A 57,504-nucleotide genomic window follows, 5' to 3' on the forward strand; every position below is an offset into this window, starting at 1 on the left:
CGGTGAGCCCGGCGCCGCGAAGCGCCCTGGCCCTCTCCACCATTCTCCTACTGTATGCCATGCGGACTCCGTTCCGGACCTCAACGGTCCAACTTTTTGTCCGCAGTCCCGCCGATACTCTGGGATGCGCTTTCCGCTAGGGTCTTCAGCCGGAAAGCGCATCCCAGAATTCGACCAAATTGTGGGTCGCACTTTCCGGAGCTAAGCGGCAGTTCGCAAAAAAACGGGTGCAGACCGAAGTCCGCACCCGTAAGCGCTGTTTACTTGCGCATCAAGCCGCCGCGCTCGTCGATGGCATCCCAGAAGGCATCGGCAAAGCGGGGATCGCTTGCGGCCATAAGGGCGTTGGTGGCCATCCAGCCAGAAGGCGTGCCGGTGTCGTAGCCCGACAGAGGATCGATGACGACGGCGTACATGGCCTCGCGGTCGAGCGAACGGGCCATGGCGTCGGTCAGCTGGATCTCGCCGCCCTTGCCGGCCTGCTGGTCGGCAAGCAGCTCCATGACCAGCGGGCTCAGCAGATAGCGTCCGACGATGTAAAGGTTAGAAGGCGCAGCCTCGGGAGCAGGCTTCTCCACCAAGCCGCCGATACGCCACACGGCGCCCGGCTCGGCATCGCCAACGCCCTCAGCGCCCTCGAGGGAGCCCACGCGCTCGCCGGCGATAACGCCATAGCGGCTGACCTCCTCGGGAGCACACGCGGCAACAGCGATAACCGAAGCGCCGCCATGCTCCTTGGAAACGGCAAGCATCTTGTCGCAAATGTCATGGTTGGGCACAACGTAGTCGCCCAGAAGAACCAGGAAGTTCTCCCCCGCCACAGCATCGGCCGCCGAGCGAATGGCATGGCCGAGGCCCTTGGGCTCGTACTGATAACGGAAGTCGACCGGCATACCGCCTGCGTGGGCAACGGCATCGGCATATGCATCTTTGCCGCGCTCGCGCAGCAGGTTCTCGAGCGAACGATCGGGCTGGAAGTAGTTCAACAGCTCGGGCTTGCCAGGAGAGGTGACGATGATAGCATCATCGACCTCCTCGGGAGCGAGCGCCTCCTCAACGACGTACTGGATAACCGGCTTGTCGAGAACCGGCAGCATCTCTTTGGGCGTGCACTTAGTGCCAGGCAGAAAACGCGTGCCTAGACCGGCGGCGGGGATGATTGCCTTCATATTATTCAAGGATCCTTTCGCAGGCGCAAAGCGCCCCAAGCGTGCGGCACGGCGGCCGCAGACCAAATTGCGATACCGAAGTATCTTACCGCCGGAGACATACGTCGCCGTAAGGCAAACGCAATTCTTCAGCAGGTCAACGCAAATTATTGCTCGAATGGTGCAATTTTATGCCCCAGCGGTAACGGGATTGGCACGGCGAAGACAGCGGTGTTCTGCGTGCCGAGCAATGGGAATGAGGGGGCAAAACAAAAAAGACGGGGCTCGCAATGCGAACCCCGTCTGCAAAGAAATCTGGCGAGAAAGCCTGATTACTTGAGGGTGACAGCAGCGCCAGCAGCCTCGAGCTTCTCCTTGGCAGCCTCGGCGTCCTCCTTCTTGGCGCCCTCGAGAACAGCCTTGGGAGCGCTCTCGACGACCTCCTTGGCCTCCTTCAGGCCAAGGTTGGTGAGCTCACGGACGGCCTTGATGACCTGGATCTTGTTGTCGCCGAAGCCCTCGAGCACGACGTCAAACTCGGTCTTCTCCTCGGCCTCAGCAGCGCCAGCAGCGGGAGCGGCGACAACAGCGGCAGGAGCAGCGGCGGAAACGCCGAAGGTGTCCTCGATAGCCTTAACGAGCTCGGAAGCCTCGAGAAGGGTCATTTCCTTAAGAGCATCGATGATCTCATCGGTGGTAAGCTTAGCCATTTCTAAGTCCTTTCGGTTTCCGTGTCTGTGCACGGAGATCAGTTAAAACACGGCGCGAATGCGCCAGGGGTGCGGCGTTGCCGCCGCGGGTGAAAACAGCGACTAGGCTGCCTTCTGCTCGGAGACCTGCTGGATCGAACGAGCGAGACCAGAGGAAACGCCGTTGACGCAGACAGCGATGTCGCGAGCGAAACCGGAGATGAGACCGGCGATCTGGCCGAGAAGCTGGTCCTTGGTGGGCAGCTCGGCGATAGCCTTAACATCATCAGCGGAAACGGCCTTGCCGTCGGAGATACCGCCCTTGATCTCAAGGACGCCCTTGGACTTAGCGGAGAAGTCCTTAAGGGTCTTAGCGGCCTCGACCGGCTCGGTCTCGTAGAACACATAAGCGACGGGGCCGGCGAGGATCTCGTCGAGCTCGGGCTGCTCCTGGTTCTTGAGAGCGATCTTGACCAGGTTGTTCTTGTAGACCTTCATCTCGGCGCCGCACTCGCGAAGCTGATGACGCAGCTCCTGAGCCTGCTTAACCGTCAGACCGTTGTAGTTGACGACGAACAGACCGGCATTCTCGGCGATACGGGACTCGATCTCTGCAACCTTGTCGATTTTGTACTGCTGGGGCATGAATTACACCTCCTCGAATTCTTTCCGGGCACGGTCCGCCACAAGGACGTGACGGGGGCATGTCCAAAAAGAAAGCCCCCGCGCTGCATGAGCGACGGGGGCGAGAAGACATATCTACTCGACCACCTCGGCTGGCGGGATATCCCATTAAGCTCGCGGGCAATGCCCGTTTGCACCGGCTGTCTCTGGCAGCGGATTCGTGCGTGAACCGAAAGTATTATGGCGGGGACCCCGGCTTCGGTCAACGGCAACCCTGGCTGCACACAATTCCACCATCTCGGTCGCGCCGCCAAAGGCCAGGCGCAAGCTTTTCGCTCGGTCAGGTCCTGGGCTCGCACGAAGAGCACATTTAGTGCTCTTCGGCTCGTGCGGAATCTACGAAAAGCTTGCGCCTGGCCTTTGGCGGCGCGACCTGTGTTGACTTTGGGGCAGCCAGGGTTGCCGTTGGCCGACGCGCCCCACTCACAATCCTTATGTCGGTGGGCTGATGTGTTGCATCCCTGAGGACTACAAAGTCGAAATGAAGGTGGACAGGCGGCGGAGGCCTTCGTCCAGATCTTGGTCGGAGACGCAGTAGCTTAAGCGGACGTGGCCTTCGGTGCCGAAGCAGTCTCCGGGGACTAGGGCTACGTTGGCTTCTTTGATGGCTTTGATGCAGAAGTCTTCGCTTGTTAGGCCGAATTGTTTGATGCTGGGGAAAGCGTAGAAGGCGCCGGCTGGTTCCACTACGTCGAGGCCCATGGTGTCTAAGGCTGCGAGCACGCGTTCGCGGCGAGCTCGGTAGACTTTGAGCATGGGGGTTGGGTCGACGGTCAGGGCTCGGGCTGCGGCGTCCATCTCAAAGGAGACGGCGCTTGATACTAGGTATTGGTGAGCTTTTGCGATCTCGGCGATGACGGGGGCTGCAGCTGCGAGCCAGCCCAAGCGCCAGCCGGTCATAGCCCATGGCTTGGAGAAGCTCTCGATGACCACCGTCTGCTCGCGTAGCTCCGGGTGGCGCTGGGCAAAGCGCTCATAGCCATCCACATAGACCAGGCGGTTATATACGTCGTCGCAGATTACGTAGATGCCCGCTTGCTCTGCCACGTGTGCCACGGCGTCGAGCGATGCCGCGTCGAGGATACAGCCCGTAGGATTGTTGGGCGTGCAGATGACGATGGCCTTAGTCGCCGGCGTCACGCAGGCGCGAAGCGCTTCCTCGTCAATCTGAAATTGCGCGGGCTCCGTATCCAAAAAGAGCGCTTTGGCGTGGTTGGCCACGACGATGCTCTCGTACAGGCCAAAGGCCGGCGTGGGGATAATAACCTCGTCGCCGGGGTTGAGCATGGCCATAAATGTTGCCGACAGGGCCTCGGTCGCGCCGTCGGTCAGGATGACCTCGTCGGCCGAAAACGTAAGGCCCGCGTCTCCCATGTAGGTAGACAGCGCCTCGCGCAGGGCGGGGCGACCGTTGTTGGGCGGATAGTGCGTGTCGCCGCGGCCCAGCGCGGCGGTCACCTCGGCGCTAATCACATCGGGCGTGGGAAAATCGGGCTCGCCAAGCGCGAGCGCGATGCACCCCGGGTGCTGGGCGGCGAGTGCGTTGATCCGGCGAATGCCGGAGGGCTTGAGCGTGGCAAGCGAGGTGTTCATGGGCAGTCGCATGGCATTCCTTTCGTAAGGGTTGCACTAGGATAGCGCGCCCGCGCGCCACCAGACGGTGTAACCTAAACGGAAACCAACCGGAAAGGAGGCGGCATGGAGACAACTGCACGCGGCGATGTACCAAAAACGTTGCAAACCATTGCGTATATCAGTATTCCCGAGAGCGCCGATCTTGAGTTTTTGCTTTGGGACCTGCAGGATGCCATCGCCGCCTATGTTCAGCTTTCCGGCACCGCGCTCCCCCGTTCGGTCGATTTGGAGGCGGATGATGCCGGTGTTGTCGATGGCATGGTGTTCACTGTTGATGATGCATTTGATGATGAGGCGATGATCGCTGTCGAGCAGGTGCTCGATCGCTTCGGGGATACAGAGACACGCGTCTATGTCGTCGTCCAGGCCCTGTCAAAAAACAACAAGCAGGCGGACGAAGTCCTCGACCACCTGTACCGGGCATGTATTCTACGTGACCTGCCATGGTGCGGTGGCGTTGTCATCTGCGCCGGCAGCGGTATTGCGGCGCTTCGCCACTCCCCGCGTATGGGCCTCTTACGCCGGCCATTTTCCGAAGCGATGGATAAGCTTGTAGGCGCCGTACGCATGGGCTGCTCCATAGAGCATGCGCAGCTGCTTGGCGGCGGCGATGCCGACAGTGTCGATGCCGACGGCATGGTGCGCGCCAAGCCCGCCGTGCCCGCACCAATCTGGCATGCCATCATCAAACGCCTCGGCGCCCATGCTCAATAAAGGATCTAGATTACCGTGCGATCCAGTCAACTGCCCCGCGCCAGCGCTCGACAAGCCGCTCCAGGCGCCAGGCCGCGTTAGCGGGACTAGTTGACGGCAATACGACAGCGGGCAGACCCGTCCGCTCCTGTAGATAGCGCTTATAAAGGCGCCCCGCCGTACCTCCGTTGCATACCACCCGCTCGATGGGCACAGCTCCAGTGATGCGTTCGATATATGCCGGCACAACGTTTTTGATGCTCGCGTCGCTCGACCCCTTAATGTCGCAGCTCTCGACCACATCCCACAGGGCCACACCACCGTTCAGAAGCATGGATCGCTTGGCGGCAATAGAGGCGTCGAGCGTCGCGGGCTCGCCGCCCACCAAAGGGTCGCCCTCGTTGGGTGGTGCAGGCACACCAAGGCACGCGGCCATCACGCGCCAAAAGCGATTCTGAGGGTTGCCGTAATAAAAGGCATTGGCGCGCGAAAGCACCGAGGGAAACGACCCGAGCACCAAAACGCGCGAGCGCTGGTCGAACACGGGCTCAAACCCATGCTCAATATGTTGATAGCCCTCGTCTGACGCCGCCATGACCTAGGCCCTCAACAGATAGCGCACCTCGTAGGGCGCAAGTTCAAGCGCACCCGTCAGCTCGACCGTGGGTGCATCGTCGGCAAGTAGGTCGACGAAGGAACCGTTGAGTTCGCCGGCTCCAAAGGTATAAGGCTCGTTCACGGCATTGACCGCCACGAGCACCGTCGCGTCGTCGCAGGCGCGCTCGAACAGCAGCTGTTTGTTCTGAATCACCACGTTGCGGTACGCGCCGTAGCTGAGAGCGCGTGCCGCCGCGTCGTCGGCCGAGCGCAGGTGCGTAAGCTGTGTGATGAACGCCGTCAGCTCGTTGGGCGCAGGCTCATCGAGCGCAGGGCGCAGCGCCCAGTCGCCATCGGGGCCGCCCTTTTCGCCAGCAATTCCCCACTCGCTGCCATAGTAGATGCACGGGATGCCCGGCATACCAAAGAGCATGCCATAGGCGGGACGCAGACAGGACTTGTCGGTGAGGATGCTCGCCAGGCGTGGCACATCGTGGTTGTCGACAAACGACAGCAGGTGCTTGCCGCGGTAGATGCACCACGGGTCGCCGCCAAACTGACGGTGCAGCGAGTGGGCGATCTCGAACATGTTGATCGAGTTAAAGCTGGAGTACAGTCCCTTGTAACACTCGTAGTTGGTGCAGGAGTCGAGCATCTCGTCGTTGACGATCTGGTTGTAGTCGCCGTGGAGCGTCTCGCCGATCAGCACAAAATCGGGCTTGAGCTCACGGGCAAAGGCGTGCAGGCGGCGCATAAAGTCGCGGTCGAGCATATAGGCGACGTCCAGGCGCAGACCGTCGACGCCAAAGACATCGGCCCAACGGCGCACGGACTCGAGCAGGTAATCGACCACGGCGGGGTTTTGCAGGTTAAGCTTCACGAGCTCAAAATGGCCTTCCCAGCCCTCGTACCAAAAGCCGTCGCCGTAGCACGAGTCGCCGTCAAAGCTGATGTGGAACCAGTCCTTGTAGGGCGAGTCCCACTTGCGCTCCTGCACATCGCGGAAGGCCCAAAAGCCGCGACCGACGTGGTTGAAGACGGCGTCGAGCACCACGCGGATGCCGTGGGCATGCAGCGTCTCGCACACGGCGGCAAAGTCGGCATCCCCACCCAGGCGACGGTCGATGTGGCGCAGGCTGCGCGTGTCGTAGCCATGGCTATCGGACTCGAGCGGTGGGTTGATGAGCACAGCGCCAATACCTAGTTCCTGCAGGTAGTCGGCCCATTGGGCGATTTTCATGATGGGGGCATCGGGGTTGGGCGCGTCGTTGGCGGCCTGGGCAAGCTCATCCTCGGCAACGGGCGCGGCGTTTTCGCGCGGAGCTCCGCAAAAGCCCAGCGGATAGATCTGATAGAACGTCGTCTCGTATGCCCACATAGCAGCCTCCCGGTAAGCTCAACACAACGACATCCATTGTATGCCCAGCTTGCATCCTCTTCCCCAAAATAAGTTGCGGTGGAATAGTTCCTGCTTGGGCCTTCAGAGGCCTTAAACAGGAACTATTCCACCGCAACTGATGAGGGAACGTGATTAGGCGACGGGCTTGGCGCGACGGATGGCCGGGAACATCACCGTGATGGCGAGGATGACGCCCACGACGGCAATCGCCCCGCCCACGAAGCCGATCCAGGCGATACCGGGACCCGAAACCACGGCGCCGCCGATCGCGGTGCCCGTGCCGATACCCAGATTAAACAGGCCCGAGAAGATCGACATGGCGACAGCCGACGAATCCGCGGGCGTGTACTTGATAAGCTCGGCCTGGAATGCCACGTTAAAGGCCGTGGCGCAGCAGCCCCACAGCACGCAGACAGCAAGCACTGCTGCGAGCGACGATGCGGCCGGACCCATGAGCAGCAGGGCCGCTGGCACGCCGGAGAGCGTGATAGCCAAAAACGGGAAGCGGTGCCCGTCGAACAGGCGGCCAAACAGCCAGCTGCCCACCAGACCGGAGCAGCCAAACGCCGTCAGCGTCATGGTAATGGCGCCCGCGTCGACGTGCGCGACCTGCGCCAGGAAGGGCTCGATATAGCTGTAGCCTGTGTAATAGCCGGTCGCCATAAAAACCGTGACCGCGTAGAGCGCGATGAGGAACGGGTTCTTGAGCAGCTCGGGCAGCTGTTTAACGGCAAAGCGCTCACCCGCCGGCATGGCCGGGAACACCGCTGCCTGGTACACCACCGCGGCGGCAGAAAAGGCCCCGACCACGGCAAACGTCATGCGCCAGCTCACGGCCAGGCCGATGGCGCGGCCGATCGGCAGGCCAAAGATCTGTGCGATGGACGAGCCCGTGGCGATCATGCTGATGGCGAGCGCCCCGTGACGGGCGTCGACCAGGCGCGAGGCCATAATCGAGGCGACCGACCAGAACACGGCATGTGCGCAAGCGACCACCAGGCGTGCGCAGACTAAAATAGGATAGGTGGGCGCCACGGCGGACAGGAACTGACCCAGAGAGAACACGGCGAGCACGCCGAGCAGCATACGCTTGAACTCAAAGCGCGAGGCAAACACCATAAGCGGCAGCGACAGCAGCATGACGCCCCAGGCGTAGACCGAAATCATGATGCCTGCCTGGGCCTCGGTGAGCGAGAACGATACGGCAATATCAGTCAGAAGGCCGATGGGCATGAACTCCGATGTGTTGAACACGAACGCGCAGCAGGCGAGCCCGATAAGCGGGAGCCACTGCTTGAGCGAGATGCCATCTTGTCTTGCCTGAGTCATGTAGGAAACCTCTCCGATTGTCTTGGGCGGTGGGCGATTATATAGCAACGGCCCCGCATCCGTCAGTACAGATGCGGGGCCGCAATCAACTCAATACACAGAGGTTGCGCCGTCAATAAATAGCTAAGCCAACCCCAGCAATATGCCCGCCGAATGCACGACAAACGCCACAATCCAGGCGACCATCACCTGAAACGCGAACACGGCAACGGCATAGCGCGCGCCCAACTCGCTCTTGACGGCACCGATTGCCGCCACGCAGGGCGGGTACAGCAGCGTAAAGACCAAGAACACGTAGGCGGTAAACGGCGAAAACATGGTCGACAGCGCCGCGGGTGACGTTGCATCCAAAAGCACGGTGAGGGTCGAGATGACGCTCTCCTTGGCGATAAGTCCGGTGACGAGCGCCGTGGATGCACGCCAGTCGCCAAAGCCAAGCGGCGCCAACGCCGGCGCGATGATGCTACCCAGACCGGCAAGTAGACTCTGCGACTGATCGGCGACCACATTAAAGCGGATGTCAAACGTCTGGAGGAACCAGATGACCACGGTGGCGGCAAAGATGATGGTAAAGGCCTTGGTAATAAAGTCCTTGGCCTTATCCCACGCCAGCATCACCGTCGTCTTGATGCTCGGCAGGCGGTAGTTGGGAAGCTCCATGATAAACGGCACCGGGTCGCCCTTAAATGCCGTGCGGTTGAGCACCAATGCCGCGATGCAACCGACCGCAATGCCAATCAGATAGAGCGAGACCATGGCGGGGACCGTCGCCTGCGGGAAGAATACTCCGCACAGCAAGCCGTAAACCGGCAGCTTGGCCGAGCAGCTCATAAACGGCGTGAGCATGACCGTCATCTTGCGATCATGCTCGGATGGGAGTGTACGGGTCGACATGATAGCCGGCACGGTGCAGCCAAAACCGACGAGCATGGGCACGAAGCTGCGGCCCGACAGGCCAAAGCGACGCAGCACCTTATCCATGACAAAGGCCACGCGCGCCATGTAGCCGGAGTCTTCCAGAATGGAGAGGAACAAGAAGAGCACGACGATAATCGGCAGGAAGGACAGCACGCTACCCACGCCCGTAAGCACGCCGTCGACAGCCAGCGAGCGCACCACGTCGTTGGTTCCAAACGCCTTGAGACCCGCATCGGCCGAGGCGATGATGGCAGCGATGCCGTCCTCCATAAGTCCCTGCAACGCCGCGCCAATCACGCCAAACGTCAGCCAAAAGACGAGGCCCATGATCACCAGAAACGCCGGGATGGCCGTGTAGCGGCCCGTCAGGATGCGGTCGATCTTGACGGAGCGCACGTGTTCGCGGCTCTCGTGCGGCTTCACCACGCAGCGCCCACACACGTCGCCGATAAAGCTAAAGCGCATATCGGCCAGCGCGGACAGGCGGTCGGTGCCAGCCTCGCCCTCCATCTGGGTAATGATGTGCTCGATAGCGTCAAGTTCGTTGCGATCCAGGTGAAGTGCCTCGGTCACCAGCTCGTCGTCCTCAACCAGCTTGGTCGCCGCAAAACGCACCGGAATGCGGGCCGTCACGGCATGGTCCTCGATCAGGTTGGCAATGCCGTGGATGCAGCGATGCAGCGCGCCGCCGTCCGGGCCATCGGGCGCGCAGAAGTCCAGGCGACCCGGGCGCTCGCGGAACCGCGCCACATGCAGAGCGTGATCCACCAGCTCGCCGATACCCTCGTTGCGGGCAGCGCTAATGGGGACAACAGGCACGCCCAACAGGCTCTCGAGCAGGTTGACATCCACGGCGCCGCCGTTGGCCGTCACCTCGTCCATCATGTTGAGCGCGATGACCATGGGGCAGTCGAGCTCCATAAGCTGCAGCGTCAGGTAGAGGTTGCGCTCGATATTGGTGGCATCGATGATGTCGATGATGGCGTCGGGATGCTCGTCAAGGATGAATTGACGGCTGACAATCTCCTCGCCCGTGTACGGCGACAACGAATAAATACCGGGCAGGTCGGTAACGCTCGCCTCGGGATGGTTACGGACAGTACCGTCCTTGCGGTCGACCGTCACGCCGGGAAAGTTACCAACATGTTGGTTGGAACCCGTCAGCTGGTTGAACAGCGTGGTCTTGCCGCAATTTTGGTTGCCGGCGAGGGCAAAGTGCAGCGGCGCGCCCTCGGGCACGGCCGTTTTTGCCGCGCGGGGCGAATACGTCCCCTCACCGAGCGCCGGGTGCTCCGTCGTGCCGATTGCGGCGTTAACGCGCGGGCTCGTATCGGTGTCGTGAATACCCACGAGCTCAATGCGAGCAGCATCGTCTTTGCGCAGCGTCAACTCGTAGCCACGCAGGCGAATCTCGAGCGGGTCGCCCATGGGGGCGTACTTCATCATGGTGACTTCGGTGCCCGGCGTTAAGCCCATGTCCAAAATATGCTGTCGGAGTGCCTGATCGTCCGATGCCACCGATGCGACAACGGCGTCCTTTCCAATCTCGAGTGTATCGAGCTTCACGTCCGTGTTCCTCCCCCGACGCCCACAGGGCGTTGCATTTATGTTCACCATTGCTAACCGTTTGCCATGGCTAACCAATTTTAACCATGCATGATAGCGCGAACATGCAGCGACGTTCAATCAACAGATTGTTGCAATGGGGATTCCGGGCCCCAGTTTTCCAGACGAGTCTGCTGCGGAAACTGCATCCCACTACTCAGGCGAATTCCGGTCCCCGATTTCCCGATGGGTCCTCTCGGGGAAACCGCGTCCCACTCTGAAGCTGGGACTGCGGACAAAACTGGGACGCGGTTTCCGGTCCGGGCATCAAAACGAAGCTGCGGTGGAATAGTTCCTGCTTGGGGCTTTAACCAGCAAAAACAGGAACTATTTCACCGCAAGTTATGAGGGACGGGAGGGACTGGCCCTCTTACTCTTACAGATGGCGCTCCAGGAAGCGGAAGGCTAGGCGAATCCAAGGGCGAACCGCCACCTGTTTGTCCTCGTTGTCGACCGCGGTATTGGCATTGCCGAGCGAAAGGCCGTGACCGCCTTGGTCAAAGACGTGCATCTCGCAAGCGACGCCCTCCTCGGCCATGCGCTGAGCAAACGGATAGACCTGCTCGATCGGCGCCGTTTTGTCATCGGACACGCCCCACACAAAGGTCGGCGGCATCTGACGCGAAACATGCGTGGTAGGGCAGATATCGGCCAGGTGCTCTTCGGTGGCCTCGCCACCCGTCACCATCGACAGGTAGTCGTTGAGCAAATCGCGTCCCGTCTTGCCACCTGTCTTGGGCACGCGCAAGTCGATGCGCGGATCGCGCGTCTGCATGTCGCGGACATAGGCAAAGTCGAGCAATGGATAGCCCAGCACCACGGCATCGGGACGAATGTCGTCCGGACGCGCCCCGGCAAGTGCCGCGAAGGGACCGGTCTTCCATTGCGTTGCCAGCGAGGCGCAAATCATGCCGCCCGCCGAAAAGCCCACAACGCACACGCGCTTGGGATCGACATGCCACTCGTCGGCATTCGCACGAACCGTGGCGACCATCTTGGCAAGATCTGCCTGGGGGTGCGGAAAGCTCACGTCACCCGTGCCACTCGTGACATAGTTGAGAACAAAGGCCTGGTACCCGTGATCCAAAAAGGCAAACGCCACCGGATCTTGCTCATGCGGGGCGATGTGCGTAAACGCGCCTCCGCCGCAGATGATCACTGCCGGGCGACGACCATTGGGCTTGCCGGGCAGCGGTTCGGCCCCCATATAGGTAAACGTCGCCGGATATTCCTCAGTCGGCTCCTCGCCCCACAGCGCATGGCTCTCGACGATCATATATGCTCCCTTCGCGCGATTCGTGCGCACGTTATGTATCGCCTTCAAGCGTACCCCACTTGGACGCACGGCATCGAAACGTATCCGCAATAAGTTTCCCTTCAACTGATATATCACATAATCCCAGCTCAGGGCCGTCGTTGAGCAGCGTAAAATAGGGACGCTGACCGAGCCGGTAAACACACACGAAACGTTTCCGGCAAAACTACGCGTGCGCCACATGCGCACTTGATACGTTGGAGGCATCTATGGGTCTGCTCGATTCGCTCAAGTCCACGTTCAACTCGTCGGGCGAGGCGTCCGTACCGCCCGCAGCAAGCTTCGCCACCCGCGAAGGCGTCATCTACGCTCCCGTTAACGGTGTGCTCGTCAATCTAAACGAGGTTCCCGACGAGACCATCGCCTCGGGTATGCTCGGCCAGGGCTACGGCATCGAGCCCATCACCGGCACCATCTATGCGCCCGCTAACGGCCGCATCGGCGCCACCACCGTCACCAACCACTCTATTGGCATGATCACCGAGGACGGCCTTCGCGTGTTCATCCATGTCGGCCTGGGCACCGTACAAATGAACGGCAAGGGTTTTGCCCGCTTTGTCGAGATGGGCGATGTGGTCAAGGCAGGCCAGCCGCTCATCAGTTTCGACCGCGATGCCATTAAGGCCGCTGGCCACGAGGACATCGTGACCGTCATCATCTCCGAGCTCGATCGTCTTAAGAGCATCGACCATGTCGGCGAGTCTGGAACGCTTATCGGCGGCAACCCGCTCGTCAAGCTGGGCGACCCGCTGCTGGTGGCTAAGACCAAGTAACGAGTCCTGCGCCGTACAGCCAATAGGCAACACGCAAGCGCCCACGACCATCTGGCCGCGGGCGCTTTTCGTTTGAAAACCGTCCCGTCAATGCCTTATCTGTATAGCCCAAATGAGCCGAGCTGCTAGAATATCGAACTATATGGATAACTATCATTCAACCGTTATGGGAGGATACGTGAACCGCACCAAAATCGCGCAGCTCTATGCCGATGCCGAGTCGCTCGGCGGCAAGACCGTCACTGTCGCCGGCTGGGTCAAGTCCGTCCGCGACATGAAGAACTTTGGCTTCGTCACGCTCAACGACGGCAGCTGCTTCCGCGACCTGCAGGTCGTCATGAACCGCGAAACGCTCGGCAACTACGACGAGATCGCCCACCAAAACGTCTCGGCTGCACTCATTTGCACCGGCACCGTCAAGCTGACCCCCGATGCGCCCCAGCCTTTCGAGCTTTCTGCCACCTCCATCGAGGTAGAGGGCACGAGCGCCCCGGACTACCCGCTGCAGAAGAAGCGCGCAACCGTCGAGTTCCTGCGTACCCAGCAGCACCTGCGCCCGCGCACCAACCTGTTCCGTGCCGTGTTCCGCATCCGCTCTGTCGCGGCTGCCGCCATCCACCGCTTCTTCCAAGAGCAGGGCTTTGTCTACGTCAACACCCCCATCATCACCACGAGTGACTGCGAGGGCGCCGGCGAGATGTTCCGCGTGACCACGCTCGACCCCAAAAATCCGCCTCTCACCGAGTCCGGAGAGGTCGACTGGAGCCAGGACTTCTTTGGCAAGCACGCAAGCCTTACCGTGTCCGGCCAGCTCAATGCCGAGAACTTTGCCATGGCCTTTGGCGACGTGTACACCTTTGGCCCCACCTTCCGCGCCGAAAACTCCAACACCACGCGCCACGCCGCCGAGTTTTGGATGATTGAGCCCGAGATGGCCTTTGCCGACCTGAACGACTACATGGATAACGCCGAGGCCATGCTCAAGTACGTTCTTAAGGACGTTATGGCCACTTGCCCCGACGAGCTCAACATGCTCAACAAGTTTGTGGACAAGGGCCTGATCGAGCGCCTGAACCACGTGGCAAACTCCGACTTTGCCCGCGTCACCTACACCGAGGCCGTCGAGATCCTGGAGCAGGCCGTCGCCGCCGGTCACAAGTTTGACTATCCTGTCAGCTGGGGCGTTGACCTGCAGACCGAGCACGAGCGCTTCCTGACCGAGGAGCACTTTAAGCGCCCGACCTTCGTGACCGACTACCCGGCAGAGATCAAGGCCTTCTACATGCGCATGAACGATGACGGCAAGACCGTCGCCGCCGCCGACTGCCTGGTTCCCGGTATCGGCGAGATTATCGGCGGCTCCCAGCGCGAGGAGCGCCTGGATCTTCTCGAGGCCCGCATCAAGGACCTGGGCATGGCCCCCGAGCAGTACAAGTACTACCTTGACCTGCGCCGCTATGGCTCCTGCAAACACGCCGGCTATGGCCTGGGCTTCGAGCGTTTGGTCATGTACCTGACGGGTGTGGGCAACATCCGCGACGTCCTTCCGCACCCCCGCACCGTGGGCAACGCCGATTTCTAATCGCCACAGCTCCGTCCCGCGCGTTACAGCGTGTCGCACCAGCGCCTCTCGGCAAGCCGAGGGGCGCTTTTTTCAACAGCATCCGTCAGGCTTTTGTCAAGCTTTTGGTCAGCTGATCAGGGCTGTTGAAAAATCGATCCGCCGCTTGCCGACGACTACCGACCACCCAGAGTGCCCTGCGCCCCTAAGCAAACCCCGTGTCCTAGGCTCCGTACCGTCATCACCCAAAAACGGAAAGGACGTGAACGCAATGGCCAAACCCGCTGTTGAGAACTACGAGGCCACGACCAGGGGTGCTGCTTCCATGGCAGCCTATCGCGCTGTGCGCATCCTGCAACTCTTAAGCGAGCATACCGGTGAGGACAAAGCGCTTCCTCCCGATGAGCTGATCGAGCGCCTCGCCCATCCCGACGACCCCGCTCGCATGCCCATCTCGGCAGCGCGGCGCAGCATCCATACCGCGATTTCCGCCCTGCGACATGCCGGATACGAGATTGAGTACAAGCGCGGCGCGGGTTACCGACTTCTCACCCGACCGCTCTCCGACGAGGAAATCATTCGACTCCATGGCATGGTCATGCGCAACCGCTCCACACCCATCGCGACCAGGAAAAGCATAGCGCGCCATCTGGTCGCCATGGCAAGCGCCGACGTTCGCGGCTACCTCGATACGTCCGAGCCGGCACCAAGCGCAGAGGGCAAACCCGCCAAGACCACGCGACCGCCCGCCAAACGCATCGATACCTGCGAGCTCATCGAGCGGGCCATCGACCACGGAACCACGGTGAGCTTTGACATTTCAAGCGTCACGACACATGACAAGATCGAAGTGACGAGGATGACCGTTCGGCCTTTTGCCATCAAACAGCGAGACGGTGTCTCGTATCTGCTGGGAACGGTCGTCGACGGGCACGGCTCCGACGACACCCTACGCACCGTCGAGGTCGGCCGCATGAGAAACGTTAGCACGCGCCTGCTCGACGGCAAGAAGCTCTTTGCCGCGCTGGACGAGGGGGAGCGGCCCGCGCCCGCCGCCTAAGTCTTGCCGTTGCCCGCCGAATCCCCCGCCGTCCATCCGGTTCAGTATTAAAAAACCCGACAGGTTGTTGAAAAAATGGGCATCGGCGCTACTATAGACCCACTTGCACTTTGTTTGAGTGCAGTGTTTCCAGCAATTTCTATACTGGGGGTAATGACATGAACGACATCACCATCAGCCGCAGGAGCCTTCTGGTCTCCGCCGGCCTGCTCGCACTGGCCCCGCTCGCCGGATGCGGCGGCAACTCTGGTTCCGGCTCTGCAGCCGCCGGTTCCGACTACACCATCGGCGTTCTGCAGCTCACTGAGCACTCCGCGCTCGACGCCGCCAACGACGGCTTTGTCAAGGCCATCAAGAAGAGCGGACTCAAGGTCAAGATCGACCAGAAGAACGCCCAGAACGACCAGTCCACGTGTAAGTCCATCGCCGACAAGTTTGTGGGCGACAACGTCAACTTGATCTACGCCATCGCCACGCCTGCCGCACAGGCTGCCGCCGGCGCCACGGCCGATATCCCCATCGTGGGCTGCGCCATCACCGACTACGCCGCCTCCGGCCTGGTCCAGGACAACGACAAGCCCGGCACCAACGTCACCGGCGCCTCCGACCTCACCCCGGTCGCCGAGCAGCTCGAGATGATGCAGAAGGTCCTGCCCGACGTTAAAAAGGTCGGTCTGCTCTACTGCACCGCCGAGTCCAACTCCGACGTCCAGATCAAGGCCGCCAAGAAGGAACTCGACAAGCTGGGCCTGGAGTACACCGATTTCACCGTCTCGAGCTCCAACGAGATCCAGTCTGTCGTCGAGTCTGCCGTAGGCAAGGTCGACGCGCTCTACTCCCCCACTGACAACACTATCGCCGCGGGCGCTTCGCAGGTCGGTCAGATCTGCAAGGAGAACAAGCTTCCTTTTGTGACCGGCGAGGAGGGCATGTGCATGGCCGGCGGCCTGTTCACCCTTTCCATCAACTATGAGGACCTGGGCTACGCCGCGGGCGAGATGGCCGTTAAGATTCTGAAGGGCGAGGCCAAGCCCGAGGATATGCCGATCAAGCACCTCTCGAGCAAGGATCTGGTCGTCGTCAAGAACGACGAGATGGCCGAGGCCCTGGGCATCGACCTTTCCGCTCTAGACGAGTAGCGCCATGCGCGGTAACGCAGCTAGGCACGCGCTTGCGCCATAGCTGTGTTATTCAATATCTGAGTCATTGGGGCGAACGCTAAAGACCGGCGTTCGCCCTGCTTGTTTTTGGTAAAACAAAATGTCCGTCCGCTGCTCTTTTATGCATTGGTACCGCTATTATGGAAAATCACGTGTCCACCCTATCCTAGGAGGTATGAAGCATGCTCATTGCATTGCAGGGCGCCGTTTCGCAGGGTGTCCTCTGGGGCATTATGGTGCTTGGCGTGTTTATCACGTTCCGCCTGCTCGACATCCCCGATATGACCTGTGACGGCAGCTTTGCCCTCGGCGGCTGCGTCTGCGCCGTGCTCATCGTCAACAACAATGCCGACCCGTTGCTGGCCGTTTTGGCCGGCATGTGCGCCGGCGCCATTGCGGGCGCGGTCACGGGCATTCTGACCACCGTCTTTGAGATTCCCGCGATCCTCGCCGGAATCCTCACCCAGATCAGCCTGTGGTCCATCAACCTGCGCATCATGGGCAAATCCAACACGCCCATCCTTGCCAAGGGCACCGTGTTCTCGGCCGTCAGCAATATGACGGGCCTGCCGCAGTCCACCGTTGCCATCATCCTGGGCATCTTGCTCGCCGTTGCTATCGTTGCCATCCTGTATTGGTTCTTTGGCACCGAGATCGGCTCGGCGCTGCGCGCCACCGGCAACAACGAGTACATGATCCGTGCCCTGGGCGTCAACACCAACTCCACTAAGATGATCGCCCTCGTGCTCTCCAACGCCCTCATTGGCCTTTCGGGCGCGCTCATCTGCCAGAGCCAGAAGTACGCCGACATTGGCATGGGCACCGGCGCCATCGTTATCGGTCTCGCCGCCATTGTTATCGGCGAGGTGCTCGGCCGCCTGCTGCCCGGCGGTCTCACGCAGTTTAGCGTCCGTCTTGCCTCCGCCGTCTTTGGCTCCGTGGTGTACTTCCTCATCCGCGCCATCGTGCTGCAGCTGGGCATGGACGCCAACGACATGAAGCTGCTCTCCGCCGTGATTGTCGCCGTGGCCCTATGCGTGCCCGTGGTTTGGGAGCGCTATAAGCTCCGCAGCTCCTACACGAAGGGGGATGAGGCAGATGCTTAAGCTCTCGCACGTCAAGAAGACCTTTAACAAGGGCACCGTCACCGAAAAGCGCGCTCTTACCGGCGTCGACCTTACCCTCAACGATGGCGACTTTGTAACCGTGATTGGCGGCAACGGCGCCGGCAAGTCCACGCTGCTCAACATGATCGCCGGCGTGTATCCGCTCGATTCGGGCGTTATCGAGCTCGACGGCACCGACATCTCGCGTCTGAGCGAGTCGCAGCGTGCCAAGTACCTGGGCCGCGTGTTCCAGGACCCCATGCGCGGCACCGCAGCCGACATGCAAATTGCCGAGAACCTGGCACTCGCCAAGCGTCGCGGCCAGCGTCGCGGCCTTTCGTGGGGCGTCACCAAGGCCGAGAAGGACGAGTACGTCAAGCTGCTCAAACGCCTGGACCTTGGTCTGGACACGCGCCTCAACGCCAAGGTCGGCCTGCTCTCGGGCGGCCAGCGCCAGGCACTCACCCTGCTCATGGCCACGCTCAACAAGCCGCGCCTGCTGCTGCTCGACGAGCATACCGCGGCACTCGACCCCAAAACGGCCTCTAAGGTGCTCGATCTGACCGAGGAGATCGTCGACGAGAACCACCTGACCACGCTCATGGTCACGCATAACATGAACGACGCTATCCGTCTGGGCAATCGCCTGATCATGATGCACGAGGGCCACGTAATCTACGACGTGGCGGGCGATGAGAAGAAATCGCTCACCGTGGCCGACTTGCTTCAGAAGTTCGAGGAGGTCTCGGGCGGCGAGCTCGCCAACGACCGCATGCTGCTGAGCTAAACCTACCAAAAAGGGACAGGTTTATTTTGGCAGGTTTTATCTGCGCAGACGTCAAAACCGCCGCAAAGGGACAGACACCTTTGCGGCGGTTTTCGCATATTATGTCGATAATCCAGCGTCAGCAGGGACCACTGGTTAAGAACTAAGGAAACTGCCATGAGAGGATCTCTTCCTCGTCTTGCTTGACCGCCGCACTCCTTGCCGGCGTACTCGCCGGCGCCCCAGCTTACGCCACCGCGGACGCCCCATCTCAAGCTATCGGCCCGTCCGTTGTGATCGGACGGGCTTTTTGGTGGGTATCATGGTTGAACGATCATGAGGAGGTTTTCCCTACATGGAATTGTTTGAGCCGATTCTTCATTTCTTTGAGCAGCGATGGGTCCACAACATCATCTGGGCTGGCATCTTGGCGATAGGCACCGCCGTCGCCGCCAAAGTCGTTTCCAAGACGCTGCGTCACCTGCTCAACCGCGACGATAACCCGCTTCCGGCATCGAGTATCTTCATCAACATTGCGCGCGCCGTCATCTGGATGATTGGCGGCAGCTTTATCCTCGACAACTGCTTTGGCATTAACGCAAACGCGCTCGTCGCCGCTCTTGGCGTCGGCGGCATTGCCATCTCGCTCGGCTTTCAGGACACGCTGTCGAACCTTATCGGCGGCATGCAGGTGACCTTTATGGGCATCATCAAGCCCGGCGACAATATCGAGGTCGGCGGCGTGTCGGGCGTGGTCCAGGACATCACCTGGCGCCACACGACCATCGAGGATGCCTACGGGCAGACCATCATTGTGCCCAACTCCAACATCTCCAAGAACACGCTCGTGCATCTGATGCCCTTTGGACGTGTGGCCGTGCCCGTTGCCGTAAAGGACACGTCTAAATGGGCTTCCCTTGACGCGCTGGCAGACGAGCTCGTCAGCGCCACCAAAACGGCCGTCTCGCCCATCTCGGGCTTTGACCAGGAGCCCTACGTGCTCTTTAGCGAAATCGGCGACTTTGGCATCAAGGGCAAGATCATCTTTATCGTCAGCGACGACAGCACCACCTTCACGGCAGCCGACGCCTGCATCCGCGCCATCGCCCCCATCATCGCCCAAACCGCCACAAAGGGGACAGTGAACTACCTCCCATTTCTTTGACATCGGGAAATGGGAGGTTTTCATTCGTGGTACCATAGTTAATATAGTTGTTTAAACGACTAAGGGAGCAAACTATGGAAGAGGCCTATCGTCAAGCACGCAAGCGCGGCGAGCAAGGACGTCGACGCGCCATTAGCCAAAGCGAGCATCCATACCTTACGGACCTCGACAGTTTGGTTGCCCAGCTCCCCTTAGGTCAGCGAGAGAATGTCGGCCTGCGGGATATTCCGCTCGAAATGGTTGTCGGCACGGTTACCAAGGGCCGTCAGTCCGCCTTTTCATGCAACTTTATGCCCCTGCTGCCGTTTAGCACCGAGTTCGCCCACAAGTGGTCCAACCTCTACGACATTCAGGTAACCGAGGGCTATCGCGACCCCATCATCGTCACCGAGTTCATGCATCGGTTCTATGTCCAGGAGGGCAACAAGCGCGTCAGCGTCCTCAAATTCCTGGACGCCCCGACGGTTTCGGCCAAGGTCACCCGCCTCTACCCCGGCAAATGGGATTCCGTCGAAAGCCGCCTGTACGGCGAGTTCTGCGCGTTTTGGAGCGTCTGCCCCCTATACGAGATCGAGTTCTCGCGCGAAGGAAGCTACGAGACGCTCGCCAAGATGCTCGGTCAGAACCTTATCGAAAAATGGCCCCAAAAAAAGGTCGATTACCTGCGCCACACCTTCCTACTCTTTAAGCGCGCCTACCTTCGCGCCGGCGGCGACCACCTGGACATTACGCCCGCCGACGCCATGCTCGTCTACCTCCATGTGTACAACCAGGACCGCCTGCTGGATACGCCGACGGATATCGTCGTAAACCGCCTGTGCAAGATTTGGCGCGAGCTGGTCATTGCCGGGAAAAGTGACGAGGACAAGGTCGATCTTGTCGAAGCGCCAAACGTCGATGAGGAGGAGTTGCCCGCCAAGTCCACCTCCGGCATGCTCAACTTCTTTATGGGCAAGACCGTCTATTCGGCGGCCAACCCCCTGCGCATCGCCTTTATCCATGAATTCACCTGTGCGACGTCGAGCTGGGACAGGCTGCACGACCAAGGGCGTCAGTATCTCGATGAGCACTTTGGCGGTATCGTGCGCACCGAGGCGTTTGAGGACTGTCACGATCCGGACGTGTTCTATGCCGCCGTGGAAACGGCTGTCAAACATGGAGCAAACGTCATCTTCTCGACCTCGCACCGCCTGATGGAATACACGCTCAGGGCTGCCGTTGAATATCCCCGGGTTCGGTTCCTTAACTGCTCCATCGGCCTTCCTCACCAAAGCGTCCGTTCGTACTTTGGCAAGATGTACGAAGCAAAGTTTCTCCTGGGCGCCCTTGCCGCCAGCATGGCGGACAACCACCGCATCGGTTACCACGCGTCGGTCTTCGCCTCGGGCGCACTCAGCGAGATCAACGCCTTTGCGATTGGCGCCTCGCTGCTCGACCCCCGTGCGCAAATTATCCTAACCTGGGGCGATGTGCCCGCCGGAGGCCTTGCCGAGGCCATGTGCCGCGAAGGCGTGAGCGTCATGACCGGCGCCGACATGTCAAAGTCGCTCGAAGACCCCACGGCCTACGGACTCCACCGCCTGGTCGATGGCAAGGTTACCGGCATTGCCATGCCGGTATGGAACTGGGGCCGATACTACGAGCTTATCGTGCGAAGTCTGCTGCATGGCACCTGGGACGAGACCAGTGACGACAGCCGGGTCCGCGCCGTCAACTACTGGTATGGCATGAGCTCGGGCGTTATCGACATTCGCTACGCTCCGGGCCTGCCCTATCAGACGCGCAAGCTTGTTCAGCTCCTCCGCAATGGCATCGTCGAGGGCTCCATCAATCCATTTGGCGGCGAGCTCCATAGCCAAGACGGCGTGGTGCAGATTGAGGGCTTTCCCCCACTGCCGAGCACGCAAATCGTCGAGATGGACTGGCTGGCCGACAACGTGGTGGGCACCATTCCGCAGCCTGACGATGAGCCGAAGGTCCGTGCTCTATGAAAATCCTTGCCATAGCCGATACCGAAGAGCGATGCCTGTGGGAGTGCTTTCGCAAGGAACGCTTTGAGGGTGTCGACCTAATTTTGTCCGCTGGCGATCTGGACCCGGACTATCTTGAGTTTTTGGTCACGGTCATCAACAGGCCGCTCATCTACGTGCGTGGCAATCACGATGACCGCTACGCGCGTCATGCACCGGGCGGCTGCATCTGTGTCGAAGACACCGTGTACGTGTATCGCGGCGTCCGCATTGCGGGGCTTGGCGGCTCCATGCGCTATCGAGATGGCGCTAACATGTACACCGAGCACGAGATGGCCAAGCGCGTGCGCAAGCTGTCCCGCAAAGTGAGGATGGTCGGCGGCTGCGACATCTTGCTCACCCATGCGCCCGCCGCCGGCATGGGCGATCTGGACGATCTGCCGCATCGGGGATTCGAATGCTTTAACACAGCGCTCGAGACATGGAATCCCGATTACATGGTGCACGGGCATGTACACCAATGCTATGTTCGCGACTTTCAACGCGAACGCCAGCACACATGCGGGACGACGATTATCAACGCATGCGGCTATACGCAGTTTGAGCTGGACGAGGCGCGCTACCCCATCCGTGGATGGCAGGCAGCCTGGCTCAATTCGCAAACCATGCGCCGCGAGCTCAAGCGCCACGAGGCAATAGAGTCCTCAACCGCCAGAACCCCCTGGTAACCACCACAAAGGGGACAAGCACCTTTGTGGTGGTTCCGGACATCTCGACGCTACAGCGCGGCGATGACCTTATCGCCCATCTGGGTCGTGCCGAGGATCTTATCGGCAGGGGTACTGGCATCGGCAATGTCGCGGGTACGCCAGCCTTCGTCAAGCACACGTGCCACGGCATTTTCGATCCAAGCAGCCTGCCCACCCATGTCGAGCGCGTACGTGAGCAGCATTGCCGCCGACAGGATCTGCGCGAGCGGGTTAGCGATACCGAGCCCCGCGATGTCGGGCGCGCTGCCGGCGCTCGGCTCAAACAGCGACACGCCATCGCCCAGCGAAGCCGAGGCAAGCATGCCGAGCGATCCGGTAATCTGCGCCGCCTCGTCGGAGAGAATGTCGCCGAACATGTTCTCCGTAACTACGACGTCAAAGTCGGCCGGTCGGTTAATGAGCTGCATGGCGGCGTTGTCGACGAGCAGGTCCTCAAGCTCTACATCTGGATACTCCTCGTCATGCACGCGATGCACGACCTCACGCCACATGCGGCTCGTCTCCAATACATTGCGCTTGTCCACGCTTGTCACCTTGCCGCGGCGCTTGCGAGCTGCCTCGAACGCCTGGCGGGCGATGCGCTCAACTTCGTACTCGCGGTACTCCATTACGTCAACCGCGCGCTGGCCAGCCACACCGTCGGTGCCCGCACCGCCCTCGTCATAAAAGCGCTCGTGCTTGCCAAAGTAAATGCCACCGGTAAGTTCGCGGACGAGTACCATGTCAACGCCCTTGATGACTTCGGGACGAAGCGTCGATGCGCTGGCAAGTGCGTCGTAGATTTTTACGGGACGAAGGTTGGTATAGAGGCCGAGTTCTTTGCGGATACGCAGCAAGCCTTGCTCGGGGCGCGGGGCCGCCGGATCGGTCGAATCCCACTTTGGGCCACCGACGGATGCCAACAGCACGGCGTCCGACGCCTTTGCCGCCACAAGGGTTTCATCGGGCAGCGGATTGCCGCACGCATCGATCGCCGCGCCACCAATCAGGTGATCCTCAAAGGCAAACTCTACGCCGGCGCGCTTGCCCACGGCAGCCAGCACCTTCTTACCCTCGGTAATAACCTCGGGCCCAATGCCGTCACCAGGAAGACAGCAGATCTTATAGGTCTTCTTCACATTGCAGCTCCAGCTCTCGCTACTCGGCCCGTTTGCAAACGGATTATCCAGCTTGACCGTCATAATCGCTTACGCCTCCTGAGCCTTTGCCGCGACAATCTTGGCACGCGTGCGCGCAACCAAACCGCCGGCCTCGATAATCTCGGCAATAAATGGCGGGAACGGCTCAGCTGTAAAAGTCTCGCCAGTACGCTCGTTGGTGATGACACCCGCATCGGTATCGACCTTCACGGTATCGCCGGCACAAATCGCATCGACAGCTTCGGGGCACTCCATAATGGGCAGGCCCACGTTAATGGCATTGCGATAGAAGATGCGTGCGAAGCTCTTGGCAATAACACACGACACCCCTGCAGCCTTAATGGCAACCGGGGCATGCTCACGCGAAGAACCGCAACCAAAGTTCTCCTCAGCCACAATGATGTCACCGGGCCTCACGGTAGAGGCAAACGCGGGATCAATATCCTCCATAGCATGCGAAGCCAAATGCGCATGATCCGATGAGTTCAAATAACGAGCAGGAATAATCACATCAGTATCAACGTCACGACCATATCGAAAAACCGAACCTTCAAAGTTCATATCATTCTCCGTTCAAACATGGAATGCGGGGGATTTGATATTTACTTACTTACTCGGACAGTCCTGCTCGCACGGAGAGCACATTAAGTGCTCTCCGGCTCGTGCGGAACTCGACGCAAGCAAATATCAAATCCCTCGTTCGCGTTTCGGCTACAAAAAAGCTAATGGGAAGTTAGCGTTCGCCTTCGGCGAACAAAAAAGTGCCAGGACTGTCCGCAGTAGCGAGCAAAGGTCGAAGGACCCCGTAGCCCCTACAGGTCAGACGGCAAGCATATGTGCCCCGCCACGGCAGAAGCAGCCGCCACGGCCGGCGAGGCCAGATAGACCTCGGACGTGGGGTCACCCATACGGCCGACAAAGTTGCGGTTGGTCGTAGAAACGCAACGCTCCCCCGCCGCCAAGATGCCCATGTAGCCGCCCAGGCACGGACCGCACGTGGGCGTGGAGAACACACAGTTGGCATCTAGGAAAATGTCGGTCAATCCCTCCTTCATGCACTGGCGGAAGACCGCCTGGGTCGCCGGAATCACGATGCAACGCACCCCGTCGGCAACCTTATGGCCGCGCATGACCTCGGCCGCAGCACGCATATCCTCGATACGTCCGTTGGTGCACGAGCCGATTACCGCCTGGTCGATCATGATGTGACGGCTCTCGCTCACCGGATGGGTGTTGCTGGGCAGATGCGGCCACGATACGCACGGCTTAATGTCGGCCGCGTCAATGGCAATAACCTGGGCATACTCGGCGTCTGGATCGGCGTGATACTCAACGTAATCACGTTCGCAGCGCCCCTTGAGCCAGGCACGGGCAACATCATCGATCTCGATAATGCCCGCCTTGCCACCCGCTTCGATCGCCATGTTCGAAATTGTCATGCGACCTTCCATCGACAGGCCCTCGATGGTGCTGCCGGCAAACTCCATGGCCTGGTACAGAGCACCGTCCACGCCGATCATGCCGATAATGTGCAGGATGATGTCCTTGGCGGTGGCGCCGTCCTCAAGCTCGCCGTTAATCTCAAAGCGAATCGTCGGCGGCACCTTAAACCATGCGCGCCCCGTGGCAATGCCCACGCCGGCGTCTGTTGAGCCCACACCGGTCGAAAACGCACCCAAGGCGCCATACGTGCAGGTATGCGAGTCGGCACCGATAATCAGATCGCCCGGGACCACCACGCCGCGCTCGGGCAGCAGGGCATGCTCAATGCCCGCGCAGCCTTGCTCGTAATAGTGCGTCACATGCTGCTCGTGCGCAAAATCTCGCATCTTTTTGGTCTGCTCGGCGCTCTTGATGTCCTTGTTGGGCGCATAGTGATCGGGCACCAGGCAAACGCGGTCGCGATCGAACACCTCGGTGGCACCCAGCTCGCGAAAGACATCGATCGCGATAGGTGCAGTAATATCGTTGGCGAGCACAATGTCCAGGTCGCATTCGACCAGCTGGCCCGGCTTTACCTCGTCCAGGCCTGCGTGTGCCGCCAAAATCTTCTCTGCTACGGTCATGGGACGTGCCATGTGATTCCCCTCTCGTACGGGCGCATGCCCGGCTGGTGCCTGTTACTTTCCCGCCTTGGAACGGTTGGTCTGAATCATGCGGTTAATAGCGTTGATGTAAGCCTTGGCCGAGCTCACGATAATGTCGGTATCCGCGCCGCGGCCGGTGTAGATCTTGCCGTCCTCGGCGGTGATGCGCACCGTCACCTCACCGATGGCGTCGATACCACGCGTAATGGCCTTAACGTTGAACTCCGTCAGCTCGCCATGGGCAGAGATGGCCTTGTCAACCGCCTTGTAGGCCGCATCAACCGGACCAGTACCCGTCGAGCAAACCACCCGTGTCGCGCCGTCCTCGTCCGTGATGGTCGCCGTGGCCGTAGGAATGAGCGGATCGCCGCAGGAAACCTGGAGCGCGTCGAGGGTGTAGATCGCCTTGACCTCGCGCTGGCGCTCCTGAATCATCGACTCCAGGTCCTCGTCAAATACTTCCTTCTTTTGATCTGCAATCTCCAAGAAGCGCTGATAGATCGACTCGAATTCCTCATCGCCAAACGTATAACCCAGCTCAGCGAGACGATGGCGCAGCGCCGCATGGCCCGAACGTGCCGAAAGGATAATCTCGGATCCCGCTGCACCCACGTCCTTGGGATCGATAATCTCGTAGGTGTCACGCGCCTTGAGCACGCCATCCTGGTGAATGCCCGAGCTGTGGGCAAACGCATTAGCGCCCACAATGGACTTGTTGGGCTGCACGTTAATACCAGTAATTGAACTGACGAGCTTGGATGCGCGCGTGAGCTCGGTCGTCACGATATCGGTATGTGCATCCAGGTCCTGCTCGTGCATCCTCATGGCCATGACGACCTCCTCGAGCGCCGTGTTGCCCGCGCGCTCGCCCAAGCCGTTGATGGTGCACTCGATCTGCGTCGCGCCATTGCGGACGGCCTCGAGTGCAAGGGCTGTGGCCATGCCCAGATCGTTATGCGTGTGGACCGAAATCGTAACGTCCTCGATGCCGGCCACGCGCTCGCGCAGATCGCGAATACGAGCACCAAACTCCCAAGGCAAGTTATAGCCCGTGGTGTCCGGAATATTCACGACCGTAGCGCCGGCCTTGATCGCTGCCTCGATAATGCGGACCAGGAACTCCTGATCGGAGCGGCCCGCATCCTCGGCATAAAACTCGACATCGTCGACAAACTTACGAGCGTGCTTTACAGCGTGAACGGCACGCTCGATAGCCTCGTCTTCGGTCATATGGAGCTTGTCGCGCAGATGGCTGGGGCTCACACCCAGACCGGTATGGATACGGGGCCTCTGAGCCGTCTTGAGGGCGTCTGCCGCTACTTCGATATCCCTGTCGACCGCACGGGTGAGACCGCATACCGTGCACCGGTCACCCGCGATCTTGCCAATCTCCTGCACGCTGCGAAAGTCACCGGGGCTCGAAATAGGAAATCCCGCCTCGATCACGTCGACATTCATACGTACCAGCTGGCGTGCAATAACGAGCTTTTCCTCGGTATTCATGCTGGCGCCGGGAGACTGCTCCCCGTCACGAAGCGTTGTGTCAAAGATTGCGATTTTGCGGCTCATGATTTCCTCCTGACAGGCTAAAGATACAGTTGGCTTTCAGGAGAGATGGAGTGCCTCAAGATAGAATAATACCCGTGTCGCTCATCACGCCCAAAAGCGGCGGAAGATAGCGCACCCGGGTACAACTAATCGTTATAGCGAAATTACAACCCTAGCGCGCTATCCAATCTAGTAGCGCTAGGCCTAGGAGCTGCTGTTTGTTATAGAACATGTCTGGCTCCTTTCAGCCTCGGGTATTCACTACATTGGGCTAAAGTGTAACACAGGCAAAACGACGCGCAACGGGGATTTTGAACCAAAACCACCACAAAGGCGCCTATCTCCTTCGTGTTGGTTTTGGCCCGAAATAGCAAGGAACCCGGTCCTGCACGAGACAGAACCGGGTTCCTTTAGCAATGCTTGCTTTGCTCAGGCAGTAACTAGAAGTTACTCAGCCAGGAAGTCACGCTGGACAGCGGGATCGACCTTGACGCCAGGGCCCATGGTGGAAGACACAGAGATGGACTTGACGTACTTGCCCTTAGCTGAAGAGGGCTTGACGCGCAGGATCTCGGTGTACAGGGCAGCGTAGTTCTCAACGAGCTGCTGCTCAGAGAAGGACTTCTTGCCCAGGGGCACGTGGCAGATGCCATAACGGTCGGCGCGATACTCAACGCGGCCGGCCTTGAGCTCGGAGACCATCTTGGCGACGTCCATGGTCACGGTGCCGAGCTTGGGGTTCGGCATGAGGCCACGGGGACCAAGGATCTTACCGATGCGGCCAACCTTGGCCATCATGTTCGGCGTAGCGATAGCGGCGTCGAAGTTGATCTCGCCCTTCTGAATCTGGGCGACGAGCTCGTCGGAACCGATGATATCGGCGCCGGCAGCCTCGGCCTCACGGGCCTTCTCGCCCTCGGCGAAGACGGCAACACGAACGGTCTTGCCGGTGCCGTGGGGCAGGGAGATGGAACCACGGATGTTCTGGTCAGCCTTACGAGTATCGATGCCCAGACGGAAGTGGGCCTCGACGGTCTCGTCGAACTTGGCGGTGTCGAGCTCCTTGATGAGCTTGGCAGCCTGAAGGGGGGTGTAGAGCGTGGCGCGGTCGACCTTCTCGGCAGCGGCGTTATAGCTCTTACCATGCTTAGCCATGTGCATTACCTCCTGTGGTTAAACGGGCGTGAGCCCTCCCACATCGTATCGTGTGCCCTATTGCACACATTTAACGGGCGCCCCGGTCGGAGCACCCGTCGTTACCTAGAAAAACGCTACTCAGCGATGGTGACGCCCATGGAACGGGCGGTACCGGCGATGATCTTCTTGGCGGCGTCAATGTCGTTGGCATTGAGGTCCGGCATCTTGATCTCGGCGATCTTGGTGAGCTGCTCCTGAGAGAGCTGGCCAACCTTGTCGGCCTGGGGCTTAGCGGAACCAGACTTGAGGTTCAGCTCCTTCTTGATGAGGTGAGCCGCCGGCGGAGTCTTGGTGATGAAGGAGAAGGACTTATCCTCGTAGACAGAGATCTCAACGGGGATAATGTCGCCCTTCTTGTCCTGCGTCTCGGCGTTAAAGGCCTGGCAGAACTGCATGATGTTCACGCCAGCAGCGCCCAGGGCGGGGCCGACGGGAGGAGCGGGGTTAGCGGCACCAGCAGGAATCTGGAGCTTAATGACGTTGGCAACCTTCTTCTCAGCCATGGTCATTCCTTTCGAATCACGAGTGTGAAGTACTTGCTATATCGTAAGCACGCACGTGTTAGAAGCACTCCTGAGATGAGCAGTCACAGAAGAAGCACGCTCGCGCGAACGGACGAAAACTTAAGCGATGACAGCGACCTGGTTAAAGTCAAGCTCGACCGGCGTCTCGCGGCCAAAGATCATCAGCGTGACCTTGAGCTTGCCTGCCTCGGCGTTAACCTCGGAGACCTTGCCATCAAAGTCGGTAAGCGGGCCATCGGTGACGCGGACGGACGTACCGACCTCAATATCAACCGACGTACGCTTGGGCGAATCGCCCTTACCGGGACGACGAGTCATCTTATTGTACTCGTCGCGGGAAAGCGGAGCGGGCTTGCCGTTGCCGCCCAGGAAACCGGTGACGCCGGGCGTGTTGCGAACACACGTCCATGCATCGTCATCCATCTCCATGCGAACCAGGACATAACCCGGGAAGATCTTAGAATCCTTGGTCTCGCGCTTGCCACCCTCTTTGATCTCGGTGACGCGCTCCATAGGAATCTCAATATCAAAGATACGATCCTGCATGCCCATGGTCTCGATGCGATGCTCGAGATCGGACTTAACGCGGTTCTCGTATCCAGAGTAAGTGTGGACGACGTACCAACGCTTAGACATGGTTTAGCCCCTCAATCCAGAGAACAGAGCAAGAGCCTCGCCAAAGCCAGCATCGAGCAGAGCGATGACGACGCCGACGACGATCAGAGAAGCGCAAACGACGACCGAGTAGTTCACGAGCTCCTTCTTATCGGGCCACGTGACACGCTTCATCTCGGACTTCACCGAAGCAAAATACTTCTTGGTGCGGGCGAAGAAACCGGGCTTCTCGTTCTTCTTGGACTTCGCAGCCTTCTCGCTCTTCTTGGCAACGGCCTTCTTGGCCTCAACCTTGGAGTTGGCGGCAGCTTTGTTGGCAGGCGCCTGCTGCTGTGCCTTCTTCTTGTTCTTCTTGTTGGCCATTTGGGTTACCTCCGCGCAATGCGCTTATACATGAGTAAACCGTAAGCCCCCAAATGGGAGCTTACGGAATAATGACTGGCACGCCAGGAAGGACTCGAACCCTCAACACTCGGTTTTGGAGACCGATGCTCTACCAATTGAACTACTGGCGTATGTGACTAGAGACTAGCGAGTCTCTTTGTGCAGCGTGTGGTGACGGCACCAGGGGCAATACTTCTTGATCTCCATACGATCAGGCATGTTCGCCTTGTTCTTAGTGGTCGTATAGTTGCGGCGCTTGCACTCAGTGCACGCAAGAGTAACTAGAGTACGCATGTATCCTGAACCTTTCATATCCGCCCCGTACGGGCACGAGTTGGTACTTTATCAGCTCTACGTAAGTGCTGTCAACGAAAACCTCGAATCAATTGGTTCTCGGTAGATCCATTCATATTTGGAACACATCAATGGAGCCAACGAGATCTAATCGATTCCTCACGCTCAACTTAAGAGCGAGCTAAGCGTAATCATCAGGCAAAAAGACCCACGTAGAAAAGAACCCGGCACCCATATAAGTGCCGGGTTCTCTAAGTCAGCTGTATCAGAGAGCTAATTTACTCAATGATCGTGGAGACGATGCCCGAACCGACGGTGTGGCCACCCTCGCGGATAGCGAAGCGCAGGCCCTCCTCCATAGCGATCGGGTGAATGAGGTCGCCCTCGATGGTGATGTGGTCACCAGGCATAGCCATCTCGGTGCCCTCGGGGAGCTTGACCGTACCGGTAACGTCGGTGGTACGGAAGTAGAACTGAGGACGATAACCATCGAAGAACGGGGTGTGACGGCCGCCCTCCTCCTTGGTCAGAACGTAGATCTCACCGGTGAACTTGGTGTGCGGGGTAACCGAACCGGGCTTGCAGAGAACCTGGCCGCGCTCGATGTCCTCGCGCTTGATGCCGCGGAGCAGCAGACCGACGTTGTCGCCAGCCTCGCAGAAGTCCATGGACTTACGGAACATCTCGATACCGGTAACGACGGTGTTCTGGGTATCCTTGATGCCGACGATCTCGACGGGCTCGTTGAGCTTGAGCTCACCGCGCTCGACACGGCCGGTAGCAACGGTACCACGGCCGGAGATGGTCATAACGTCCTCAACAGCCATCAGGAACGGGAGGTCGTTGTCACGAGCAGGCGTCGGGATGTACTCGTCGACGGCTGACATGAGCTCGCGAATGGCGTCCATCCACTTGGCGTCGCCCTCGAGAGCGCCCAGAGCGGAACCACGGATGACGGGGATATCGTCGCCGGGGAATTCGTACTCGGAGAGGAGCTCACGGGTCTCCATCTCGACGAGGTCGATGAGCTCGTCATCGTCGACCATGTCGCACTTGTTCAGGAAGACGACGATGTAGGGAACGCCGACCTGACGGGCGAGCAGGATGTGCTCGCGGGTCTGAGCCATGGGGCCGTCGGTAGCGGCGATGACCAGGATAGCGCCGTCCATCTGAGCAGCACCGGAGATCATGTTCTTGACGTAGTCAGCGTGGCCCGGGCAGTCAACGTGAGCGTAGTGACGGGCAGCAGTCTCGTACTCGACGTGGGAGACGGAGATCGTAATGCCGCGCTCGCGCTCCTCGGGAGCCTTGTCGATGTTCTCGAACGCAGTGAAGTCAGCCTTGCAGCCCTCGGTCTCGGAGAGAACCTTGGTGATGGCAGCGGTCAGCGTGGTCTTGCCGTGGTCGACGTGACCAATGGTGCCGATGTTAACATGCGGCTTAGTGCGCTCAAACTTCTCTTTGGCCATAAAGCCCTCCTCTAAACAGGTCGTCCCCGGACGGGACTATGCCTTTATACCATAGTGGCCTCTCAACATACTATTGAGAAGCCACCGTGTTACCTATGGTAGCGGTGACTGGATTCGAACCAGTGACGCCACGGGTATGAACCGTGTGCTCTAACCAACTGAGCTACACCGCCGGATGGAGCCTGCAACCAGACTTGAACTGGTGACCTCTTCGTTACCAACGAAGTGCTCTACCGACTGAGCTATACAGGCACTTGACGGGTGGGAGCTATAGGATTCGAACCTATGTAGGCAGAGCCAACGGGTTTACAGCCCGTCCCCATTAACCACTCGGGCAAACTCCCAATCGTTCAAGTATCCGCAGGTTCTTTGGTCTTTTGGACCGCCGCCCTCGCGAACGAAAAAGATAATACGATGCAACCTTAGGGGCTGTCAACGAAAACCTCTAAATACACGGTGCCGGGCGTATCTATATACCTTTGACCTGCGGTTTTGCTGAATTTAGATATGAAGGACGGCGAATTTGGCTGCGCTGGCGACATTTCCCGAGGGAACACTTTGGTGTGGTGGAGTACGCTTGCGGCATCGACTTTCGATAACGACCCTTCTGCACTATTACATAGGTCGTGATCGGGCTTCCCTGGCTCGATCGAGCGTGGATAGTCTCCCACTTTTGACATGACCCAAGGTCAAAGTGACCGATCTCCACGCTCATTCACTAAGTGGTAGATTTTCCGCGCTCGTATGTCCGGAAATCCTCGCTCAATAAGGAAGACCTGAAGCCTCGCCGCTTCTGTCTCAATCTGTAACAGCAAAAGGCCCATTCCGCTCCTACCTGTTACAGATCGAGACATTTACCAACCAACCCAACCATCTATCTAAATCTATAACAGTAAGAACGGTTTTCCTCTCCTATCTGTTACAGATTGAGACATTTGTTGGCCGGACCAGACCTTTATCTCATTCTGTAACAGCTAGACAGTCATTTCCCCAATTGTTACAGGTTGAAAATGTCCATTGCGTGCCTATTGATCCATCTTTCGATATCACACGCCAGCCATGTCGCCACCGACAAATCCACGCGCCCGCACGGGGCGCGACGAGATCCAGAACGCCTATCAGGGTTTCGCCAAGCAGTTTCAATCCACGCGCCCGCGCGGGGCGCGACCGATGATTAAGTTCATCGACATCAGCGGTTGGCAGTTTCAATCCACGCGCCCGCGCGGGGCGCGACTTGACTACTCCTTCTTATCGTACTTGTAGCTATTGTTTCAATCCACGCGCCCGCGCGGGGCGCGACTCGATGGAGTAGTCCGTTGCGATCTCGCGCACCAGTTTCAATCCACGCGCCCGCGCGGGGCGCGACGCCGACAGCCGGACGCTCACGGTCATGGCCTTGTCGTTTCAATCCACGCGCCCGCGCGGGGCGCGACCCACATTGTATGCGGAGCACAAGGCGGGACGCTTGTTTCAATCCACGCGCCCGCGCGGGGCGCGACGAAGCGCACGAAGAACTATCGTGTTGATTCTGTGGTTTCAATCCACGCGCCCGCGCGGGGCGCGACATCTCGGCTTCTCGTTCCGCATCACCGGCAACTCGTTTCAATCCACGCGCCCGCGCGGGGCGCGACTGTCTCCTAACTGGACAAATACCAACTATTCGACAAAGCAATCTTACATCCAAGTCGCAACAAAGCTAACACAGATTACGCGACCTGCGGTTCCTTAATTCCGTTGTCAAAGAACGCGCGCGAACATCGTAATAAATCGACATCACTTGCCATTCGCGCGATATCGAGCTAGACAATTAGCGAAGACTCAGGGTCATAAGGTTTCTTCGCACCAAAATGCTCCACCTTTCTTTGCCAATTCTTCCCGAGGTAATATACGCGCAGACTATCTTTTGACTCATCAATAACAGACCGGAGCTCGCTTTTCATTTTTTCAAGCTGTCCGGAATCCACCATGCACTCAAACACAGAGCACTGAACGTGCTGACCATAACGCAAGCATATTTTAGACACGCGCCTAAGCCGAGAGGCGCCCGATAAATCCGATGTCGAGACGTCGTAGGAAACCAAAACGTACATGGCTATCTCCAACAAAAAGCGGGATAGTCATTCATATCCCCGCGTAAATAACGCGAAAGCAACTGCGCTTGGACAAATGGAAGCAGTCCAATTTTGACCTTTTCATCCAGGAAAGGATGTTTGATTTCTTCTTGCTTCCTTTTTTGCCAAGCATCCAGAACGCGCTTAAGCGCCGCATTGCTAAAGAAGCAACCTCCGCCAGCATCGAACTCAAAATCTGTCCTATTCAGTTGTCCGCGATTGAATAGCGCTACTACAAATCGGTCAATCAGAGGAGCGCGAAACTCCTCAAGCATATCAAGTGCTAGACTCGCTCTTCCCGGCCTCGGCTGATGGTAGAAACCCATCTGAGGATCAAGGCCAACGGACTCGCACGCCGTAGCTATCTCACGAGATGCCAGGGTGTAGAAAAACGATAGTGATGCATTGACGGGATCTTTTGGCGGCCTTCTATTTCTGCCAACAAATTCGGCACAGACTTCTTTATCCTTAATTAACGAGGGAAACGAATCGAAATAGACGTGGGCAGCACCCCCTTCCACGCCTAGCAGTTCCTCACGCGACGCCACAGAGCCCAGCGTATCCAATCCGTTGGAAAACGTATCAATCGCATTTGAGAGACCATCTCCGTTCTCGGGGTGCTCTCGCTTATGTCGCAGCAATACCGCGCGTGAATTATAAAACTTCGCCGCCATAAATCGTTTAGCCAGCACGAGCGATCGGGTCGGGTCCGCCGCCACCTCATATTGAGCTTTTCTCAAAAGCACGTTCCCCGACACCGGGCCCTCAACTCGGGCGGCGAATCTCCCCTTCTCATCGAGAACAGACACCGAGATGCCCCTCGCGGCACACGCATACAAAAGTGGAGCACTCGCACCCGCATAGTTAAATAGAACAATACCCTCGAGCAGATGAAGAGGAACCCTTAACACGTCCTTGCCGTCAACTCGAACACATGCGTTGTCGTCCTTCTTGCAGACATAGGCATCCTTGTTCGTAACGTAAAGCGTGTTGAACAGCTTTTTCATCTTTCGCTCCCCTCACAACTCCAGACCCATCCGCTTTAAATAGTCACGAGCGTCAACGCTGCAGATATCTGGAAGGCATTTGTCCACCAAGGAGCACCTTCGGCACTTATGGCTTCTAAGCGGCAGCGGGGTTTTCTGTTGCTCAAACAACGAGTGCATTCTTCGGCATAGCTGTTTGACTCTTTGCTTTAAAGCTAAATCAATGATGACTTTTTCTCTTCGTCGTGTTTCACCATAGAACAGATACCCCTCATCGATTGAAAGGCCCAGCATTTCCTCGATGCACATTGCCTGTGCCGCCACTTGAATCCGGTCCCAATCTTCGATTTTTGGCTTACCTACCTTGTATTCAACCGGACGAACAGAACTGCCTTCAGCACCGAGCCTGTATTCGACAATATCGGCTATGCCATAGATTCCCAAAGAATGGCTAACAAGCCTGACCCTTCGCTCGCAACGAAAACCCCGCAGCGTTGAATATCCCTTAGTGTCAGCACGAGTGTGAAACAGATTCCCTCGAACCGTATCGAAGCTATCAGACCACTCCTGCTCAAGATGGATCAGAGCCCACTGACGCTCACAGTATGCAATATGCTGTAACCCAGAAAGCGCCAGCAGGTCATCATCACCAAACATAGTTATGCTCGCGGGGGAATATACTCAATAATGTCTGCCGTAACCCCCTCGGGCATTTCTCCGACTTCAATCTGATAGTCGGCATAAGAGCGGGCTTCCTGGCCCTCAGGAATCACTCGCTTGGCCTTAACGGCATCAAACAACACATGGGCCGGCGCATTGCCAAGCTTGCTCTCGTGCTTAAATACGATGAGCTTACGGGAAGACATAAGCCCTCGTGCCGCGCTATGATCGTTCTCGAACATATTCATGAGGGCCTCAAACAGCAAGTCGAGGTCGTCTTGATCAAACCCGGTCTTTTCGGCCAATGAAGCCGAGACAAATCCGTCCATGCGATACAAACCATACGGAATGTACTGCTTGCGTCCCATAGTCCTTTCCTTCTCGGCATCTTTTGCATTGGTGACCGCCATACGCGTGATGCTCATTTCGAGCGGAAGGACCGGATCAACCGACTCGGCAAAACACAACTGCACCGGCCCTCGCACTTGGCCGCAGTTAACCTCTGTCGTCATTACAGCTCCAAACGTACGAATGTCATAAAAGTTGTCCGTCATGAACTGCGTCACTTTGAACCGGTCTTCCATCGCCTTGGGCAATTTCTTGGATTGCGGCTTCATATCGTTATGCTGGTAGGCGAGCTCATTTTGCTCGTTAAGGACCGCACCCTCTTTCACATAGACATAAAAGCGATGTCCTCCAGAGACCGACCAATCCTCACCTTGATCAGCAACCAGTTCGACATAGTTGCGAATCTTGCGCTTGATGCACACATCCGAAACTATGCCCCTGCTGGTCTCCGGATCAAGACGAGGAAGATTTCCTGCATCGGGATCGCCATTAGGATTGCCGTTTTTCACGTCGAAGAAAAGCGTAAACTCATAACGATTCTTGATTGGCTCTGACATGGATTGTTCCTTTCCTCTAAAGATAACGTTGCACTATTCCTCAACCGATGAAACCACTTCGTACTCTTTGGGCTCCTTGCGCACAAAACTGCTCTGCCTCTGCTGGTAATAGCCGATAAAAAAGGCTCCTTGGTCATTCATGCCAAGCGTCCGTGGAAACAATCCATCGTTGCCGTTCAATTTGCCAACAATCTCATCAAGATCTTTTTGAATGCCCACGGCCATACCTCGCTTTCCGGGCATTTTTTCGATTTTTGAAAGATGGTTTTGACAATTGGCCAGCAGCCGCGGAAAAACACGCGTCGGCGTTGTCGATGCTGCCCCAATGTACTTATCGCGAACGGTTGCATTGACGCCATCCCCCAAAGCGACTCGTTGCGCCCGCTCAATAACGGCAAATAATCTACCGAGCACATAACCCTGGTTAGCGTTTTCCCTATCAAGTGACACCGTGTACTCCTTTTCTCCTGCCGCGCTTTTCTTTCTAATTTGTCGGTTAAGACAGCCCTTAAGCAATGCTGCTCGCTGCCCCATATCCCAACGGTTTCTCGATGCGTGGTCTGCCCTCATACGCGTTAGCACAGAAGCTTGTAAAGCCCTAGGGAAGAGACTTCCGCCCAGCATTGCGTCAAAGCAGCCATGCAACAATGTCGAAGGAATGGCCGCGCCCTCCCCCAGTGGTGCTATTTGTCGAAGCAGGTTTTTTAGCGAGGCGGGCTTAACATCGACCATCTCAATATCGTTCAAATACTGAATTAGGTTTTCGGCGAGTTTTCCATAGGATTCAACCTTGAAATACCTAATCGATAGTCGCGCTGCGTTTGGTGCCACACCGACCATATAAAACTTTGTCGACGGCGCAGAAGGCATCGGAGCATATCCCTGACGTATCGACCGGAGATCTCCGCGCACTTGGTCAAGTGTCCGTGCATCCTCAGCACGCGATCCGATGCGTTCTTGTTTAAAGCCCAAAAGCGCAGTTATCACACCAGTCGGCCGCAGTGTTGGCCCATCAGTCCAACAGATACAGAGTGTGTCACCGATGCTCACTCGATGGCTATCATCTTTTGAAAGGTACCTGAGCGCAGTTCCCGACTTGAATGCCGCAATCTCTGAAATCGAAGCGTTATAGGTACCGCGCTTCCCATAAGACTCAAAAGCCGAGCAATTAAAGGACACCAAGCTCGCTCCCGCAGACTGAGCGCCGGGAAACCCTGTAACTTGAGGATACAATCTGGCGATTAAGCCGTGCTCTCCCGTAATGGCACACTGTCCTTTGGTCGCGTCCGCGCTTGCCGTCGCAGCTCTATACAGGTCCCATAAACGCGCTATATCTGGCATTTCATGAATAAGCTTGTTTTCTGGCGCATATTCAAAAACAACAAAAGTGTTTGCAATTACACCGGCATCATCGCTCGACAACTCATACGTCTGAGGCCCCCGTTCAAAGAAGGCGAGCACCGCTCGTGCTGCGGGATTATTAGACTCGGCAAGCACCTTTTTATGCAATGCGGCAGAGGCGCTAAACTTTTCCTCGCCCCTCGTCTTGCCCAGGCAAAACAAATAACAGCCGTTATCACACAGAAAAAACGGTTGAATTCCCGAGGTCCTTGATGCATGTTCGGGAACAATCCGTTTAACAAACCGCCTTTGTTCCTTGCCTTCTCCGACTACATACGGAATTACGCCCGTCGTACGTCCATTGTCATCAATGCGAATACGATACGAAACGTTTTCGACACTCCACCCCATCCCTGGAATTTTGATTTCCGGATCAGCAGCCAATCGATCATAAAGATTAGCCAGTTCTTGCAGAATCATCGCTTCACCTCCCGCCGTGAAGTATCGATGACGCCATTTTTCATAACAGCCCGATAGAACATCGGCTCCATGCTGTTTTTAAAATCGATGTCATACAGCATGAACCCCAGGTCGAACCGGTCAATGTCTTGGTAGTACGACTCGACAGATCCGCCTTCAACAAGCGACACCGTCGCCGGAAACTCCCTGCATCCCAAATAGGGCTGATTGAAACACTGTCCCTTTCGAAGCCTTCGCAACGCAATGTTATAGTGTTTTTCGGGCGTGTCAGATTCACCCGCTCGCGCTGTCATTTCAAAATGGGCCGTGACGATATACGCAACATCCTTGAGATACATGGTGGCCCGCTGCTGGCGATCAGCCATTACGTCTAAATATACAGGCACGTTTTTTGAATAGGCAGCCTTTGCGTTTTGATAGCTCAGTTTGCTTGCCAGTTCATTACGCCTAAATGTGTCAAAACGTATTTCGTTCACGACCTGGATACTGTCAATCTTCCAAGCGATTGCCGGCTTCCAATAGACAGCCTCAAGTATTCCTCGTGCAGCAGACGGCGTTATGACGTCATAGCTTACGCGCTCAGTCTTCATCTCGGGGCGCGTAAAACATGCTCGATCTCCACTAATAAGCACTTTGATTCCAAATCCCATTTTTGTCCTCCCTTCAATCCTCTAGCCAACGAGCGTCAAGAGCTCCTCCTCTCCGAATCGATAGCCCACCTTGTCGTCGTAGACGATCCGGCATCCATCACAAGCATTAAGAATCTTGAACGGCGCCAATTCTTCGATATATCCCGCTTGCTCAAGATCTCTAATCTCTCTTTCTCTCAGACTCAAGCTAAATCGTTGGGCGGACCGTGCCAACACACCCGGCTCGAGTACATTTAGCATGTCTTGATATAGCCTCTCCGCATCGTCGCCCCAGCGCACAAATACGGGAAGAGATTCATCTGGCATGAACCGGTATTTCTCTGCGATTGTTGCAAACGGCATTATTTCTAACGATGATTCCAAATCTGCATTGCAACAAATCATGCTCAAGATCTGATAAGCATCCAGTTCCTCATCACTCGAATAGCGCATCTTAAAGAACGGCTCTATGGCACCGGAATCAATGACTCCGTCCCTCTCCCGAAGAATCGCCCGCGTAGTCTCCCTTTGCTTTGCAAGCCAGGAGGTTGTTCCGAATAGTGTTCCATCTTCTTTTAAGCACTCGAAGATATAAACAGGAGCCGGCTCTTTAATCGAGCCCTCACGATTGCATCGCCCCGCAGCCTGGAACAGAGAATCAACTCCGGCAAGCTCGCGGTAAACAACCGGAAAGTCAATATCGACTCCCGCTTCGATAAGCTGCGTGGACATCACATGACACGGTCTATTCGCTGCCAGCAGCGCCTTTATTTTTTTAAGATCGCGCATGCGATGATCAGGTGTCTTGTTTGTCGACAGGCAGAAGCACAACTCCTCCGCGACACCATCCTCAAGACGCTGCGCCACGCCACGATAAAGTTCCCGAGCCTCCGTCTTGTTTCCGACAATACAGAGCGCCTGTTTTTCAGAAGCAAGCCGATCGCACAGCTGGTCCATAGTCAATATCCCAAGATTATTAAAGTATGTTCTATCGCCGAACACCTCATTAAAGCCAGCTCTGTCTGTAACGATCTCTTGGGGAGTTTCTTTAAAAGGCCAGACATCTTTGAAGTACGGCTGCGTTGCCGTACAGAGCACACAAGTTACGCCACAAGAACGAACAAGCATTTCAAGCATCGCCAGCGTCGGCTTGAGCACTCCATCGGGAAGTGACTGCGCTTCGTCGAGGACCAGGACGCTCTTTGCGATATTGTGCACTTTCCTGCTCTTGCCGGGTTTATTTGAAAATAGAGATTCAAACAGCTGGACATTCGTCGTAACGATGATGGGCGCGTCCCAGTTTTGTGTTGCAAGCTTTTCGTGCTGAGTGCGTTCTGAATCAACGGCCTCGAAATCGTAATTTGAATGGTGCTCTAGTACATTCTGGGCGCCAAAAACATCACGCAGCACATCTGCTGTCTGTTCAATTAGGTTTGTATACGGAAGCGCAATGACGATGCGTTGCAGACCGTGCCTCTTGGCGTGCGCAAGCGCAAAACCCACAACCGAGAGAGTCTTTCCTCCCCCAGTAGGAACCCGAAGCGTAAAGAACCCCTGCGGGCTTTTCGCTGCCACCATGCATTGATTTCGAACGGAGCCACGACAGGCATTGAGTTCATTGTTCTCCGCTGCGCCGCAAAGACGTGCCATGTACGAATCGTACTTTGCGAGCAGTCCATCCATGGAATCAACCGTGGCCGATCGCAGATGTGAATTGTCGGGTGCCATGAACCGTTCTGTATCGAGATAATCAGCATCGACAAGACAGGAAAACAGGACCTTCGTTAGCAAATAAGCTTGGAATTGCCCCTCTTTGTCAATCTCACCAGAATACGACATGCCACGCTGAATGAATTCAATTAATTCCCTCGATAGTTTTCCGGCACTTTTTCCTAGCTGGTTACGCATATTCCGAACAACAGTGGCGTCGATAGCGTCCAACAGATTTGTTTTCTTTAATTTCGACCTTAGGGAAGACAATCCCGGCTCGCTCGTAAGCCCATTGGATAGGCCGGAATGGTGGCCCGCCACAGCGTAAGCAAGGGGGTAGCCAACCTCACACAACTTCCCATACGCTACGATGGCACCCACAGACGAATGATCGACCTTGACCGGTGAGCCTTCAAGGCGTAGCTGAAACGCCTGGCAGGCCTTCCCCGCATCATGTAAGGCTCCAACCGCAATCCCCAGCTGTTCAGCGCCAACAGCATCCGCGAAAAAGCCACTTAGCTTCGATACGTTTGAAAGATGCTCTTTAAGCGTTTGCCATTCGCTTTTTTCAGCACCATCAATACTATGAGCATAGTAGACGTCCATTGCCACCTCCAATGAATTAGAGGATACATGGTTGTGCGGACATCTTTTCAATCAGTATAAACTTCAAGTTATATTAAATCGAAATGAGCCCGGTGAAAGGTCAATTCACCGGGCTGAGCGATTCCAGCTGCCCATAATAAAACTTGTTTCAATCCACACCGCACAAGCGATGACAGCACAAGCGATTTATACCGGAAACGCCTGCCAATAGTATACAGAGCAACACAAAGCCCCGTGCGTTCCAGATTTCGCCTGTGGAATCCCCCGAGTTTGCTGTCACTGAGGTTCATAGGCGATTCGGGAGAGCCGCCCAACCATCACGGTAGCGCTTGTTTCTTTATCTCAATCTGTAACAGTTAGGTAGACATATTCCTCCCCGCTGTTTCAGATTGAGATAAACGGACCGACCCTCGACCTTCTGTCTTGATCTGTAACAGTTAGAAGCGAATTACCCATCGTGGTGTTACAGATTGAGACAAACCGAAAACGGAATGGCCGCTGACCTGATGACACACCATCTAAAAAGAAACGGGCCCTGTCCCACTAGGGAACAGAGTCCGAAACTCTCATGGAGCCAGTGACAGGAATCGAACCCGCAACCCACTGATTACAAATCAGTTGCGCTACCGTTGCGCCACACTGGCACACTTGGCGCTTTCGCGCGAAGCTAATTAAGAATAAAGGAATTGCGGACAAGGCGCAACAGGCCCTTTGACCGACCACATCTCAAAACTATTCGTCAGAACGAATAGTTTTATCTGTTCGCCAGAACCAAAAACTATTCGTTTTGGCGATGCCAAGCCGCAACCCATTGATTACAAACCAGTTGGTTGATCAATCGAGAAAGCAGCTCCCCATAGAAGGTTTACCTACCTCCCGCGCAGGGCCTTGAGCTTGGCCAGGGCATCGGGGCTCAGGCGACTGCCCAGAGTCATCTTGATCTGCGGAGCCTCCTCGGCCTCGCGGACGTCGTTATCGATCTGTTTGATCTCGTCCACCAGCATGCGGCTCGAGATGCGCGTAACGCCCTTGCCCATGACGACGGCTTGAATTGTGCCGTCACTCGATACCACGGAGCACGCGCGGCCTTCCTCGCGCGCCTCGATGCAGAGCTTTTGTACCACGGTATCGGCCGATACGCCCGTCGGCGAAAACTCGATGCGCACGCCGCGAGCCGGCAGGTTGGGACGCTCGCTAGAGATATTGCCAGCGCCGTCAAATACAATCACGGCCTCGTAGCGGCCCTGGGCAAAGGCGGCGACGTCGTTGATAAGGGCGGTGCGCGCCATATCGTGAACGTCGCTGGAATACGGATCGTCGGAATGGTCGTACACGAGCTTTTCGTAGCGCGGCGTGCAGTGGATCACGTTGTAGCCGTCGACCACCAACAGCTCGGGCTTATTGGAGTGAACCGTGGAGACCGGGTCGGCGATAGCCTGCGCAAACGCATTGCCGCCCACGCCGTAGGTCGCGGCCGAGACAATCGGCTTGGCCGAGCCTTCGCCAAAGCGCTTGGCCTTAGACTTGGCGCGGTTCTTCTTGGACATGCGCTACTCCTCCCCCATGAGCTCGCCGGCGTTGCGGCGTAGCCACTCAAAGCACAGCGCCGTCGTTGCCTGGGCAACGTTGAGGCTCTCGGTCATGCCACGCTGAGGAAGCTTGGTCAAAAAGTCGCATTTCTCGAGCACCAGGCGCGAGATGCCGTCGCCCTCGGAGCCCATGACAAGCGCCACGCGGCCCTCGAAGGGAGCATCCCAGCAACTGCCCTCGGCGTGCTCGGAGGCACCGCCCACCCAAAAGCCAGCGGCCTTAAGATCGTCGAGCGCACGGGCAATGTTGGGGACCTGCGCGATAGGCAGATGCATGACGGCGCCGGCGGAGGTCTTGTAGCTACCAACGGTCACGCCGGCGGCACGCTTGTTGGCAATAATGACGCCCGCGGCGCCTACAACCTCGGCGGAGCGCACGATGGCGCCAAAGTTACCGTCGTCGGTCACGTGGTCGAGCACCACGACAAGTGCCGGACCCTCGCCTGCACGGTCGAGGATATCGGCGACATCCGCATAAGGGAAGTTGCCCACCTCGAGCGCAATACCCTGGTGAGCGCCGTGGCTCGACAGCGCATCGAGCTGCGCGCGCGGCACATACTTAATGCGGACACCCGCGACGTTGAGGTCATCGGCCAGACGAGACAGGGCGGCATCGCGCTCCCCGCCCTCGGCAATGAGCGCGCACTTGATGGGAAAACCGGTGCGCAGCGCCTCGACGGCAGCACGACGGCCTTCGATAAACTCGCCCTTGGGAGCCTGGACAGCGTCGCGGTTGCGATCGCGCTGCGGACGCGCAGCTTGGGTGCGATCGCGCTGGCCCTTGGAAGCGGCAGCGCGGTCATTTCGGCGAATCGGACGCGAGCCAGAAGCGGCCTGCTTGCCGCCACGAGGCGCGCGCTTACGATTGTCGGCCATAGGACGGCCTCCTAAATACAACTATCAAACGAAACAAATAGACCGACCGCCCGAGGTGCGGCAGATTGCCTTGAAAGAAGAGGGCATAGACCTTGAGGTCATGCCCGACGATTGAAAGGCAAGGTGCCGTGGCTCGGGCGGTCGGGTGCTTGGGAAACCCGCAGGGGTTAGAGGGATTTGATACGGGTGCCGGCGGCGGTATCTTCAATCGTCAGGCCCAGGTCCTTGAGTTGATCGCGGATGGCATCTGCCAAGTCCCAGTTCTTGGCGGCACGGGCCTCGGCGCGAGCCTCGAGAATCTTGGCAGCGGCCTCGTCCACGTCGTCACCAGTGTAGGCGACCAAGCCGGCGGCAACGCCCAAAAGGCCCAGCGGCAGCTCGACCTTGGGCTCGGGAAGCTCAACGCCAAACGTATCGAGCAGCTCGACCAGCGTATCGGCGGCAGCAAGAGCCGCGGCCTTGTCGGCAGCGTCGCCCGCCTGCTCCAGATACTGATTGCACTCGGTGACAAAACCAAAGACGGCGCCCATGGCACCGGCGGTGTTAAAGTCGTCGTCCATGCACTCCTTAAAGGTGGCACGGGTCTCGGCAGCCTTGGCGGCAAACGCCTCAGATGCTGCCTCATCGGCATCGGCCGTCGCATGGTTCGCGGCCCAGCGCAGGTTCTCGACCGTACCGGCGATACGCGTGAGCGAATTCTCGGCACCCTCCAGGCGCTCCCAGGAGAAGTCGAGCGGCGAGCGATAGCTCGTCTGCAGCATCAGCAGGCGCAGGGCGGCAGCGGAGTGCTGCTCGAGCACCTCGGCCAGCGTAAAGAAGTTACCAAGCGACTTGGACATCTTCTCGCCGTCGACCAGCAGCATGCCCGTGTGCATCCAGGTGTTGGAAAAGCCCTGGTGCCAGGCGCAGGCAGCCTGGGCGCACTCGTTCTCGTGATGCGGGAAGGCAAGGTCGGAGCCACCGCCGTGAATGTCGATCGGGGTACCCAGGTAGCGGTGCACCATGGCGGCGCACTCGGTGTGCCAACCGGGACGGCCCTCGCCCCAGGGGCTCGGCCAGCTGGGCTCGCCGGGCTTGGCGGCCTTCCACAGCGCAAAGTCGAGCGGGTCGTTCTTGTCCTCGTTCTCCTCGATGCGCGCACCCACCATAAGGTCGTCGATGTTGCGGCCCGAGACCTGACCGTAGTTGGGATCGCTGCGCACGGCAAAGTACACGTCGCCGTTATCGGCGGCGTAAGCGTGGCCCTGCTCGATGAGCGCCTTGATCATGGCAATCATGGGGCCGATCTCCTTGGTGGCGCGGGGGCGCACATCGGGATCGAGCACGTTGGCAGCGCGCATGACGCCAATAAACTTATCCGAGAACTCCGTCGCGACCTCGGCGGCCGTACGGCCCTGCTCGTTGGCACGATTGATGATCTTGTCGTCGACATCGGTGAGGTTCTGGGCGAACGTGACCTCGTAGCCGCTCGCGATGAGCCAGCGTCGAATCACATCGAAGCTGATGAACGTGCGGGCGTTGCCGATGTGGATATTGTCGTAAACCGTGGGGCCGCACACGTACATGCGGACCTTGCCGGACTCGATGGGCTGAAACTCTTCCTTTTTATGGGTAGCGCTGTTGTAGATACGCATTCGTTACTCCTTAACGGTTTTCTGTAGCAGGCAGACGGCCCAGGCGCCAATTCCCTCGCCTTGACCTTCCCAACCGAGCTTTTCGGTCGTGGTGGCGGCAACGCCCACGTTTTCGACGTCAACGCCCAGGGCATGGGCCAAGTTGGCACGCATGGCATCGCGGTGCGGGGTGATCTTAGGCTGCTGGCAGGCAATGGTGCAGTCGGCATCGACAAACTCAAAGCCCAGCTCGCGCGCATAGTCCATTACGCGGGCAAGCAACACCATCGAGTCGGCACCCTCGTAGGCGGGGTCGGTGTCGGGGAACAGCTTGCCAATGTCTCCCCCGCGGCAGGCGCCCAGAATAGCGTCGGACAGCGCGTGCGCGAGCACATCGGCATCCGAGTGGCCCAGCAGGCCGCGCTCGTAGGGAATGTCGACCCCGCCGATGATACATCGACGCCCCTCCACCAAACGGTGGACGTCGTAGCCGTGGCCAATGCGCAGGTTACTGAACATGGGGAAGGTCCTCTCTCTCGGCCATGCGACCGAGCAAAATCGCGGTTACGGGACGCAAGTCCTCGGGCACCGTCACCTTAAGGTTGTCGCGCGGACTCTGGACGCAGCGGACGCGCCCACCCATGCGCTCGACCAGTGACGAATCGTCCGTACCGATAAAGCCCTCGGCAATCGCCGCGGCATGGGCGCGTTTCATGGCGTCGACACTAAAGATCTGCGGCGTCTGCGCGGCCCAATAGAGTTCACGTGGCGGCGTCTCGACGATGTTGTCCCCATCGACGATCTTGAGCGTGTCGATCGCGGGCTGGCCACACACGACACCGTCGAGCGAGCGGTCACTCACGAGCACGTCGATAGCGTGATCGATGACCTCGGTAGTAATAAGCGGACGAGCGCCGTCGTGAATGGCGACGTATTCAAAGCCTGCCGGCACCGCATGCACGCCGGCACGAGTGGAGTCCTGGCGGGTATCGCCGGCATCGGCGAAGCTGATGGGCGTGTTATACGAATACGGGCTGATGGCCAGGCGGCGCATCTCGGCACGACGCCCGGCAAGGCAAACCACGACGATGTGGCCGACCTTATCGCTACGGTCAAACGCGCGGATGGACCAGCTCATAAGCGGACGGCCAGCTACATTGACGAGCTGCTTGCCACCGGGATTACCAAAGCGCTGGCCGCTGCCACCGGCAACGACCACGGCGCATACGGGCGCCATTATGCGTTCCCCTGTTTGGTGCCCTTCATGCGGTACAGGGAGTCCGCAAGAATGGCAGGGTTGTTAACGCCAAAGTCGCCCAGGCGCTCCGGATCCTTGCTGATGTCGTCCATGAGCTCCTGCAGCGAGCCATACTCGTCGACGATCTTCTCGGCCACGCCGTCGCGCACGACGGACACGCGCGAAAGCGTGCGCAGGCCCAGCGGCGTCATGACGGAGTCCTCGTCCAAGTCGTCGTAACCCAGAACCGCCGCCACATGCTGCGGGTCGGACAAGTCCTTGGGCGTCATACGGCTAAGCTCGGCACGGATCTTCTCGGCGTTTGCCTCGGAGGAATCGCTTGCGTAGTCGCGAATCATCAAGTCGTACTCGGTATCCATGCTGGAGCCAGCGAGCTGCTCGAGCTGCATCTGCACGAGCTTGCCCTGGTTGCCCAGCTTGACAATGCAATCCCTAAGCTCGGTCTTTGCCTGCTGCATGATCTCGAAACTCGAGAAAATGCCGGTGATGTCGGCGAGCGTGACGTAGTCGTCCAGCTCGAGGGCCGTCAGACGCAGCAGGGAGCGGTCGAGCGACTGACGGGTGGTCTGAAGCGTAGCGACGAGCTGGTTGACCGAGCTCATGATGGTGGTGACGGGCTGAATCTCATAGCTCTTGCCGTGCACATACACGTTGACGACGGCACGACGGGCCGAGACCGAGATCACGATGGCGTCGGTGAGCACCGACATGCGAGCGGCAGTACGGTGACGCATGCCCGTCTCGCTCGTGGCGAGCGAGGGGTCGGGATTGAGGTGGAAATTGGCGCGCAGGATCTGGGTAAGGTCGCCGTCGATGACGATGGCGCCGTCCATCTTGGAAAGCTCGAACAGGCGGTTCGAGGTAAACGAAATGTTGAGCGGGAAGCCGTCGTTACCGGCAGCGAGCACGTTTTCGGTGTCGCCGACGCAGATAAGGGCGCCCAGGTGACCGGCGATGATCATGTCAAGGGCGGTGCGGATCGGCTGACCAGGTGCCGTCAGGCGGATGGCCTGTTCCATACGCTTTTGCAGCTCGTTCTTATCCAAGGCATCGCTCCCATCGTATACGCTCCATAAACGTCAATAAGTTTCTCACGGTTTGCCCCTGTGACGCCCGCAAATTCCGATGCTTACAGAATGAGCGAACACCGCTTAGGTAGCTCATTTGGGACGGGACTCTTTTGGCTGCTCATGTGGTAGCATCGGGTCTCATATAAATGAGGGAGTGGTCGTGTAATCGGGTTCGCCCGGAGAGAGGGAGCCAGACTATGGGACTCGCAGAGCTCGTGTTGCTCGCCGTTGGCCTTTCGATGGACGCCTTTGCCGTTTCCATCTGCAAGGGTCTCGGCATGAAAAAGATCAACCTTAAAGTCGCCGTTGTGCTCGGCCTGTTCTTTGGCGGCTTTCAGGCCGGCATGCCCGTAATCGGCTGGGCACTTGGTAGCCAGTTCATGGGCATCATCGGTCCCACAGACCATTGGGTCGCCTTTATCCTTTTGGCCTTTATCGGCGGCAAGATGCTGTGGGAAGCCTTTACCGAAGACGAGGATGAGGACGAAGGCGACGGCAAGGATGCCGAAAAGATCGACCTGGGCGAGTATCTAATCCTTGCCATCGCCACCTCGATTGACGCGCTCGCCGTGGGCATCTCGTTTGCCGCGCTCTCGGTCGATATCGTGCCCTCTGTATCACTTATCGGCGTCACAACGTTTATCTTCTCCGTCGCCGGCGTAGCGATCGGCCACACCTTTGGCGCGCGCTACGAAAAACCCGCCACCATCGTGGGTGGCGTCGTACTCGTCCTCATCGGGCTTAAGATCCTACTTGAGCACCTTGGGATCCTCGCACTGTAACGAATAACGGCCGCCCGGCATTACGCCAGGCGGCCGTTTTCATAGCCAGCCGTTTTAGAGCTGCTTAACCAAGGCGACCTTTACGCGGCAAGGCGCTTGAGGACGTCGATGAGCAGCTCGTAGAAGCGCTCGGCAGAAGCGAGCTCCATGCTCTCGTCCGGGGTGTGGACATCGGAGAGCGTCGGGCCCACGGCGATGGCGTCCAGGCCGTGCAGGGCCTCGGCAAACAGGCCGCACTCAAGGCCGGCGTGAATGGACTCGATGCGCAGCTCGGAGCCAAAGAGCTCGCGATAGCTCTCGACAAAGACGTCGCGGACCGGCGAATGCTCGGCATAGCTCCAGCCGGGATACTCGAACTCAAACTTGGCGTCGAAGCCCAGGACATCGGCCAGCGTCTGCAGGCGGTCCTTGAACTCGTTCTGCAGCGAGGTGATCGAGGAGCGCGGGGACAGCATGATCTTGACCTCGTCGTCAGAAGTGGCAACCACACCGATGTTGGAGGAAACCTCGACGGAGCCGTCGGTAGCGACGTTGCGGCGGATCACGCCATTGGGGGCAAGACGCAGGGCGCGGATGAGGGCAAGCGCGGACTTCTCGTCCATGGCCTCGACCTCGGCGTCGTCGGCAATCTCGACAGTGCAGGTAAAGCCGGGGTCGAAGACCTCGAGCTCGGCAGTGACGTCGGCGATAATGCCCTTTGCGATCTGGGCCGCGGCCTCGGCGGCAGCGTGGTCGGCGTAGACCAGAACAGCCTTGCACTCACGGTTGATGGCGTTGTCTTTGGTGCCGCCGTTGAAGCTGACGATGGCGGGCTCGCCGGCAACCATCAGGCGGTCGATGATGCGGGCCATGATGAGGTTGCCGTTGCCGCGCTCCAGGTGGATATCGCTGCCGGAGTGACCGCCCAGCAGGCCGGAGATGCCAAGCGTGAGGATGCTACCGGTCTTGTGCTCGCGCGCGATCGGGCAGGTGTAGGTAACGACGACGCCGCCGGCGCAGCTGACGGTGGCAACGCCCTCTTCCTCGGAGTCAAGGTTAATCATGGTGCGGGCGCTGATCTGGGACTTGTCGAGCGTCTCGGCGCCGACCAGGCCAGTCTCCTCGTCGGTGGTGAATACGCACTCGAGGGCGGGGTGAACGATCGAATCGTCATCGAGAACAGTGAGCATCAGAGCGACGGCGATACCGTTGTCGGCGCCCAGCGTGGTGCCGTTAGCGGTAAGAACGCCGTCCTTGACGAGCAGGTCGATACCATCGGTCGTAAAGTCGTGCTCAACGGAGCCCAATTTGTCGCACACCATATCGATGTGGCCCTGAAGCATTACGGTCGGGGCATTCTCGGCACCGGCAGATGCGGGCTTGCGAATGATGACGTTGTAGACCTCGTCCTGGTACACATCGAGGCCGCGCTCCTTGGCAAACGCAACCAGGAAATCGCTGATGCCCTTCTCGTTGCCAGACCCACGGGGGATCGCGCTGACCTCCTCAAAGAAATGGAACAGCTGGGCGGGCTCATAGCCGGTGATCTTGTAGTCCATGGTGCCTCCTTGGCGCAACCGGTTAGACAATAAGACATGTGCCTTGTATATTCCCAGACTTCGTTTGCATAAACCAGTCGAAAACGCCGAGCGCTCTCGCATCATCGGCTAACGGCGAAGAAACGCCACTTTATTAAGGTAAAGCAGGTAGACGGACCGCGCCGAAGGGACGTTGGACCCTTTAACCAACCTCAACGCCTGATCAACGCTTATGCATACACCGTTGGTATGTTTAATGAGATTTACTTTGAACGAGGGGCCTTTCCAACAGAAAAAAGGGCGCTCCTTTGGAACGCCCTCGTGGACACAAGGTTTTGTTACGCCCTACAGCGCGCCGGAACCGGCTTGCATCATGCCGCCGGGGCCCGAGCTTACGCCACTGCTCACAGGCGCGGCGTTTCCGGTGTGCGGCGCTTCCGGAGCGGTATCGCCCCCAAGCGCACCTGCCGGACGCGGCGCTGGGATCTCGCCCGTACCGTGGCTAAAGACGAACTTGCCGTCGGCCACGTCGCACAGGACGGTATCGCCACTGCTCCACTCGCCGGCCAGCAGCTCCTCGGACAGCGGATCCTCGATGAGCTTTTGGATGGCGCGGCGCAGCGGACGTGCGCCGTTGGTGAGGTCGGTACCCTCGGCTACGATCTTGTCGTAGGCCGCATCGGTGAGTTTGATGTTCATGCCGTTGGCAATCAGGCGCTGGCGCAGGTCGTCCACCAGCAGGTGAGCGATCTTGGTCAGGTTCTCGCCCGAAAGCTTCTGAAACACCACGATGTCATCGATACGGTTGAGCAGCTCGGGACGGAACAGGCGCTTGAGTTCGCCCATCGCACGGCCCTTAATCTCGCTCGAGGTAAGACCCTGCTCACCGGTGGTGCCAAAGCCAACGCTCGCATCCTGCGCAATCTCGCGGGCGCCCACGTTGGACGTCATGATGATCACGGTGTTGCGGAAATCGACCGTCTTGCCCTGGCTATCGGTCAGGCGACCCTCCTCAAGCACCTGCAGCAAGATGTTGAAGATATCGGGGTGCGCCTTCTCGATCTCGTCGAACAGCACGACCGAGTACGGGTGACGGCGAACGGCCTTGGTGAGCTGACCGCCCTCGTCGTGGCCCACGTAGCCCGGGGGGCTACCGATAAGCTTGGAGACCTCGAACTCGCTGCCAAACTCCGACATGTCGAAGCTGATGAGCGCGTCCTTGCTGCCAAAGAGGTACTCGGCGAGCGTCTTGGCGAGCTCGGTCTTGCCTGTGCCGGTAGGACCCAAGAAGATGAAGCTGCCGCCGGGACGACGCGGGTCCTTGAGCGGCGAGCGGCTGCGGCGCACTGCCTTGGCCACGGCCTCGACAGCTTCATCCTGGCCGATAATGCGGGTCTTGAGCACGCTTTCGGTCTGCAACAGACGACGGCTTTCGCTCTCGGTGAGCGAAGACACCGGCACGCCCGAGGTCACGGACACGATGTCGGCAACCTGGGCGACATCGATGGTGAGCGGGCTGGCGTCGAGCTCGGCCGTCCAAGCTGCCTTGGCCTCGGCGAGCTCAATCTCGGCAGCCTTCTGCTGCTCGGTAATCTCGGCGGCCTTGTTCATGTCGTCGCCCTCGGTGGCCTCCTGCGCGGCAGCCTTGAGCTCCTCCACGCGATGCTCGGCCTCGCGCACCGGCTCAGGCGCACGGTTGGCGGCAATGCGGGCGCGGGCGCCGGCCTCGTCGATGAGGTCGATGGCCTTATCGGGCAGGAAGCGATCCTGGATGTAGCGGTTGGAGAGGTTCGCGGCGGCCTCGATGGCACCCTGCGTATAGCGCACGTGGTGGTGCTCCTCGTAGCGCGGCTTGAGCGCGGTCAGGATCTTGACCGTGTCCTCGACGCTTGGCTCCTCAACATCGATGGTCTGGAAGCGGCGCTCGAAGGCCGGGTCCTTGGTGAGGTACTTGCGGAACTCCTCGGCCGTGGTGGCACCGATGATCTGGAAAGCGCCGCGCGCGAGCACGGGCTTGAGCATGGAGCTTGCATCGATGGATCCCTCGGCAGAACCGGCACCGATGATGGTGTGCATCTCGTCGATAAACAGGATGACGTCGTCGGCTTCGGTTGCCTCCTGGATCACGTTCTTGAGACGCTCCTCAAACTCACCGCGATATTTGGCGCCCGCGACAAGACCCGGCAGGTCGAGCGTCCAGATGTTCTGGTTCATAAGGTTCTCGGGCACGTTGCCGGCAGCGATCTGCTGCGCCAGGCCCTCGACGATGGCCGTCTTGCCCACGCCGGGGTCACCCAAGATAAGCGGGTTGTTCTTGGTGCGGCGCGAAAGGATCTCCATCATGCGCTGGACTTCCTTTTCGCGACCGATCACCGGGTCGAGCTCGCCGTCGCGCGCCTTCTGCGTAAGGTTGGTGGCGAACTGCTTGAGCGTGTCGGTGCCGCTCCCCTTTTGCTGCGAGGCGTCCGAGCCGCTAAAGAACGGCAGGCCTGTACCGGGACGCCCGGCACCGGCACCGGCGAGCGGGCGCTTCTTGTCTTGATCCTTGGCGGTAAGCTTCTCGATGGCTTTTTTAATGGAAGCGGACGAAACACCCAGGCGCATGAGAATGTCCATGGCCATGCCGTTGCCCTCTTCGACGATACCGATGAGCAGGTGCTCGGTCGACACATAGGTCTGGTTGTTCTCGCGCGCCACGCGGAAGGAACGCTCCATCACGCTGATGACGAGCGGCGTAAAGGCGAGCTTAGCGGCCTCGGTCTCCTCGCTGGGCTCGGGAACGGTGGTCTGGACCTCCTTGAGCGTGTCCATGATGTCATCGTAGGAGATATCGAGTGAGCGCAGTGCCTCGGCGGCAATGCCCTCGTCCTCCTTGGCGAGCGCGAGCAGCAGATGCTCGGTACCCACCTTATTTGAGTGAAGATCGAGCGCCTCCTGCTTGGCCATGGACATGACCTTGCGCGCGCGATCGGTAAAACGGTCCAACATGCTAGTTCCTCTTAGACGAGCTAGTTTTTCAAACGCAAAGCGCCACTCGTGGCGGCGCTTTGGTCTCTTTACCCATATGGAGTATATGTTAACCGCTGTGGCCTTTTCCGCGTGCAGCCATACGACAACGTCTACAAAAAAGGAATCGCCGGGTGCGGCGGGCGCTCTAGGTTAGAGGCTCTTGCCTAGCAGGCGGGCTCGGCGTCCATACTCTCGGCAACGTCATCGACGACATCGGCAACGGGAGCGCCCGGCATACGTACGAGCTCCATATGCTGCTCTTCAAAGACGGTTCCCATGGGGAAGGCATGGCGGAAGATAAAGCGAGCAACCCCGGCGTGACCAGGAATTTAAAAGCGAAACCCTTGGCAAGGGGGCTGGCAACAAACCAGTCGCAGCACATGGCAAAAATGTAGGCAACGGGGAAGCCGAGCCACGCGGCGGCAATGACCTCGCCGTTGATGGCCCCATGCTGCAGGGCAACGTTGTAGATGCTCATCCAGAGCACCATGCAAAAGCACATGATAAAGGTAAACAGCAAGCTCTCTCGTTTATTGATAGGCATAAAGAGCAAAATCCTTTCTGTGTTACGCCGCGGCGCCGCCAACAAAAACGGGCGGGCGAGATGGAGTTACTGGGACTTCATCTCGCCCGCCCGTGGTACGTGCGTCTGCGACTACTTATGTGGTGGAACTACCCTAACACGAACGGCGCGCGCTTCGTAAGCGTTGAGTTTATGAAGATGCAGGGCACCGATAATCCCCCGACCCCATAAGTTGCAGTGGAATACGGACTGTTTTGACCCTTTAAGCAGCAATTCAGTCCCTATTTCACCGCAACTCATTTGGTTCAAAGTAACCTGTCCCCCTTGTACCAATTAGCTGGTGTAGCGCCAGCGAGGGTCGGTGAGCGTACGCGCCACACCCAGCCCAACGGGCAGAAACGCTACGATGAGCACTGCGCGCACAAACCAGCCGAGCATATTGACTGTGTCGAAGGTGCACATGTAATACATAGAGCGATAGAGATACAGACCGGGCACCATAATGACAATCGAAGGCACCGTGAGGGCGATGCGCGGGTAGGTGAGCTTGACTTCGGCCAAGCTTGCCAGCAGACCCGATACCAGCGCGCCGATAAACGCTGCTGCCTCGGGAGGCATTCCCGTGCTGAGGCCCAGGAAGGGAATCATCGTCGGCGCATCGACAAGGGTCAGACGCAGGGTATTGGACACGGCGCCGATCAACCCAGCTGCCGCGGCCATCTTTACCGGGCTGTTGGACATCACCGAGAAGCCGAATACGCCAACGAAGCTCATCACCACGCGCAGGAGCGTAAGGGCAAGCGGCGAAAGGCCCAATGGGGCAAAGTCGTCCGGCGCCAGTCCCACACACTCGGCAACCATCCAACCTACGAGGGTCGCCATCACAATAATCGACACAGCATACGAAAGACGCTCGATACCGCTTCGCATGTCGAGCTTAGCGATGTCGAGACCTGCCGTAATGAGCGGAAAGCCAGGAATCACAAAGAGCATGGCGCCGATATAGCCTTCTTGGTGCGACATTGCACCCGGAACAACCTGGGCGAGGCCGAGCAATGCCAGCAAATATGAGATACAGGCCAGTGCGACACCGAGCGTCAAAGCGCTGAACTGACCAAGGCCTTGCTTGAGAATATGGGAGCGGGCAAAGTTGCCGACACCCGCGCCCACGAACGCGCATGCCATCTCAATGGGACCGCCACCAAGTAAAAAGACAAAGGCGCCACAGGCGCAGGCTGCCGCAAGGCCCTGTTGCCAGGGCGCGTAATCAGGTTTTGAACTCTCAACGGTCTTGAGCATCTCGTGATACTCGTGCACCGTGAAGCGACGACCATAGGTCTCGATTTCCTTGAGGAAGCTCTCCATCATCCAAATGCGATGGGTGTTGACGCCGGTTGTCGGCAGACTGACGACCTCGTTAAAGCAGTGGCCATCTTCGATGCAAGTACACTCAAACGACAGGAGACTTAAGTCAACATGGATGGTGACACCGAGTACGGCGGCGACTCGATTCATGGTATCGCGTACGCGCCAGGCACCCGTTCCACTCGCGAGCATAAGCATACCGGTGCGGCAGACGATGGATGATTTATCGGTGAGCGGCGCATCGACGGCAAGTTCATCGCCTGCCGTCACGATCTGGTGCCAGTCAGTTTTCATATGGAGCGCGCCGGCACGAACGCCGTGGTGCATGGGGGCTCTCGAAAGCAGCGAGTTAAGGCGCGAAGACTGTGGGGACTCCGTTGATTCGTCCTCAACCTCATCAGTCTCTTCATCGACCAGATCAAAGGAATCAAGCGGCGCTGGCTCGCGACGGTCGATCAGCTCCTCGTCCTCATCATCAAAGTAATTGAACTGATCGAGCATGTCCTCTTCGATTGCGCGCTCGCTCGCATCGTCCATCCCGGTGCTCCCTTCCTATCGACTAACCCCCATCCTAGACAGCGACGGCTAACGGAAACATAAAAGAGACGGCTGTCATGCGAGCCATGCGTGCAATAGCCATTGGGTAGTCGTTTAAGAACGTCCCCAACGACTACTCCGGCAACGCCGATGTTTTGGCAACGACAGCGAGCGACGTCCAGGGCGAACAAGTTGGCATGAAAAAGGCAAGGCATAGACCTTCTGGTCATGCCTTGCCTTTTGAATGACAAATTGTCGCCCTGGGCGGCGCGCAGCGTCGGCTGGTCCGCCGTTCGGTAGAACGGCGGAACCAATTAGTACATCTTTGCGCCGGCGGGAATGGAGGCGTCGAGCTGGATCAGGTTGAGGCGCTCCTCGCCCTCCTCCTCGTGGATGGCACTGATGAGCATGCCGCAGCTGGGGATGCCCATCATCTTGCGCGGAGGCAGGTTGGTGATGGCAAGCAGGGTCTTGCCGACCAGGTCCTCGGGCTCATAGTATTCGTGGATGCCGGAGAGGATGGTGCGGTCGGCACCGGTACCGTCGTCGAGCGTAAAGTTCAGCAGCTTCTTGGACTTCTTGACGGCCTCGCATGCCTTGACCTTCACAGCGCGGAAATCGCTCTTGGAGAAGGTATCGAAATCGACGAACTCCTCAAACAGCGGCTCAACGGCGATCTTGGAGTAATCGAGCGTGGGCTTGAGCGACTTAACGAACGGGCTCGCGGCGTTGTCGGCCTCGGCAGCCTTGGCGGCAGCGGCACCGGACTGGAAACCCTTCTCGGGCTTCATGTGCGGGAACAGCAGGACATCGCGGATGGAAGCCTGGTTGGTGAGCAGCATGACCACACGGTCGATACCGATGCCAATGCCGCCCGCGGGAGGCATACCGTACTCGAGGGCGCGCACGTAGTCCTCGTCATACTCCATGGCCTCATCGTCGCCGCCGGCCTTCTCGGCCATCTGGGCGGCAAAGCGCTCAGCCTGGTCGACCGGGTCGTTGAGCTCGGAGAATGCGTTGGCGTACTCGTGGCCGGCGATGACCAGCTCAAAGCGGTGGGTCAGACGCGGGTCGTCCTCAAAACGCTTGGCGAGCGGGCTGACCTCGATGGGGTAATCGCACACGAAGGTCGGGTTGACGATGGTGTCCTCGCCCAGCTCATCGTAAATCTCGGCGATGATCTTGCCGGCAGTCCACTCGGGCTTGATCTCCAGGCCCTTCTCGCGCGCGGCGGCAGCAAGCTCCTCGACAGGCGTGTCGATGGTGACCTTCTTGCCGAGCACGTCAGAGACAATATCAGTCATGGGGCGGCTTGCCCACTCACCGGAAAGATCGATGGTCTGGCCCTGGTACTCGATGACCTCGGGGTTGCCGATGGCCTTGTTGGCAGCCTTGATGACGCCCTGGGCGAGTGCCTTCATGCCCTCGAGATCGGAGAAGGCACGGTAGGCCTCCATCGTGGTGAACTCGGGGTTGTGGGTGAGGTCCATGCCCTCGTTACGGAAGATACGACCGATCTCGAAGACGCGCTCAAAGCCACCGACGATGCAGCGCTTGAGGTGCAGCTCGGTAGCAATGCGCAGGTAGCACTCCTGATCGAGAGCGTTAAAGTGCGTGATGAACGGCTTAGCCGTAGCGCCACCCTGAATGGTCTGCAGGATGGGGGTCTCGACCTCCATGTAGCCGTCGGACTCCATAAAGCGACGGAAGGTGGAGAGGATCTGCGAGCGCTTGCGGAAGGTCTCGCGGACATCGTCGTTGGCGATCAGGTCGACATAGCGCTGACGATAGCGGGTCTCCTTGTCGGAGAGACCGTGGAACTTCTCGGGCAGCGGGCGAACGGCCTTGGAGAGCAGGGTCGCGCTCTTAGGGGCGACGGAGAGCTGGCCGCGCTGAGTACGCACAACCACACCGGTCACACCCAGGATATCGCCAAGGTCGAGGGCCTTGAGCGTATTCCAGGCTGCCTCATCCATGTCGTTGATGCGGCAGAACAGCTGAATCTCGGCCGTTGCGTCGCGCACGACGATGAACATGATCTTGCCCTGACCACGCTTGGCGACCACGCGGCCGCCGATCTTCACGACGTCCTCGGTGTCTTCGCCATCGGCAAGATCGGCATACTTAGCCTCGATGTCGGCAACGTAGTCCTCGATCTCGGAGTGCTCGGGATAGGGGTTCTGGCCCGCCTCGAACAGGGCGGCGCGCTTGGCCAGGCGCGTGGCGCGCTCGTCGTTGAGCGTCGATGCCTGCTCGGCGGCGTTTTGGTTCTCTGCCATAAGTTAGCTCCTCAAACTAAAACGCTCCCCAGGATTCGGTCCCAGGGAGCGAAAACAT

48 protein-coding genes, 5 tRNA genes and 1 CRISPR repeat array are annotated in these 57,504 nt (G+C 58.5%); of the genes, 12 read left to right on the forward strand and 41 right to left on the reverse strand.

Annotation, left to right across the window (positions count from 1 at the left end; all coding sequences use genetic code 11):
- Positions 1-260: 260 nt before the first annotated feature.
- From ACTQVX_RS06795 to ACTQVX_RS06810, 4 genes are all read right to left on the reverse strand, one after another.
- A complete protein-coding gene (locus ACTQVX_RS06795) occupies positions 261-1,169 on the reverse strand; it encodes a UTP--glucose-1-phosphate uridylyltransferase (protein WP_154514705.1) in 909 nt (302 codons plus the stop codon).
- Between the two features lie 311 nt (positions 1,170-1,480).
- Positions 1,481-1,858, reverse strand: a complete 378-nt coding sequence (rplL, locus tag ACTQVX_RS06800; protein ID WP_154514707.1) for a 50S ribosomal protein L7/L12 — start codon at positions 1,856-1,858, stop codon at positions 1,481-1,483.
- 102 nt (positions 1,859-1,960) lie between these two features.
- Positions 1,961-2,482 carry a 50S ribosomal protein L10 gene (rplJ, locus tag ACTQVX_RS06805; RefSeq protein WP_117646079.1) on the reverse strand — a complete coding sequence of 174 codons (522 nt, stop codon included), beginning with the start codon at positions 2,480-2,482 and terminating at the stop codon, positions 1,961-1,963.
- A gap of 507 nt (positions 2,483-2,989) precedes the next feature.
- On the reverse strand, positions 2,990-4,126 hold the full coding sequence (locus tag ACTQVX_RS06810; protein WP_441032176.1) for a pyridoxal phosphate-dependent aminotransferase: 1,137 nt from the start codon (positions 4,124-4,126) through the stop codon (positions 2,990-2,992).
- Between the two features lie 93 nt (positions 4,127-4,219).
- On the opposite strand from ACTQVX_RS06810, the gene ACTQVX_RS06815 reads away from it, so the two are divergent.
- Positions 4,220-4,870: a hypothetical protein gene (locus ACTQVX_RS06815; RefSeq protein WP_441032174.1), complete on the forward strand. Its 651-nt coding sequence runs from the start codon at positions 4,220-4,222 to the stop codon at positions 4,868-4,870.
- Positions 4,871-4,880: 10 nt separating this feature from the next.
- Here the strand turns inward: ACTQVX_RS06815 and ACTQVX_RS06820 are convergent, their stop codons facing one another.
- The 5 genes from ACTQVX_RS06820 to ACTQVX_RS06840 all read right to left on the reverse strand — a co-directional run bounded on the left by ACTQVX_RS06820 (position 4,881) and on the right by ACTQVX_RS06840 (position 11,973).
- Positions 4,881-5,444 carry a uracil-DNA glycosylase family protein gene (locus ACTQVX_RS06820; protein WP_441032172.1) on the reverse strand — a complete coding sequence of 188 codons (564 nt, stop codon included), beginning with the start codon at positions 5,442-5,444 and terminating at the stop codon, positions 4,881-4,883.
- Between the two features lie 3 nt (positions 5,445-5,447).
- Positions 5,448-6,824 carry an alpha-amylase family glycosyl hydrolase gene (locus ACTQVX_RS06825; protein WP_441032170.1) on the reverse strand — a complete coding sequence of 459 codons (1,377 nt, stop codon included), beginning with the start codon at positions 6,822-6,824 and terminating at the stop codon, positions 5,448-5,450.
- 153 nt (positions 6,825-6,977) lie between these two features.
- Complete coding sequence (locus ACTQVX_RS06830) at positions 6,978-8,174, reverse strand: MFS transporter (RefSeq protein WP_441032168.1); 1,197 nt, start codon at positions 8,172-8,174, stop codon at positions 6,978-6,980.
- Between the two features lie 123 nt (positions 8,175-8,297).
- Complete coding sequence (gene feoB / locus ACTQVX_RS06835; RefSeq protein WP_441560638.1) at positions 8,298-10,709, reverse strand: ferrous iron transport protein B; 2,412 nt, start codon at positions 10,707-10,709, stop codon at positions 8,298-8,300.
- 364 nt (positions 10,710-11,073) lie between these two features.
- Entirely contained in the window at positions 11,074-11,973 is a 900-nt protein-coding gene (locus ACTQVX_RS06840) for an alpha/beta hydrolase (RefSeq protein WP_441032164.1), read from the reverse strand.
- 248 nt (positions 11,974-12,221) lie between these two features.
- On the opposite strand from ACTQVX_RS06840, the gene ACTQVX_RS06845 reads away from it, so the two are divergent.
- The 9 genes from ACTQVX_RS06845 to ACTQVX_RS06885 all read left to right on the forward strand — a co-directional run bounded on the left by ACTQVX_RS06845 (position 12,222) and on the right by ACTQVX_RS06885 (position 22,301).
- The gene (locus ACTQVX_RS06845; RefSeq protein ID WP_441032162.1) at positions 12,222-12,785 is read left to right on the forward strand and encodes a PTS sugar transporter subunit IIA; all 564 of its coding nucleotides are present in this window, start codon (positions 12,222-12,224) and stop codon (positions 12,783-12,785) included.
- A 178-nt stretch (positions 12,786-12,963) separates the two neighbouring features.
- A complete protein-coding gene (asnS, locus tag ACTQVX_RS06850) occupies positions 12,964-14,367 on the forward strand; it encodes an asparagine--tRNA ligase (RefSeq protein WP_441032179.1) in 1,404 nt (467 codons plus the stop codon).
- A gap of 250 nt (positions 14,368-14,617) precedes the next feature.
- Complete coding sequence (locus ACTQVX_RS06855; RefSeq protein WP_427793561.1) at positions 14,618-15,406, forward strand: hypothetical protein; 789 nt, start codon at positions 14,618-14,620, stop codon at positions 15,404-15,406.
- A 158-nt stretch (positions 15,407-15,564) separates the two neighbouring features.
- Positions 15,565-16,545, forward strand: coding sequence for an ABC transporter substrate-binding protein (locus tag ACTQVX_RS06860; protein ID WP_427718396.1), 981 nt, complete (start codon positions 15,565-15,567; stop codon positions 16,543-16,545).
- A gap of 203 nt (positions 16,546-16,748) precedes the next feature.
- A complete protein-coding gene (locus ACTQVX_RS06865; RefSeq protein ID WP_427718394.1) occupies positions 16,749-17,672 on the forward strand; it encodes an ABC transporter permease in 924 nt (307 codons plus the stop codon).
- Positions 17,665-18,459, forward strand: a complete 795-nt coding sequence (locus ACTQVX_RS06870) for an ABC transporter ATP-binding protein (protein ID WP_441032159.1) — start codon at positions 17,665-17,667, stop codon at positions 18,457-18,459. The genes ACTQVX_RS06865 and ACTQVX_RS06870 overlap by 8 nt, the downstream gene beginning before the upstream one ends.
- 334 nt (positions 18,460-18,793) lie before the next feature.
- The gene (locus ACTQVX_RS06875) at positions 18,794-19,603 is read left to right on the forward strand and encodes a mechanosensitive ion channel family protein (protein ID WP_441560641.1); all 810 of its coding nucleotides are present in this window, start codon (positions 18,794-18,796) and stop codon (positions 19,601-19,603) included.
- A 74-nt stretch (positions 19,604-19,677) separates the two neighbouring features.
- Positions 19,678-21,594, forward strand: a complete 1,917-nt coding sequence (locus ACTQVX_RS06880) for a BMP family ABC transporter substrate-binding protein (RefSeq protein WP_441560643.1) — start codon at positions 19,678-19,680, stop codon at positions 21,592-21,594.
- Complete coding sequence (locus tag ACTQVX_RS06885) at positions 21,591-22,301, forward strand: metallophosphoesterase family protein (RefSeq protein ID WP_441560644.1); 711 nt, start codon at positions 21,591-21,593, stop codon at positions 22,299-22,301. Before ACTQVX_RS06880 ends, ACTQVX_RS06885 begins: the two co-directional genes overlap by 4 nt.
- Positions 22,302-22,351: 50 nt before the next feature.
- On the opposite strand, the gene leuB is transcribed toward ACTQVX_RS06885, so the two are convergent.
- From leuB to disA, 28 genes are all read right to left on the reverse strand, one after another.
- Positions 22,352-23,524 (reverse strand): 3-isopropylmalate dehydrogenase, encoded by a 1,173-nt coding sequence (gene leuB / locus ACTQVX_RS06890; protein ID WP_441083196.1) that lies wholly within the window; start codon positions 23,522-23,524, stop codon positions 22,352-22,354.
- Between the two features lie 6 nt (positions 23,525-23,530).
- A complete protein-coding gene (locus ACTQVX_RS06895) occupies positions 23,531-24,043 on the reverse strand; it encodes a 3-isopropylmalate dehydratase small subunit (protein ID WP_441560646.1) in 513 nt (170 codons plus the stop codon).
- 251 nt (positions 24,044-24,294) lie between these two features.
- Positions 24,295-25,560: a 3-isopropylmalate dehydratase large subunit gene (leuC, locus tag ACTQVX_RS06900; protein ID WP_441560648.1), complete on the reverse strand. Its 1,266-nt coding sequence runs from the start codon at positions 25,558-25,560 to the stop codon at positions 24,295-24,297.
- A 42-nt stretch (positions 25,561-25,602) separates the two neighbouring features.
- Positions 25,603-27,138 carry a 2-isopropylmalate synthase gene (locus ACTQVX_RS06905; RefSeq protein WP_441560650.1) on the reverse strand — a complete coding sequence of 512 codons (1,536 nt, stop codon included), beginning with the start codon at positions 27,136-27,138 and terminating at the stop codon, positions 25,603-25,605.
- Between the two features lie 426 nt (positions 27,139-27,564).
- On the reverse strand, positions 27,565-28,272 hold the full coding sequence (gene rplA / locus ACTQVX_RS06910) for a 50S ribosomal protein L1 (RefSeq protein ID WP_154514750.1): 708 nt from the start codon (positions 28,270-28,272) through the stop codon (positions 27,565-27,567).
- 116 nt (positions 28,273-28,388) lie between these two features.
- Entirely contained in the window at positions 28,389-28,817 is a 429-nt protein-coding gene (gene rplK, locus ACTQVX_RS06915; protein ID WP_022093893.1) for a 50S ribosomal protein L11, read from the reverse strand.
- A 120-nt stretch (positions 28,818-28,937) separates the two neighbouring features.
- Positions 28,938-29,474 carry a transcription termination/antitermination protein NusG gene (gene nusG, locus ACTQVX_RS06920; RefSeq protein WP_427718370.1) on the reverse strand — a complete coding sequence of 179 codons (537 nt, stop codon included), beginning with the start codon at positions 29,472-29,474 and terminating at the stop codon, positions 28,938-28,940.
- A 3-nt stretch (positions 29,475-29,477) separates the two neighbouring features.
- Positions 29,478-29,816, reverse strand: coding sequence for a preprotein translocase subunit SecE (gene secE / locus ACTQVX_RS06925; RefSeq protein WP_154514754.1), 339 nt, complete (start codon positions 29,814-29,816; stop codon positions 29,478-29,480).
- A 76-nt stretch (positions 29,817-29,892) separates the two neighbouring features.
- Positions 29,893-29,968: transfer RNA gene (locus tag ACTQVX_RS06930), tRNA-Trp, on the reverse strand.
- 13 nt (positions 29,969-29,981) lie between these two features.
- Positions 29,982-30,131, reverse strand: a complete 150-nt coding sequence (rpmG, locus tag ACTQVX_RS06935) for a 50S ribosomal protein L33 (RefSeq protein WP_102372646.1) — start codon at positions 30,129-30,131, stop codon at positions 29,982-29,984.
- A 278-nt stretch (positions 30,132-30,409) separates the two neighbouring features.
- The gene (tuf, locus tag ACTQVX_RS06940; protein ID WP_154514756.1) at positions 30,410-31,600 is read right to left on the reverse strand and encodes an elongation factor Tu; all 1,191 of its coding nucleotides are present in this window, start codon (positions 31,598-31,600) and stop codon (positions 30,410-30,412) included.
- A gap of 96 nt (positions 31,601-31,696) precedes the next feature.
- Positions 31,697-31,773: transfer RNA gene (locus tag ACTQVX_RS06945), tRNA-Met, on the reverse strand.
- A 3-nt stretch (positions 31,774-31,776) separates the two neighbouring features.
- Positions 31,777-31,852 (reverse strand) — tRNA-Thr (locus tag ACTQVX_RS06950).
- A gap of 10 nt (positions 31,853-31,862) precedes the next feature.
- Positions 31,863-31,944: transfer RNA gene (locus tag ACTQVX_RS06955), tRNA-Tyr, on the reverse strand.
- Positions 31,945-32,669: 725 nt separating this feature from the next.
- Positions 32,670-33,231: direct repeats of the CRISPR family, unit length 32 nt; unit sequence GTTTCAATCCACGCGCCCGCGCGGGGCGCGAC.
- A gap of 168 nt (positions 33,232-33,399) precedes the next feature.
- A complete protein-coding gene (cas2, locus tag ACTQVX_RS06960; protein ID WP_441560652.1) occupies positions 33,400-33,690 on the reverse strand; it encodes a CRISPR-associated endonuclease Cas2 in 291 nt (96 codons plus the stop codon).
- 2 nt (positions 33,691-33,692) lie between these two features.
- On the reverse strand, positions 33,693-34,718 hold the full coding sequence (cas1c, locus tag ACTQVX_RS06965) for a type I-C CRISPR-associated endonuclease Cas1c (protein ID WP_441560654.1): 1,026 nt from the start codon (positions 34,716-34,718) through the stop codon (positions 33,693-33,695).
- Between the two features lie 12 nt (positions 34,719-34,730).
- On the reverse strand, positions 34,731-35,354 hold the full coding sequence (gene cas4 / locus ACTQVX_RS06970; RefSeq protein ID WP_441560656.1) for a CRISPR-associated protein Cas4: 624 nt from the start codon (positions 35,352-35,354) through the stop codon (positions 34,731-34,733).
- A gap of 2 nt (positions 35,355-35,356) precedes the next feature.
- Positions 35,357-36,262 (reverse strand): type I-C CRISPR-associated protein Cas7/Csd2, encoded by a 906-nt coding sequence (cas7c, locus tag ACTQVX_RS06975; protein ID WP_441560658.1) that lies wholly within the window; start codon positions 36,260-36,262, stop codon positions 35,357-35,359.
- A 33-nt stretch (positions 36,263-36,295) separates the two neighbouring features.
- Positions 36,296-38,083, reverse strand: a complete 1,788-nt coding sequence (cas8c, locus tag ACTQVX_RS06980) for a type I-C CRISPR-associated protein Cas8c/Csd1 (RefSeq protein ID WP_441560660.1) — start codon at positions 38,081-38,083, stop codon at positions 36,296-36,298.
- Positions 38,080-38,733 (reverse strand): type I-C CRISPR-associated protein Cas5c, encoded by a 654-nt coding sequence (gene cas5c, locus ACTQVX_RS06985; protein WP_441560662.1) that lies wholly within the window; start codon positions 38,731-38,733, stop codon positions 38,080-38,082. The genes cas8c and cas5c overlap by 4 nt, the downstream gene beginning before the upstream one ends.
- A gap of 21 nt (positions 38,734-38,754) precedes the next feature.
- Positions 38,755-41,028: a CRISPR-associated helicase Cas3' gene (cas3, locus tag ACTQVX_RS06990; RefSeq protein WP_441560664.1), complete on the reverse strand. Its 2,274-nt coding sequence runs from the start codon at positions 41,026-41,028 to the stop codon at positions 38,755-38,757.
- A 569-nt stretch (positions 41,029-41,597) separates the two neighbouring features.
- Positions 41,598-41,672, reverse strand: a tRNA-Thr gene (locus tag ACTQVX_RS06995).
- Between the two features lie 225 nt (positions 41,673-41,897).
- Positions 41,898-42,575 (reverse strand): NYN domain-containing protein, encoded by a 678-nt coding sequence (locus ACTQVX_RS07000; protein ID WP_427718358.1) that lies wholly within the window; start codon positions 42,573-42,575, stop codon positions 41,898-41,900.
- A 3-nt stretch (positions 42,576-42,578) separates the two neighbouring features.
- Positions 42,579-43,493 (reverse strand): 23S rRNA (guanosine(2251)-2'-O)-methyltransferase RlmB, encoded by a 915-nt coding sequence (gene rlmB, locus ACTQVX_RS07005; RefSeq protein WP_441560666.1) that lies wholly within the window; start codon positions 43,491-43,493, stop codon positions 42,579-42,581.
- Between the two features lie 167 nt (positions 43,494-43,660).
- Positions 43,661-45,127 (reverse strand): cysteine--tRNA ligase, encoded by a 1,467-nt coding sequence (gene cysS / locus ACTQVX_RS07010; RefSeq protein ID WP_441560668.1) that lies wholly within the window; start codon positions 45,125-45,127, stop codon positions 43,661-43,663.
- A gap of 3 nt (positions 45,128-45,130) precedes the next feature.
- The gene (gene ispF, locus ACTQVX_RS07015) at positions 45,131-45,625 is read right to left on the reverse strand and encodes a 2-C-methyl-D-erythritol 2,4-cyclodiphosphate synthase (protein WP_427796171.1); all 495 of its coding nucleotides are present in this window, start codon (positions 45,623-45,625) and stop codon (positions 45,131-45,133) included.
- Positions 45,615-46,343 (reverse strand): 2-C-methyl-D-erythritol 4-phosphate cytidylyltransferase, encoded by a 729-nt coding sequence (ispD, locus tag ACTQVX_RS07020; protein WP_441560670.1) that lies wholly within the window; start codon positions 46,341-46,343, stop codon positions 45,615-45,617. Before ispD ends, ispF begins: the two co-directional genes overlap by 11 nt.
- Positions 46,343-47,383, reverse strand: a complete 1,041-nt coding sequence (disA, locus tag ACTQVX_RS07025) for a DNA integrity scanning diadenylate cyclase DisA (RefSeq protein WP_441560692.1) — start codon at positions 47,381-47,383, stop codon at positions 46,343-46,345. Before disA ends, ispD begins: the two co-directional genes overlap by 1 nt.
- A gap of 248 nt (positions 47,384-47,631) precedes the next feature.
- Between disA and ACTQVX_RS07030 the strand changes: the two genes are divergently transcribed.
- Positions 47,632-48,216 carry a manganese efflux pump MntP gene (locus ACTQVX_RS07030; RefSeq protein WP_441535964.1) on the forward strand — a complete coding sequence of 195 codons (585 nt, stop codon included), beginning with the start codon at positions 47,632-47,634 and terminating at the stop codon, positions 48,214-48,216.
- Positions 48,217-48,296: 80 nt separating this feature from the next.
- Here the strand turns inward: ACTQVX_RS07030 and ACTQVX_RS07035 are convergent, their stop codons facing one another.
- Both ACTQVX_RS07035 and ACTQVX_RS07040 read right to left on the reverse strand, forming a co-directional pair.
- Positions 48,297-49,754: an aminoacyl-histidine dipeptidase gene (locus ACTQVX_RS07035; RefSeq protein WP_441560672.1), complete on the reverse strand. Its 1,458-nt coding sequence runs from the start codon at positions 49,752-49,754 to the stop codon at positions 48,297-48,299.
- A gap of 324 nt (positions 49,755-50,078) precedes the next feature.
- Positions 50,079-52,721 (reverse strand): ATP-dependent Clp protease ATP-binding subunit, encoded by a 2,643-nt coding sequence (locus ACTQVX_RS07040; RefSeq protein WP_441560674.1) that lies wholly within the window; start codon positions 52,719-52,721, stop codon positions 50,079-50,081.
- A 469-nt stretch (positions 52,722-53,190) separates the two neighbouring features.
- On the opposite strand from ACTQVX_RS07040, the gene ACTQVX_RS07045 reads away from it, so the two are divergent.
- Positions 53,191-53,496, forward strand: a complete 306-nt coding sequence (locus ACTQVX_RS07045) for a hypothetical protein (RefSeq protein ID WP_441560676.1) — start codon at positions 53,191-53,193, stop codon at positions 53,494-53,496.
- A gap of 102 nt (positions 53,497-53,598) precedes the next feature.
- On the opposite strand, the gene ACTQVX_RS07050 is transcribed toward ACTQVX_RS07045, so the two are convergent.
- Both ACTQVX_RS07050 and lysS read right to left on the reverse strand, forming a co-directional pair.
- Complete coding sequence (locus ACTQVX_RS07050; RefSeq protein ID WP_441560678.1) at positions 53,599-55,167, reverse strand: threonine/serine ThrE exporter family protein; 1,569 nt, start codon at positions 55,165-55,167, stop codon at positions 53,599-53,601.
- Positions 55,168-55,481: 314 nt separating this feature from the next.
- A complete protein-coding gene (lysS, locus tag ACTQVX_RS07055; RefSeq protein ID WP_441560680.1) occupies positions 55,482-57,446 on the reverse strand; it encodes a lysine--tRNA ligase in 1,965 nt (654 codons plus the stop codon).
- Between the last annotated feature and the right edge of the window lie 58 nt (positions 57,447-57,504).

Source organism: Collinsella sp. LCP19S3_A6 (genome assembly GCF_052122015.1).
GTDB lineage: Bacteria > Actinomycetota > Coriobacteriia > Coriobacteriales > Coriobacteriaceae > Collinsella.

What these genes read in the sequence shown, in the direction of transcription:
- ACTQVX_RS06795 (WP_154514705.1), bottom strand. Translation starts at nt 1,169, where the DNA reads ATGAAGGCAATCATCCCCGCCGCCGGTCTAGGCACGCGTTTTCTGCCT.
- rplL (WP_154514707.1), bottom strand. Translation starts at nt 1,858, where the DNA reads ATGGCTAAGCTTACCACCGATGAGATCATCGATGCTCTTAAGGAAATG.
- rplJ (WP_117646079.1), bottom strand. Translation starts at nt 2,482, where the DNA reads ATGCCCCAGCAGTACAAAATCGACAAGGTTGCAGAGATCGAGTCCCGT.
- ACTQVX_RS06810 (WP_441032176.1), bottom strand. Translation starts at nt 4,126, where the DNA reads ATGCGACTGCCCATGAACACCTCGCTTGCCACGCTCAAGCCCTCCGGC.
- ACTQVX_RS06815 (WP_441032174.1), top strand. Translation starts at nt 4,220, where the DNA reads ATGGAGACAACTGCACGCGGCGATGTACCAAAAACGTTGCAAACCATT.
- ACTQVX_RS06820 (WP_441032172.1), bottom strand. Translation starts at nt 5,444, where the DNA reads ATGGCGGCGTCAGACGAGGGCTATCAACATATTGAGCATGGGTTTGAG.
- ACTQVX_RS06825 (WP_441032170.1), bottom strand. Translation starts at nt 6,824, where the DNA reads ATGTGGGCATACGAGACGACGTTCTATCAGATCTATCCGCTGGGCTTT.
- ACTQVX_RS06830 (WP_441032168.1), bottom strand. Translation starts at nt 8,174, where the DNA reads ATGACTCAGGCAAGACAAGATGGCATCTCGCTCAAGCAGTGGCTCCCG.
- feoB (WP_441560638.1), bottom strand. Translation starts at nt 10,709, where the DNA reads ATGGTGAACATAAATGCAACGCCCTGTGGGCGTCGGGGGAGGAACACG.
- ACTQVX_RS06840 (WP_441032164.1), bottom strand. Translation starts at nt 11,973, where the DNA reads ATGATCGTCGAGAGCCATGCGCTGTGGGGCGAGGAGCCGACTGAGGAA.
- ACTQVX_RS06845 (WP_441032162.1), top strand. Translation starts at nt 12,222, where the DNA reads ATGGGTCTGCTCGATTCGCTCAAGTCCACGTTCAACTCGTCGGGCGAG.
- ACTQVX_RS06855 (WP_427793561.1), top strand. Translation starts at nt 14,618, where the DNA reads ATGGCCAAACCCGCTGTTGAGAACTACGAGGCCACGACCAGGGGTGCT.
- ACTQVX_RS06860 (WP_427718396.1), top strand. Translation starts at nt 15,565, where the DNA reads ATGAACGACATCACCATCAGCCGCAGGAGCCTTCTGGTCTCCGCCGGC.
- ACTQVX_RS06865 (WP_427718394.1), top strand. Translation starts at nt 16,749, where the DNA reads ATGCTCATTGCATTGCAGGGCGCCGTTTCGCAGGGTGTCCTCTGGGGC.
- ACTQVX_RS06870 (WP_441032159.1), top strand. Translation starts at nt 17,665, where the DNA reads ATGCTTAAGCTCTCGCACGTCAAGAAGACCTTTAACAAGGGCACCGTC.
- ACTQVX_RS06875 (WP_441560641.1), top strand. Translation starts at nt 18,794, where the DNA reads ATGGAATTGTTTGAGCCGATTCTTCATTTCTTTGAGCAGCGATGGGTC.
- ACTQVX_RS06880 (WP_441560643.1), top strand. Translation starts at nt 19,678, where the DNA reads ATGGAAGAGGCCTATCGTCAAGCACGCAAGCGCGGCGAGCAAGGACGT.
- ACTQVX_RS06885 (WP_441560644.1), top strand. Translation starts at nt 21,591, where the DNA reads ATGAAAATCCTTGCCATAGCCGATACCGAAGAGCGATGCCTGTGGGAG.
- leuB (WP_441083196.1), bottom strand. Translation starts at nt 23,524, where the DNA reads ATGACGGTCAAGCTGGATAATCCGTTTGCAAACGGGCCGAGTAGCGAG.
- ACTQVX_RS06895 (WP_441560646.1), bottom strand. Translation starts at nt 24,043, where the DNA reads ATGAACTTTGAAGGTTCGGTTTTTCGATATGGTCGTGACGTTGATACT.
- leuC (WP_441560648.1), bottom strand. Translation starts at nt 25,560, where the DNA reads ATGGCACGTCCCATGACCGTAGCAGAGAAGATTTTGGCGGCACACGCA.
- ACTQVX_RS06905 (WP_441560650.1), bottom strand. Translation starts at nt 27,138, where the DNA reads ATGAGCCGCAAAATCGCAATCTTTGACACAACGCTTCGTGACGGGGAG.
- rplA (WP_154514750.1), bottom strand. Translation starts at nt 28,272, where the DNA reads ATGGCTAAGCATGGTAAGAGCTATAACGCCGCTGCCGAGAAGGTCGAC.
- rplK (WP_022093893.1), bottom strand. Translation starts at nt 28,817, where the DNA reads ATGGCTGAGAAGAAGGTTGCCAACGTCATTAAGCTCCAGATTCCTGCT.
- nusG (WP_427718370.1), bottom strand. Translation starts at nt 29,474, where the DNA reads ATGTCTAAGCGTTGGTACGTCGTCCACACTTACTCTGGATACGAGAAC.
- secE (WP_154514754.1), bottom strand. Translation starts at nt 29,816, where the DNA reads ATGGCCAACAAGAAGAACAAGAAGAAGGCACAGCAGCAGGCGCCTGCC.
- rpmG (WP_102372646.1), bottom strand. Translation starts at nt 30,131, where the DNA reads ATGCGTACTCTAGTTACTCTTGCGTGCACTGAGTGCAAGCGCCGCAAC.
- tuf (WP_154514756.1), bottom strand. Translation starts at nt 31,600, where the DNA reads ATGGCCAAAGAGAAGTTTGAGCGCACTAAGCCGCATGTTAACATCGGC.
- cas2 (WP_441560652.1), bottom strand. Translation starts at nt 33,690, where the DNA reads ATGTACGTTTTGGTTTCCTACGACGTCTCGACATCGGATTTATCGGGC.
- cas1c (WP_441560654.1), bottom strand. Translation starts at nt 34,718, where the DNA reads ATGAAAAAGCTGTTCAACACGCTTTACGTTACGAACAAGGATGCCTAT.
- cas4 (WP_441560656.1), bottom strand. Translation starts at nt 35,354, where the DNA reads ATGTTTGGTGATGATGACCTGCTGGCGCTTTCTGGGTTACAGCATATT.
- cas7c (WP_441560658.1), bottom strand. Translation starts at nt 36,262, where the DNA reads ATGTCAGAGCCAATCAAGAATCGTTATGAGTTTACGCTTTTCTTCGAC.
- cas8c (WP_441560660.1), bottom strand. Translation starts at nt 38,083, where the DNA reads ATGATTCTGCAAGAACTGGCTAATCTTTATGATCGATTGGCTGCTGAT.
- cas5c (WP_441560662.1), bottom strand. Translation starts at nt 38,733, where the DNA reads ATGGGATTTGGAATCAAAGTGCTTATTAGTGGAGATCGAGCATGTTTT.
- cas3 (WP_441560664.1), bottom strand. Translation starts at nt 41,028, where the DNA reads ATGGACGTCTACTATGCTCATAGTATTGATGGTGCTGAAAAAAGCGAA.
- ACTQVX_RS07000 (WP_427718358.1), bottom strand. Translation starts at nt 42,575, where the DNA reads ATGTCCAAGAAGAACCGCGCCAAGTCTAAGGCCAAGCGCTTTGGCGAA.
- rlmB (WP_441560666.1), bottom strand. Translation starts at nt 43,493, where the DNA reads ATGGCCGACAATCGTAAGCGCGCGCCTCGTGGCGGCAAGCAGGCCGCT.
- cysS (WP_441560668.1), bottom strand. Translation starts at nt 45,127, where the DNA reads ATGCGTATCTACAACAGCGCTACCCATAAAAAGGAAGAGTTTCAGCCC.
- ispF (WP_427796171.1), bottom strand. Translation starts at nt 45,625, where the DNA reads ATGTTCAGTAACCTGCGCATTGGCCACGGCTACGACGTCCACCGTTTG.
- ispD (WP_441560670.1), bottom strand. Translation starts at nt 46,343, where the DNA reads ATGGCGCCCGTATGCGCCGTGGTCGTTGCCGGTGGCAGCGGCCAGCGC.
- disA (WP_441560692.1), bottom strand. Translation starts at nt 47,383, where the DNA reads ATGGAACAGGCCATCCGCCTGACGGCACCTGGTCAGCCGATCCGCACC.
- ACTQVX_RS07030 (WP_441535964.1), top strand. Translation starts at nt 47,632, where the DNA reads ATGGGACTCGCAGAGCTCGTGTTGCTCGCCGTTGGCCTTTCGATGGAC.
- ACTQVX_RS07035 (WP_441560672.1), bottom strand. Translation starts at nt 49,754, where the DNA reads ATGGACTACAAGATCACCGGCTATGAGCCCGCCCAGCTGTTCCATTTC.
- ACTQVX_RS07040 (WP_441560674.1), bottom strand. Translation starts at nt 52,721, where the DNA reads ATGTTGGACCGTTTTACCGATCGCGCGCGCAAGGTCATGTCCATGGCC.
- ACTQVX_RS07045 (WP_441560676.1), top strand. Translation starts at nt 53,191, where the DNA reads ATGCTGCAGGGCAACGTTGTAGATGCTCATCCAGAGCACCATGCAAAA.
- ACTQVX_RS07050 (WP_441560678.1), bottom strand. Translation starts at nt 55,167, where the DNA reads ATGGACGATGCGAGCGAGCGCGCAATCGAAGAGGACATGCTCGATCAG.
- lysS (WP_441560680.1), bottom strand. Translation starts at nt 57,446, where the DNA reads ATGGCAGAGAACCAAAACGCCGCCGAGCAGGCATCGACGCTCAACGAC.